Raw genomic sequence first — 55,822 nt, 5'->3', positions numbered from 1 at the left:
AATAGTCCTTGAAGCGCGCGGTTTCAAGGGTATTGTTCAAGTACAATTCAAGTTCGATCCGATCCATATAAACCTCTAATCCATTCAGATGCTTAGACGCTTCTGGCTGTTCTTCGCGCAGGCGGTAACGGTGCTGCTCGCGCTGATGTTCATCGTCGTGACGCTCAAGCCGCAATGGCTGCAACGGCAAGGACAGCTCGGCAAGCAGCTCGCCACGCCGATCGTTGCGCTACGGGAAGTCGCGCCGGGCATCGGCGGTGCTCCGGCGACCACGTCGTACGCCGAGGCCGCGCAAAAGGCGATGCCCGCTGTCGTCAACGTATTCTCCAGCAAGGATGGCTCGCTGCCGCCCGATCCGCGCGCGAAAGATCCGCTGTTCCGCTACTTCTTCGGCGACCGCAACGCCCGCAAGCAACAGGACGAACCGGCCGCCAACCTCGGCTCAGGCGTTATCGTGAGCCCGGAAGGTTACATTCTAACGAACCAGCACGTCGTAGACGGCGCCGACCAGATCGAAGTCGCGCTCGCCGACGGCCGCACGGCCACCGCGAAGGTGATCGGCAGCGACCCGGAAACCGACCTGGCCGTGCTGAAGATCAACATGACGAACCTGCCGACGATCACGCTCGGCCGTTCGGACCAGTCGCGGGTCGGCGACGTCGTACTCGCGATCGGCAACCCGTTCGGCGTCGGCCAGACGGTCACGATGGGGATCATCAGCGCGCTCGGCCGCAATCACCTCGGCATCAATACGTTCGAGAACTTCATCCAGACCGACGCGCCGATCAACCCCGGCAACTCGGGCGGCGCGCTGGTCGACGTGAACGGCAACCTGCTCGGCATCAACACGGCGATCTACTCGCGCTCGGGCGGCTCGCTCGGCATCGGCTTCGCGATTCCCGTGTCGACCGCGCGCACCGTGCTCGAAAGCATCATCACGACGGGCTCGGTCACGCGCGGCTGGATCGGCGTCGAGCCGCAGGACGTCACGCCGGAAATCGCCGAGTCGTTCGGGCTCCAGCAGAAATCCGGTGCGATCGTCGCAGGCGTGCTGCAGGGCGGCCCCGCCGACAAGGCCGGCATCAAGCCGGGCGACATCCTCGTGAGCGTGAACGGCGAGGACATCACCGACACGACGAAGCTGCTGAACACCGTCGCGCAGATCAAGCCGGGCACGCCGACCAAGGTGCACGTCGTGCGCAAGGGCAAGGAGTTCGACGTGAACGTCGTGATCGGCAAGCGCCCGCCGCCGCCGAAGCAGACGCTCGACGAACAGGACAGCGACAGCGAGTGACATCCGGCGGCCGGCGCATCGGTGCCGTCGGCAGGCCGAAGACGGAAATGCAAAAGGGCAGCTCAGACTTGAGCTGCCCTTTTGCTTTGCATCGACGTTCTTTCGTCGCGGTGAAGCTGCGTTCGCCCGCACCGCCTGCGCGTCCGATCTACCGTCCGGCTGCGACGTCGCCGAACGGCGCGTCGGACGCAGCCACCGCTGCCGGCCGGCGCATGCTGCTCCGGCGTCAACTCGCGGCGCCGTTCTCCGCCTCGGGCGCTTCCGTCGGCTTCGGCACGAAGAAGCGCGCAGCCAGCAGCCCCACCTCGAACAGCACGATGAGCGGCAGCGCGAGCATCAGTTGCGAGAATACGTCCGGCGGCGTGACGACCGCTGCGACGACGAATGCGCCAACGATCACGTACGGCCGGATCTCCTTCAGCTTCTTCAGCGTCAGCACCCCCATCCGCACCAGCAGCACGACGATGATCGGCACTTCGAACGTGACCCCGAACGCGATGAACATCCCGAGCACGAAGCTCAGATAGTTGTCGATGTCGGTCGACATCTCCGCGCCGAGCGGCGCGTTGTAGTGCGCCATCACGCGAAAGATCGTCGGGAACACGAGGAAGTACGCGAACGCCATCCCGCACAGGAACAGGAAGTAGCTGCTGCCGACGAGCGGCGCGACGAGCTTCTTCTCGTGCTGGTACAGCCCCGGCGCGACGAACGCCCAGATCTGGTACAGCACGATCGGCAACGCGATCACGAGCGCGACGAGCATCGTGACCTTCATCGGCACGAAGAACGAGCCAGTGACATCGGTCACGATCATCCTGCCGCCCTTCGGCAGGTTCTCCATCAGCGGCCGCGCGAGCAGCCGGAAGATGTCGGGCGCCCAATAGACGAGCCCGAGGAACACGACGATCACGGCCAAGCCCGCGCGAATGATGCGATCGCGAAGCTCGACGAGATGGGAAATGAAGGTTTCTTCCGGGGCGTCGCCCGGGTTCTGCTGGGGGTCGCTCACACCGGCCCTCGGTAGGATTGACGAGCGAGCATGCGCTCGGCTCAGAAGAAGCGCGTCGGCCGGCGCAGGCTGGCCGGCTGGTGGCGCGCGACACGCGCGGCGCCCGACTGCACGTGCGTGCGACGGGTGGTCGCGCGCTTGTACCAGACAGGCGTCGCTGCCTGCTTCACACGCCAGTTGCGACGCTTCGGCGCGAGCGCGGCCGTGCTGCCGCGCCATGACGGCGCTGCAGGCGCGTCGGAACCGTACGTGCCGGCATCGACCGAGCCTGCGTTGGGACCGCCGACCGCGGAGTTCCACGTGTCGTTCAGTTCCTTCTCGTGCTCGCGCAGGTTATCGTGAATCGTCGTCTCGACATTGCGCGCGGCCGCCTCGAAATCGGTCTTCATCGTCCGCAGTGCGTCGAGTTCGATTTCGCGCGAGACCTCGGCCTTCACGTCGTTGATGTACCGCTGCGCGCGGCCGAACAATGCGCCGGCCGTACGCGCGACGCGCGGCAGGCGCTCGGGGCCGAGCACCACGAGCGCGACGACGCCGATCAGCGCCATCTTCGAAAGACCGAGATCCAGCATTGCGAATGCCTGTCAGCGTGCCGGCGTTACGCCTTGTTCGAGTCGGAACGCGTCGTTTCCTTCGCGTTGACGTCGACCGAGCCCGAGCGCGGCAGTTGCTGCGCGTCCGCCGGCGTTTCGCCTTCCTTCATCCCGTCCTTGAAACCCTTCACGGCGCTGCCGAGGTCGTTGCCGATGTTGCGCAACTTCTTCGTACCGAAAACCAGCGCGACGATCAGCAGCACGATCAGCCAGTGCCAAATGCTCAATCCACCCATGATGAAACCTCTCCTCAACCACGCCGCGTCGCGGCGCAAATCGCCGGCGGCACGCCGGCTTCGACTATCGATGCGGGGGAAACGCCCCGCTACGTCAACCCATCCGCTGCCACGGGCGCGGGCCGGCCAGGATATGCGCGTGCAGGTGGTAGACCTCCTGCCCGCCGCCGGGACCCGTGTTGATCACCATGCGAAAGCCGGTTGCGCCGCCCGTGTACGCGACGCCCAACTGATCGGCCAGACGCGCGACGAGCAGCATCAGCCGGCCGAGCATCGGCGCATCGACCTCGCTCGCCGCCGACAGCGTCGGCAGGTGCCGGCGCGGAATCACGAGCACGTGCGTCTCGGCCGCCGGGCGGATGTCGCGGAACGCGACGAATTCGTCGTCCTCGTGCACCTTCGTGCTCGGGATCTCGCCCGCCGCGATCTTGCAGAACAGGCAATTCGGATCGTGACTCATGTTGCTCCTGCGAAACGCCCGCTCGCCGGTCAGAACCAGGCCTGCGGATCGAGCGTCTTGTTGTCGTTCAGGTACAGCCAACCCTTGATGATACGGTACAGCGTCCAGATCCATGTGACAAACATGATGACGAATCCCACCGCCACGAACATCAGTGCGAAGCCGATCACGTACGCGATCAGCGCGCGCCAAAACGTGCGGATCTGCCACTCGAAATGGTCGGCGTACGGCGTGCCGGCCACATCGCCGCGCTTCACATAGTTGATGATGATCGCGATGAGGCCGGTGACGCCGCCCGTCAGCCAATGAATCGCGTACAGGCCGTACAGCACGTGCGTCAGCGTGCGCAGTCCGTTCAGTCGCTCGGCGTCTGCTGCGCCCGGCACCGACGGTGTCGGAAACTGGCTCGGTGTATCGGTCATGATGCTACCCCCGTCAGATGACAATTCTTACAGCTTACCTCACTGTTGCCACCGCGGCGGGCCGCTGCCTGTCACCCGCCGTTTTCCTCGCGCTCGCGGCGCTTGCGCAGCGCCTTCTCCTCGATGCCCGACAGCCCTTCGCGGCGCTCGAGCTCGGCGATCACGTCGGCCGGGCTCAGGTCGAAATGCGACAGCATCACGAGGCAGTGGAACCACAGATCGGCCACTTCGCCGACCAGCGCCGTCGGCGCGCCGCCCTGGCGCACGTCCTTCGCGGCCAGCACGACTTCCGTCGCCTCTTCGCCGATCTTCTTCAGCACCGCGTCGTCGCCCTTGTGGAACAGGCGCGATACGTACGATTGGTCGGGGTCACCGCCCTTGCGGCTATCGATCACGGCCGCGAGGCGCAGCAGCGTGTCTTCGGTCGATTGCGTCATTTGTAGATGTGTTCGGGATCTTTCAGCACCGGCTCGACCGCGACCCAGTCGCCGCTGTCCACGTTGCCTTCGAATTTCTGGAAGAAGCACGAATGCCGGCCGGTGTGGCATGCAATGCCCGACACCTGCTCGACCTTCAGCAGCACGACGTCCTCGTCGCAGTCGAGCCGCACCTCGTGCACGTGCTGCACGTGGCCCGACTCCTCGCCCTTGAACCACAGGCGCTTGCGCGAGCGCGAATAATAGACCGCGCGCTGCGTCTCGATCGTCTTCGCCAGCGCCTCGCGGTTCATCCACGCGAACATCAGCACGTCGTTCGTCGACGCTTCCTGCGCGATCACCGGCACGAGGCCGTTGTCGTCCCAGCGGACCTTGTCGAGCCACGCGGGCAGGGATTTCGTTTCGGTATTCATCACAGCCTCACCGCGATGCCCTGGTCGGACATGAAGCGCTTCGCCTCGCCGACCGTGTGCTCGCCGTAGTGGAAGATGCTTGCGGCCAGCACCGCGTCGGCGCGCCCGTCCTTGATGCCGTCCGCGAGATCCTGCAGGCAGCCGACACCGCCCGATGCGATCACCGGCACCGGCACCGCGTCCGACACGCCGCGCGTGAGCGCGAGGTCGAAGCCCGACTTCGTGCCGTCGCGGTCCATGCTCGTGAGCAGGATCTCGCCCGCGCCGAGCTCGGCCATCTTGCGCGCCCATTCGATCGCGTCGAGGCCCGTATTCTTGCGGCCGCCGTGCGTGAAGACTTCCCAGCGCGGCGTTTCGCCGTCGGCCGACACGCGCTTCGCGTCGATCGCGACGACGATGCACTGCGAGCCGTACTTGTCGGCCGCGTCGCGCACGAGCTGCGGGTTCGCGACCGCAGACGAATTCATGCTGACCTTGTCCGCGCCCGCGTTCAGCAGGCGCCGCACGTCCTCGACAGCGCGCACGCCGCCGCCGACGGTCAGCGGAATGAAGACCTGCGACGCGACCGCCTCGATGATCGGCAGGATCAGGTCGCGCTGATCGGAGGTCGCGGTGATGTCGAGGAACGTCAGTTCGTCGGCACCCTGGTCGTCGTAACGGCGGGCGATTTCGACGGGGTCGCCGGCATCGCGCAGTTCGACGAAGTTGACGCCCTTGACGACACGCCCGGCAGTCACGTCCAGGCAGGGGATGATGCGTTTAGCTAGAGCCATGATGTTGCGCCATATGCCGCGATGGGACGGCCGGTTGCGGAAGCCTCGCGCGAGGCTTCCGGTCGGGGCCGCCTGCTGGCAGCCCCGGCGAACGGGACAACCGCGTTACGCGTTGTCGAGTTCGCCGTTCAGTTCGTCCGCGCGCTTTTGCGCGGCCGCGAAATCGAGATCGCCGGAGTAGATCGCACGGCCGCAGATCACGCCTTCGACGCCGTCTCCTTCCACTTCGCACAGGTTCTCGATGTCGGTAAGGTTCGACAGGCCGCCGCTGGCGATCACCGGAATGCCGACCGCCTGCGCGAGCTTCACGGTCGCCTCGATGTTGATGCCCTGCAGCATCCCGTCGCGGCCGATGTCCGTGTAGACGATCGATTCGACGCCGTAGTCCTCGAACTTCTGCGCGAGATCGATCACTTCGTGGCCGGTCAGCTTGCTCCAGCCGTCGGTCGCGACCTTGCCGTCCTTCGCATCGAGGCCGACGATGATGCTGCCGGCGAACGCGGTGCACGCGTCCTGCAGGAAGCCCGGGTCCTTCACGGCCGCCGTGCCGATGATCACGTAGGACAGGCCGGCGTCGAGGTACTTCTCGATCGTCTCGAGGCTGCGGATGCCGCCGCCGAGCTGTACGGGGATTTCATCGCCGACTTCGTCGAGGATCGCTTCGATCGCCTCGAGATTCTTCGGCTTGCCGGCGAATGCGCCGTTCAGGTCGACCAGATGGAGCCGCCGGGCGCCGAGATCGACCCACTTGCGGGCCATCGCCGCCGGGTCCTCGGAAAAAATCGTGGCCTGGTCCATATCGCCCTGTTTGAGGCGCACACACTGACCGTCTTTGAGATCGATGGCCGGAATCAGCAACATAGCAATCGGGTGTCGTCGTGGAAAATGAAAAGTATCCGGCGCGTACCGGCCAATCCGGTACCGCGCCGTCTCGCTAGTTTAGTACAACTCTTTCGGCGCATAAGCGCGTGAGCCCCGCGCGACAGGCGTTTCCGCCCCGTCGACTGTGGCTCGCGCACCACGTTCACGGTTTCCAGTGTACGAAGTTGCGATACAGACGCAACCCGACTTCCGCGCTTTTCTCGGGGTGGAATTGGGTCGCGAAGAGGTTGTCCCGCGCGACCGCGGACGTAAACGGCGCGCCGTATGCCGTTTCGCCGACCGTGTGAGCCGGGTTGTCCGGCGTCACGTAATAGCTGTGCACGAAGTAGAAATACGCATCGTCAGGCACGCCGTCCCACAGCGGGTGCGGCTGCGACTGGCGCACGCGGTTCCAGCCCATCTGCGGCACCTTGAAGCGCGAGCCGTCGTCCTGCAGCCGGCCGTCGAGCTCGAAACGCACGACCTTGCCGGGCAGCAGGCCCAAGCCCTTCGTGTCGCCTTCCGCGCTCCAGTCGAACAGCATCTGCTCGCCGACGCATACGCCGAGCAGCGGCTTCGTGCGTGATGCCTCGATCACTGCTTCCTGCAGCCCCGATTCGCCGAGGCAGCGCATGCAGTCGGGCATCGCGCCCTGGCCGGGCAGCACGACACGGTCGGCCGCGCGAATCGCAGCCGGCGTGTCGACGATCGCCACGTCGGCGGCCGGTTCGGCCTTCTTGAGCGCCTGCGCGACCGAGCGCAGGTTGCCCATCCCATAATCCACAATCGCAATCGAAGTTTTCATCTCAGTGCAGGCAGTAGCGCCCTCAGTCCATTGACGATGAATTCCACCGCCAGCGCCGACAGCATCAGACCCATCAGCCGCGTGGCGATGTTGATGCCGGTGCGGCCAATCCAGTTCGCGATCGGCTCGGCAAGCCGCATCGCGAAGAAACACAGCAGGGCCAGGACCGCGCCGATCGCGACAAGCCCGGCCCGCTCATACCAGTGATGCGAGTTCGCCGCATAGATGATCACCGTGCTGATCGAGCCGGGGCCCGTGAGCAGCGGAATCGCCAGCGGCACGACCGCGATGTTGTCCTTCATCTCGGCCTCGTGGCGCTCCTCCGGCGTCGATCGCGTGTTGCCGATCTGCGCGTTCAGCATGTTGATCGCCATCAGCAGCATGATGATCCCGCCGCCCACTTCGAGCGAGCCGACCGAAATGCCGAAGAAGTTGATGATCTGCTGCCCGAGCAGCGTCGTCACCGTCATCACGCAGAACACCGACACCGACGCGATCCGGATCGTGCGGCGCCGCTCGTCGTCCGTCTGCTGCGCCGTCAGGCTCAGGAAGAACGGCACCGCGCCGACCGGGTTGATCAGCGCTAGCAGCGAAATGAACGATTTGAGCAGATCCATCGCAAGCCGGCGCGCCGCGCCGAAGCCGTCAGGTTGTCCTTGGCGTCAGTTCGTCTGGAACTCAGAGGCTGCCCTTCGTCGACGGAATCTGCCCCGCCGCCCGCTCGTCGAGCTCCACCGCCGCGCGCAGTGCCCGGCCGAAGGCCTTGAACACCGTTTCCAGTTGATGGTGCGCGTTGATCCCGCGCAGGTTGTCGATGTGCAGCGTGACACCCGCGTGGTTCACGAACCCGCGGAAGAATTCGATCGACAGATCGACGTCGAACGTGCCGATCCGCGCGCGCGTGAACGGCACGTGGAATTCCAGACCCGGCCGACCCGAGAAGTCGATCACGACGCGCGACAGCGCCTCGTCGAGCGGCACGTACGAATGGCCGTAGCGACGGATGCCCTTCTTGTCGCCGATCGCCTTCGCGACGGCCTGGCCGAGCGTGATGCCGACATCCTCGACCGTGTGGTGGTCGTCGATATGCGTATCGCCATGCGCTTCGACCTCGAGATCGATCAGACCGTGTCGCGCGATCTGGTCGAGCATATGGTCGAGAAACGGCACGCCGGTAGCCAGCTTCTGCCGGCCCGTACCGTCGAGATCGAGCTTCACACGGATCTGCGTTTCGCTGGTATTGCGAACGACTTCCGCCACACGCATGGCAATTCCTTGATTGAGTCTGATGTAAATGGGGATTGATCGTCGCGCGCCGCCGCGCCCTGGGCTCAACCGGGCAGCGCGAGTTTCAAAGCAGCCAGCAGGCGCGCGTTTTCGTCGGGAGAACCGACGGTCAGCCGCACGCATTCGGACAGCAACGGATGCATTTTACTCACGTTTTTGACCAGCACCCGCTCGGTGAGCAATGCATCGAACACGGCCGCCGCGTCGGGCACGCGCACCAGCAGGAAATTGCCCGCGCTCGGGAACACCGTCGCGCCCGGCAATGCGGCCACGGCATTCGCAAGACGCGTGCGTTCCGCGCGCAGTTCGGCCGCCTGCGCGTCGAGCACGTCGAGGTGGTCGAGCAGGAAATCGACGGTCGCCTGGGTCAGCACGTTGATGTTGTACGGCGGGCGCACCTTGTCGAACTCGGTCAGCCACGCGGGCAGCCCGGCGAGATAGCCGAGGCGGATCCCCGCGAGGCCGAGCTTCGACACCGTGCGCATCACGACGACGTTGTCGAACTCGGCGGCGCGCGGCAGCCACGAGCGCTCCGCGAACGGCTGGTACGCCTCGTCGATCACGATCAGGCTGTGCCGTGCGGCCGCGATGATCCGCTCGACGTCGGTTTCGTCGTACAGCGTGCCGGTCGGGTTGTTCGGGTAGGCGAGATAAACGAGCGCGGGCCGGTGCTCGGCGATCGCCGCGATCATGGCATCCGCGTCGAGCGTCAGGTCGGCCTTCAGCGGCACCCCGACGAAGTCGAGCTGCGCGAACTTCGCCGACAGCTCGTACATCACGAAGCCCGGCACCGGCGCGAGTACCTTCGCACCCGGCCTGGCGCACGCCACCGACATCATGCTGATGATTTCGTCCGAGCCGTTGCCGAGCAGCACGTCGCATGCGGCCGGCACGCCCATCGCGCGGCGCAGCTTGTCGAGCAGCGCGCCCGGGCGCGGCGCCGGGTAGCGGTTCAGCGCGACCTGCGCGAGGCGCTCGCCGAGCGCCGCCGCCAGCGGCGCGGGCAGCGAATACGGGTTCTCCATCGCGTCGAGCTTCACGAACCCGCTCGCGTCGGGCACCGGGTAGCTCGTCATCGCGAGCACGTCGCGGCGGATGATGTCTTGTGGCGTCGTCATGGTCTCAAGCCGGCGTGCGTCGCGCCGGCATCAAATGGTCGGCAAGGCGGCGGCTGCCGCCTTGCGCTGGGTCTCCTCGTCGACCGGAGTCGATGCGTCGGCACCGGCCCCGGCGTGCGTGTCACCCCTTCATCCGGAGTTCGGCGCTCCGCGCGTGTGCCTGCAGCCCTTCGCCGTACGCGAGCTCGGAGGCGATCTCGCCGAGCGTCTGCGCGCCTTCGGCGCTGACTTCGATCAGGCTCGAGCGCTTGATGAAATCGTACACGCCGAGCGGCGACGAGAAGCGCGCGGTGCGCGACGTCGGCAGCACGTGGTTCGGGCCCGCGCAGTAGTCGCCGAGGCTTTCGCTCGTGTAGCGGCCAAGGAAGATCGCGCCCGCGTGGCGGATCTGCTGGCCCCATTGCTGCGGCTCCAGCGCGGAAATCTCGAGGTGCTCGGGTGCGATGTCGTTCGCGATGCGGCACGCTTCGGCCATGTCGCGGACCTTGATCAGCGCGCCGCGGCCTTCGAGCGACGCGCGGATCACGTCCTGGCGCGGCATCGTCGGCAGCAGCTCGTCGATCGCCTTCTCGACGCGCTCGAGGAATGCGCCGTCGGGGCACAGCAGGATCGACTGCGCGAGCTCGTCGTGTTCGGCCTGCGAGAACAGGTCCATCGCGACCCAGTTCGGATCGGTCGTGCCGTCGCACAGCACGAGGATTTCCGACGGCCCGGCGATCATGTCGATGCCGACCGTGCCGAACACGCGGCGCTTCGCCGACGCGACGTACGCATTGCCCGGCCCGCAGATCTTGTCGACCGGCGGCACCGTGGCCGTGCCGTACGCGAGCGCGCCGACCGCCTGCGCGCCGCCGATCGTGAACACGCGATCGACGCCGCCGAGCAGCGCCGCGGCGAGCACGAGCTCGTTCTTCACGCCGTCCGGGGTCGGCACGACCATCACGATCTCGCCGACACCCGCGACGCGCGCGGGAATCGCGTTCATCAGCACCGACGACGGATAGGCGGCCTTGCCGCCCGGCACGTACAGGCCGACGCGGTCGAGCGGCGTGATCTTCTGGCCGAGCACCGTGCCGTCGCTTTCCGTGTACTGCCAGCTATGCGTGCCGCACTCGATCTTCTGCTTCTCGTGGTACGCACGCACGCGTGCGGCCGCGGCTTCCAGCGCCGCGCGCGCCTTCGGCGCGAGGCCGTCGAGCGCCGTCTGCAGCGCGTCCTGCGGCAGTTCGAGCGCGGCGACGCTGCTCGCGTCCAGCCGGTCGAAGCGGTTCGTGTACTCGAGCACCGCGGCGTCGCCGCGCGACTTCACGTCGGCGAGAATCTGCGCGACCGATTGCTCGATCGCGTCGTCCTCGCTCGCCTCGAATGCGAGCACCGCACGCAGCGCGGCGTCGAAGCCTTCGCTCGTCGAATCGAGTTTGCGGATGGTGATGGCCATGGGAGTTCCGTTACGGTGATGCACTCAATTGCCATTCTGCGACGCGCGTTCGAACGCGTCGAGAATCGGCTTGAGCGCCGCGCGCTTCAACTTCAGCGCAGCCTGGTTCACGACGAGGCGCGACGAGATCGCCATGATCTCCTCGACCTCGACCAGATTGTTCGCCTTCAGCGTGCCGCCCGAGCTGACGAGGTCGACGATCGCGTCGGCGAGGCCGACCAGCGGCGCCAGTTCCATCGAGCCGTACAGCTTGATCAGGTCGACGTGCACGCCCTTCGCGGCGAAGTGTTCGCGCGCCGTTTCGACATACTTGGTCGCGACCCGCAGGCGCGCGCCCTGGCGCACCGCGTTCGCGTAGTCGAAGCCGGCCGGCACGGCCACCGACATCCGGCAGCGAGCAATATTCAGATCGATCGGCTGGTACAGGCCCGAGCCGCCGTGCTCGACCAGCACGTCCTTGCCGGCCACACCGAAATCGGCCGCGCCGTATTCGACGTAGGTCGGTACGTCGCTCGCGCGCACGATGATCACGCGCAGGTTCGGATCGGTCGTCGGCAGGATCAGCTTGCGCGACGTTTCCGGATCCTCGGCCACCTGCACGCCGGCGGCCGCCAGCAGCGGCAGGGTTTCCTCGAAAATCCGGCCCTTCGACAGGGCGAGGGTCAGCGGCGCGGTCATGCTTGGCTCCCGGAGAGGCGGCGCACGTTCGCGCCGACGGCGGTCAGTTTGGTTTCCATGCGGTCGTAGCCGCGGTCCAGGTGATAGATGCGGTCGACGAGCGTTTCGCCTTCGGCGCGCAGCCCGGCGATCACGAGGCTCGCCGATGCGCGCAGGTCGGTGGCCATCACGTTCGCGCCGGACAGCTTGTCGACGCCCGTCACGAGCGCCGTGTTGCCGTCGACCGTGATGTTCGCGCCGAGCCGGTTCAGCTCCTGCACGTGCATGAAGCGGTTCTCGAAAATGGTCTCGACGACCTGCGCGGTGCCCGTCGCGACCGAATTGAGGGCCATGAACTGCGCCTGCATGTCGGTCGGGAACGCCGGGTATTCCGACGTGCGGATCGTCACCGCCTGCGGGCGGCGGTCCATCTTCACGCGCAGCCAGCTGTCGCCTTCCTCGATCGAAACGCCGGCCTCGCGCAGCTTGTCGATCACCGCGTCGAGGATGTGCGGGCGCACGCCAGTCAGCATCACGTCGCCGCCCGCCGCCGCCACTGCACACAGGAACGTGCCGGCCTCGATGCGGTCGGGAATCACCGCATGGCGCGCGCCATGCAGCCGCTCGACACCCTGGATCACGAGGCGATCGGTGCCGATGCCGTCGATTTTCGCGCCCATCGCGACCAGCAAGTGTGCGAGATCGCTCACTTCCGGCTCGCGCGCCGCGTTCTCGATCACCGTCTCGCCATCGGCAAGCGTGGCGGCCATCAGCAGGTTTTCCGTGCCCGTCACGGTGATCATGTCGGTCACGATGCGCGCGCCCTTCAGGCGCTTCGCGCGCGCTTCGATGAAGCCGTGCTCGATGCTGATCTCGGCGCCCATCGCCTGCAGGCCCTTGATGTGCTGGTCGACCGGACGCGCGCCGATCGCGCAGCCGCCCGGCAGCGACACCTTCGCTTCGCCGAAGCGCGCGAGCAGCGGCCCGAGCACGAGGATCGACGCGCGCATCGTCTTCACGAGCTCGTACGGCGCGACGAGGTTGTCGACACGCGACGCGTCGAGCTGCACGCGGCAGCCGTCCGTTTCGCTCTTCACGCCCATCTGATTCAGCACCTTCAGCGTGGTGCGCACGTCCTTCAGGTTCGGCACGTTGTCGAGCTCGACCGGCTCGGCGCTGAGCAGCCCCGCGCACAGGATCGGCAGCGCGGCGTTCTTCGCGCCCGACACGACGATCTCGCCGGACAGCCGGCGACCGCCTTCGATCACCAGCTTGTCCATCCCCTGCCCCTGCGATTCCCCGTTGACGGCCGGGTGTGCCGTGGCGACGCTCTGGACGGCGTCGCGCTCGTTGACGGTGACTTGCACTCAGTGGTTCCGGTTATGCGTTCTGCCATTCGGCGGGCGTCAGCGTCTTCATGCTGAGCGCGTGAATTTCCTGCTTCATGCGATCGCCGAGCGCCGCATAGACGAGCTGGTGCCGCTGGATCGGCCGCTTGCCTTCGAAGGCCGCCGACACGATCGTCGCGAAGAAATGCTGGCCGTCGCCTTCGACTTCCAGATGAGTGCAGGCGAGACCGCCGGCGATGTATTGCTTGACCTGTTCGGGAGTCGGCAACATGAGGGGCTCCTGTCGGCGCGCGCCGCCCGTGGCGGCCGCCGCCGTCGATATCAATGACGTAGTTTGTAGCCGGTCGCGAGCAGCCGCATCGCGAACATCGCGAGCAGCACGAAGAAACCGGTGACGATCGCGAGGCTCGCGAGCGGGTTGATGTCGGACGCGCCGAAGAACCCGTAACGGAAGCCGTCGATCATGTAGAAAAACGGGTTGAGACGCGAGATCTCGCGCCACACGGGCGGCAGCGAGTGCGTCGAATAGAACACGCCGGACAGGAACGTCAGCGGCATGATCAGGAAGTTCTGGAACGCGGCGAGCTGGTCGAATTTCTCGGCCCAGATCCCGGCGATCAGCCCGAGTGTGCCGAGGATCGCCGAACCGAGCAGCGCGAACGCGATGATGAACAACGGCGCCGCGAAATGCATCGGGATAAACCAGATCGTCACGACGAACACGCCCGTGCCGACCGCGAGGCCGCGCACGATGGACGCGAGCACGTACGCGCCGAAGATGTCCCTGTAGGACAGCGGCGGCAGCAGCACGAACACGAGGTTGCCGGTGATCTTCGACTGGATCAGCGACGACGAGCTGTTCGCGAACGCGTTCTGCAGCACGCTCATCATCACGAGGCCCGGGACCAGGAAGCTCACGTACTCGACACCCGGATAGACCTCGACGCGGCCCGACAGCGCGTGGCCGAAGATCGTCAGATACAGCAGCGCCGTCACGACGGGCGCGAGCACCGTCTGGATCGCCACCTTCCAGAAACGCAGGAGTTCCTTGTAGAACAGCGTACGAAAACCGCTTCCGGCCACTTCCCGGGCAGCCCCGAGCGGGGCGGGCGCCCCCTCGGCGGACAGCGAACGCAGTTCGCGTGGGCGTTGTTGATTCATGCCAGACCCTCGATCACCTCGGCCCCGTTCATCACCTGGACGAACACATCTTCGAGGTCCGCCTTGCGGACCTCGATCTCGTCGAACGTGCAACCCGCCGCGCGACACTGCGCGAGGATGCGCTCGACATCGTCGTAGCTCGTGAGACGCAGCAGGTGCTCGCCCGGCGCGCGTGCGGCCGGATCGGTCTCCAGCCCGCGCAGCTCGGCCGGCAACGCGCCCGTCGCGAGCCGCAGGTACAGCTGCAGCCCCGCAAAGCGGCGCAGCAGCGCGTCGGTGCGGTCAAGCGCGACGACTTCACCGCGACGCAGCATCGCAATGCGATCGCACAGCGCCTCGGCTTCCTCGAGGTAATGGGTGGTCAGGACGATCGTGTGGCCCTCGCGGTTCAGTCGCGAGATGAATTTCCACAGCGTCTGGCGCAGTTCGACGTCGACACCGGCAGTCGGCTCGTCGAGCACGATCACGGGCGGCCGGTGCACGAGCGCCTGCGCGACCAGCACGCGGCGCTTCATCCCGCCCGACAGCGCGCGCATGTTCGCGTCGGCCTTCTCGGTGAGGTCGAGATTGGCCATGACTTCGTCGATCCAGTCGTCGTTGCGGCGCAGCCCGAAATAGCCGGACTGGATCCGCAGCGTCTCGCGGACGGTGAAGAACGGGTCGAACACGAGTTCCTGCGGCACGACGCCGAGCGCGCGACGCGCATCCCGGAAGTCCTTGACGACGTCGTGGCCACGCACCGAGATACTGCCTTCGTCGGCCCGGGCAAGCCCGGCGAGGATACTGATGAGCGTGGTCTTGCCTGCGCCGTTCGGACCGAGCAGACCAAAAAACTCGCCTTCCTCGACCGACAGACTGACGCCCTTGAGCGCCTGAAGCGATTTGTAGCGCTTCTTGACGTGACGGATTTCTATGGCTGACATGACTGTGCGCGGCGCAACGGCCGCGACGCCTATTCTGTGCTTGCTGCGAATGAAAATGGGGGCCGGACGCCGATTGGCTGCCCCGCAAAACGCTTGATTATAGGGCAAACCGGCTGGTGGAGCCGGCGCCGGAGGCGCGCGGCCTGAAGCTGGCGCGCGCCGGCTGGCGCGGCAGGCTTCGGTCGGACAGGGTCAATGTCGCCCGGTGCCTTCGATGAGGGCGTCGACGCCGTAGGCGTGCGCGAGGCTGGCGAGCTTCGGGGGGAGATTGAGGATGTCGAGGGTCGTGCCGCGCGCTTTGGCGGCACGTTGCCATGCGAGCAGCACGGCGAGCGCGGACGAGTCGAACTGCGTCAGCGCCGCGCAATCGACGGCGGTAGCACCCGCGCCGATGCGTGCGAGACCGTCCGCGAGCGCGGACTTCGCGCTCGCGACGGTCAGCGTGGAACCGGCCTCGAAGCCGCTCACGACGCCTGCTTGCCCGCGGCAAGTTCCTGGTTGCGCTGCGTCAGGAACTTGATCAGGCCGTCCACGCCGCTTTGCTGGATCTTCTCGTTGAACTGCTGCTGGTACGTCTGGATCAGCCATGCGCCGAGCACGTTCAGGTCATACACCCGCCAGCCGTTGGCCGTCTTGTACAGGCGGTAGTCGATCTGGACCGGCTGTCCGTTGTTCATCGCGACCGTCTTGACCACGACGTCGGTATCGGCCGGATCGGCGCGGAACGGCGGGTACTGGATCTGCTGGTCCGGCTTCAGCTGAGCCAGCGCGCCCGAATACGTGCGGATCAGCAGCAGCTTGAACTGCTCCTGAACCTGCTGCTGCTGCTCGGCCGACGCCGTGCGCCAGTTGCGGCCCATCGCGAGCTGCGTGGTGCGGCGGAAATCGGTGTACGGCAGGATGTCCTTGTTGACGATCGTAATGATGCGATTGGTGTCGCCCTGCTTGATCGTCTGCTGCTTGACTTCGTCGAGCACCTGCTGCGTCGCCGTCTTGATCAGCGCCTGCGGGTTCGACTGGTCGACTTGCGCGTGAGCTGCGCTGCCGAACGAGAACAGCGCCGCGAAAACGGGGATCAGGAACAGTTTTTTCATCATAGTGACCTGCATGAATGAGTCGATGCGAAGGTTGGAGACGGTAGCTTACGCGCAAGTTCGCGTGCGCTACCGACTGAATCGTTTCCGGCTGTAACGAATGTAAATGGGTCAGTGCAGCTTGATGCTCGGGAAGCGGAACCCGCCCGGAGACGGCGGCGTCATCTGCATGGCCGGCACATTCGTTTCGCTGGCCGGGTTCGGCGATTCGGCGGTGCCCGAAGCCGGCACCGCAACGGCCGCGCCCGATGCACCGGCTGGCGCCGTGGCCCCGCCGACTGCCGCTGCGCCCGCCGTACCGGCCGCGCCGGCTGCCGCCGGCGCCGCACCGTCGTCCGGCAGGTCGTACTTCGGCAGCGCATCACTGCTCGAGCTCGCGCCAGCCTCGCCACGCGCATTGTCGATCAGCATCTGGCGGCGTTGCAGGTACGCATTGCGCACGAACGAGTACTTGTCGAGCGCCGCGGCGTTCAGCACGTCGCCCGCGCCGAGCAGGTTCGCGCGCGTGTTGACGAGGTTCACGCCGAACAGGCCCCAGCTCAGGCCATCCGGCTTGACGTAGGTGAGCGGGTTGCCAACATAGTCGACGCCGAGGCCAGCCGTGTCGCGCAGCGTGCTCGGGCCCAGCAGCGGCAGCACCAGATACGGGCCCGACGGCATCCCGTAGCGGCCCATCGTGATCCCGAAGTCGGCCGTGTGCTTCGGCAGCTTCGCGATCGTCGCGACGTCGAACAGGCCGCCAACGCCGAACACCGTGTTGATCACGACGCGCATCAGGTCGCCGACGCCGTCCGCGATCCGCAGCTGCACGATGTTGTTCGCCGCGATGTAGACGTCGCCGATGTTCGAGAAGAAGTTGGTCACGCTATCGCGCACCGGCTGCGGCACCACGTACTGGTAGCCCTGCGCGACCGGCTTCAGCGCATACGTGTCGACCGTGTCGTTGAACTTGTACATCGTCCGGTTGAAGCCTTCGAGCGGATCGCCCTTGGTCGGCGTCTGCACGGTCGCGCAACCGCTCAACGCGGCGACTGCCGCCACCGCGAGCGCGGCGTTCCTGATGCGGATCGTCTGCATGGTCATTACCCTCTTGTCTTTCTCTCGTGTGGTTTATTGGGCGCCAGAACCGGACACCGCGGACGCCGGCACCGCCACCGGTGCGGGCGCGGCCGGTGCAGCCGATGCACCGGCTGCCGGCTTCGCGCCGCCCGCGTCGGCTGCCTTGCTGTACAGGAACTGGCCGATCAGGTTCTCGAGCACGATCGCCGACTGCGTCATCGCAATCGTATCGCCCGCCTTCAGCATTTCGGTATCACCGCCCGGATCGAGACCGATATATTGCTCGCCGAGCAGGCCCGACGTCAGGATCTTCGCCGACGAATCCTTCGGGAACGGGTACTGGCCGTCGACGTCGATCGTCACGAGCGCCTGGTACGTGTTCGTATCGAAGCCGATCGACTTCACGCGGCCGACCACGACGCCGGCACTCTTCACGGCCGCGCGCGGCTTCAGCCCGCCGATATTGTCGAATTTCATCTTCACCGAATAGGTCGGCTGAAACGACAGCGAGCTCATGTTGCCGACCTTCAGCGCCAGGAACAGCACCGCAAGGAAGCCCACCACCACGAACAGGCCGACCCAGAAGTCGAGAGCAGTCTTTTTCATCGTCATCCCAAAATTTGGCTTGGCTGAGGCTTAGCTGAACATCAGCGCGGTCAGCAGGAAATCGAGGCCGAGTACGGCGAGCGACGCGAACACGACCGTCTTGGTCGTCGCGCGCGACACGCCCTCTGGCGTGGGCTTCGCTTCATACCCTTGATACAGCGCAATGAAGGTCACGGCGAACCCGAACACGATGCTCTTGAGCACGCCGTTGCCGACGTCGGCCCAGACCTGGACCCCACCCTGCATCTGCGACCAGAACGCACCCGGATCGACGCCGATCAGCACGACCCCGACGAAATAGCCGCCGAGCACGCCGACCGCGTTGAAGATCGCGGCGAGCAGCGGCATCGCGATGATGCCGGCCCACATGCGCGGCGCGATCACCGTCTTGATCGGGTCGACCGCCATCATCTCGAGCGCGGTGAGCTGCTCGCCGGCCTTCATCAGGCCGATCTCGGCCGTGAGCGACGTGCCCGCGCGGCCCGCGAACAGCAGCGCGGTCACGACCGGGCCGAGTTCGCGCACGAGCGACAGCGCGACCAGGAGGCCGAGCGCCTGCTCGGACCCGTAGCGGTTCAGCGTGTAGTAGCCCTGCAGGCCGAGCACGAAGCCGACGAACAGGCCCGACACGGCGATGATCACGAACGAATAGTTGCCGAGGAAGTGGATCTGCTTCGTGACCAGCCGGGGCCGGCGCAGCAACGGGAAGAATTCCAGCACGAGGCGCACGAACAGCCGCGTGCCGTAGCCCGCGCGCTCGAGGCCGCCGGTGACATAACGTCCGATCGCGCTGATCATGCGCGCCCTCCGCCGAGCCCGAAATCCGCTGCCAGCGGCGGGCTCGTGTAATGAAATTTGAACGGGCCGTCCGGCGCGCCGTCGATGAACTGGCGCACGCTCGGATCGGTCGATGCACGCAGCTCGTCCGGCGTGCCCTGCGCGAGCACGCCGCCATTGGCCAGGAAATACACGTAATCGGCGATCGCGAACGATTCCGGCACGTCGTGCGTGACGAGGATCGAGGTCGCGCCGAGTGCCTCGTTCAGCGTGCGGATCAGGTTCGCGGTGATGCCGAGCGAGATCGGGTCGAGGCCCGCGAACGGCTCGTCGTACATGATGAGCTGCGGATCGAGCGCGATCGCGCGCGCAAGCGCAATGCGACGCGCCATCCCGCCCGACACCTCGGACGGCATCAGGTCGCGCGCGCCGCGCAGGCCGACCGCGTTGAGCTTCATCAGCACGAGGTCGCGGATCAGGTCTTCGGGCAGATCGGTGTGTTCGCGCAGCGCGAACGCGACGTTCTCGAACACCGACATGTCGGTGAACAGCGCGCCGAACTGGAACAGCATGCCCATTTTGCGGCGCAGCGCGTACAGGCCGTCGCGCGTCTGCGCGCCGACGTCGGCGCCGTCGAACAGCACCTGGCCGCGGCGCGCACGCACGAGGCCGCCGATCAGGCGCAGCACGGTCGTCTTGCCGCAACCCGATCCGCCCATGACAGCGACGACCTGGCCGCGCCCGAAGCGCAGGTTCAGGTTCGACAGGACGAGGCGGTCGCCGTAGCCAAAGTCGACGTCGCGAAGTTCCAGCAGGGTCTCGGTAGGAGTGGGGCTCACGGAGCTGACAGTCCTTTTACGCAGAACGCCGAATTATAGGGCCTGCCTTGGAATGATGTCGTGACGCCGTTCCGGGCCCTGCGGTCAATGATTGTCAAATTGTCGGGCAAAGCATTGCTGCAACGCAACAATCGCCGCCCGATACTCGATAGCGCCCGTCACCGCACTGACCACCGCGACGCTGCCGACGCCCGTCGCCAGCACGTCCGGCAACGCGTCGAGCCCGACGCCGCCGATCGCGACGAGCGGCGCCCGCGCCCCCGCGAAGCGCGCGTAGCGGGCGATTCGGGCAAGGCCCTGCGGCGGCGCCGCGACCGCCTTGGTCGCCGTCGCGTACACGGGACCGAGCGCGAGATAGCTCGGCCGCTCATGCAATGCCCGCAACATCTCGTAATAACCGTGGCTCGACAGCCCAAGCCGCAGGCCGGCGCGCGCGATCGCCGCGAGATCGGCCGTTTCGAGATCTTCCTGACCCAGGTGTACGCCGTACGCGCCCTCTTCTACCGCGATCTGCCAGTGATCGTTGATGAACACACGCGCTTCGGGATAGCGGCGCCCTGCCGCGACCGCACGCGCGATTTCCCCGCGTAACGCGTCGGGATTCGCGCCTTTCACTCGCAGCTGCACGGTCCGCGCGCCGCAATCGAGCACGCGTTCGACCCATTCGGCGTCCGGCACGACCGGATAGAGCCCCAATTGCGTGGGGCATGGCGGAAACGCCGGCTCCGGCGCGGCGGCCAAGCCGGCGACGCGCGGGAACCGCGCGGCATCGACCGGCCATGCATCCGCCGCGCGCGTCTCGTCGCCGTCGCGCCACGCCAGCGCGAGCACCAGCGCGTCGATCGGCGCGAAGCCGCAATCGAGGAACGCGGCGAGCGCCGCGATCCAGTCGTCCGCGAGCGGGTGCGCGGATTCGAGTGCGTAGCGCTCGCCCGCGGCATGCAGCGCCGCGCCGCGTTCGTCGAATTCGATCGCGACCGCATCCGGCGACGCCGGGCGCGACGCGGCGGACGCGCGCGCCTGCGCGGCGCGGTCGCCAGCCGACACGATCAGCACGTCGCCGGCGGCCGGCACCTCGGGCGCCGCCACGCAGAGCCGCCACGGCGTCGTGCTGGTCGGCCAGTCGCCCAGGCGGGCGCGAATCTGCTCGGCCGCTTCGGCCAGCTCGTCGGCCGGCGGCCAGAATGCATCGGCAAATCGCACGCTCATGCACCGCCCCCGTCCTGATGCCAGAACGGCATCCCGACGACCGGCGTGCTCGCATGCGCAGTCTCGCGCGCATCCATCGGCCCGGCGAGGTAGGCCGCCCGGCCGGCCTCGACGCCCTGCGCGAACGCGCGCGCCATGATCTCCGGGTGGGTGGCCTGCGACACGGCCGTGTTCAGCAGCACGCCGTCGAAGCCCCACTCCATCACCTGACACGCATGCGACGGCACGCCGAGTCCGGCGTCGACGATCAGCGGCACGTCCGGCAGCCGCTCGCGCAGCACCCGCAGCCCGTACGGGTTCACGACGCCCTTGCCCGTGCCGATCGGCGCGCCCCACGGCATCAGCGCCTCGCAGCCGACGTCGAGCAGGCGCCGGCCGATCACGAGATCCTCGGTGCAGTACGGGAGCACCTTGAAGCCGTCCTTGACCAGTTGCGCGGCCGCCTCGATCAGCCCGACCGGATCGGGCTGCAGCGTATAGTCGTCGCCGATCAGCTCGAGCTTGATCCAGTCAGTGTCGAAGACCTCGCGCGCCATGTGTGCGGTCGTCACCGCCTCGGCGACGGTCTGGCAGCCGGCCGTGTTCGGCAGCAGCGGCACCGCGTGGCGCTTGAGCAGGTCGAAGAAGCCGGCCTCGGCGGTTCCGCCGGTCATCTGGCGGCGCAGCGCGACCGTCACCATCCCGGGACGCGACGCGGCGATCGAATCGGACAGCGACTGCAGCGACGGATAGCGCGACGTGCCGAGCAGCACGCGGCTTGCGAAGGTTTCGCCGTACAGCGTCAGCGCGTCGGCGGAAGTGAGGGACGTCATGTCGTTTTCCTGGAAGAGCGGGGCGAACCGGCGGCGCTCAGCCGCCCGCGACGGGGTGCACCACGTCGAGCTTGTCGCCCGTCGCGAGCGCGCGCGCTGCATGCTGCGTGCGCGCGACGAAATTGCCGTTCAACGCGACCGCGTACGGCGGACGCGCGCCGTACGCGGCGAGCGCGTCGGCCACCGTCGCGCCGTCGGGCAGCGTCAGGGTCTGTTGGTTGATCTGGATATCCATGAGGCTTGGTCGAATTCGGTCGGCGGCGCGCGTCAGGCCGGCTGGCGCGCGTCGTCGCGGTGATGAAGGAGCGTCGGCCAGCGCGCGGCGTCACGCCAGGCCGCGAACGCGTCGGCATCGGCGAACGCGCCGTCGAGCGCGGCTTGCGCGAACGCGACCGCCGCATGCGCGACTTCCGGCGCGATCATGAAGCCGTGCCGGTACAGGCCGTTGACGGCAAGCGTCGTCGCGCCGTCCCAGATCACCGCCGGGCGATGATCGGGCAGCGTCGGACGGCATTGCGCATTCAGTTCGAGGATGCGCGCCTCGCCGAACGCCGGGTGCACGGAGAACGCCGCGCTCAGCAGTTCGAGCGCGGAGCGCACGCTGACGGGCGACATGTCCTCGCCCTCCACCTCGGTCGCGCCGATCACGTACAGGTCATCCTGTTTCGGCGCGATGTACAGCGGGTAGCGCGGATGCAGCAGCCGCACGGGCCGCGTGAGCCCGATGCCGGGCGCACGCACGCGCGCGACTTCGCCGCGGATGCCGCGCAGCGCGGGCAGCGCGGGCTTCGCGCCGAGCCCGCGGCAATCGATCGTGAAATGCGCGTCGGGCCGGTTCGCGTCGTCGATCGTCGCGTGCCAGTGCAGCTCGACGCCGCGTTGCGCGAGGCCCGCCGCGAGCGCGCGCAGCGCCTGCCGGTTGTCGAGCTGCCCTTCGCGCGGCAGCAGCAGGCCGCGCGCGAAGCGCCCCGCGAGCGCGGGTTCGGCCGCGTCGACCTGCACGCCGGCAAGCGCGACGAAGCCGCCGTCGAACAGCTCGGCCGGCGCGTTCGCACGCACGCGTCGCTCGAACAGCGGGGCCTCCGCGCGATCCGCGTGATGCCAGACGACGAGCGTGCCGTGCTGCTGGAAGAACACGGGTTCGGGCAGTTCCGCGAGCCATTGCGGCCAGCGGGCCAGCGACGCGGCGCCGAGTTCGGTGATCAGCAGTTCGGCGCTCGCAGCCTCGGCGAGCGGCGCGAGCATCGCGGCCGCGATCCACGCAGCCGACTGCTCGCCGTCCGGGCCGCCACGCTCGTACAGCGCGACGCGCTGCCCGTCGCCCGCGAGCCGCCATGCGATCAGGCGGCCGACGAGGCCGCCGCCGAGCACCGCGAAATCCGGCCGGGAATCGTGGACGTTCATCGCGCCCCCTCCCCGCGCATCGCGCGGGCGCGTACGACGGACGTCGACGCATGCACACCGTCCCGTGCAGACGCACACGACAGCGGATCGGGAACAGCGCAAAAGACTGAAGATTGAGCGGTCATCATTCCTTCCGTAACGCGCAACGCGCGTACCCAAAAGGACGAAACCGGCAGCAAAGGCCGGCCGGGCGGGACTCGGGCGCTGACCATGTGGGATGGCAGCCAGCGCGGCCCGGCGGGATCAGAAACTTCCCTCGCCGGTATTACCCGGATCGGGTGCGAAGGGTCTTTCTCAGCCTCGCCGCGTCGCCCGGAACTATCCGTCGGCCGCGCTCGAAGCACCCCTGTTTCGTCGTCGGCCATTAGACCATAAAAGCGGAAAGCGCCGCAAACTGTCCCCTTTGTGGCAAATTCGTCGTCACGCTGCGCCGCTCTGGCACAATGCCCGCAGGTCGGCCGCGCGAGCGGCCGGTTGCCGCGTCACCGCCGGCCTTAAGTGCCGTTTAAGACGCGCGGGCGACCATCCGAGCGCCCGCCGCCAGTCGGCACCTCGTCCCGGCATGCCGTATCGCGGCGCGCGCCCGGCTTCGCCCGGCCCGCGCGCCGGCTACTCATCAGGAAGCACATGACCCAATCGATCGATCCCGTCCGCTTCGCCTCCGACGCGCCGCAGGACGAGCGCCCGGTATCCGCATGGAGCCTCATCAAGCCCTACTGGGTGTCATCCGAATGGAAAGTCGCGTGGGGGCTGCTGGTCACGATCATCGCGATCAACCTCTGCGTGGTCTGGATCAACGTCAAGCTGAACAAGTGGAACGCGCAGTTCTACAACGCGCTGCAGTCGAAGGACGTCCACGACTTCCCGAACCTGCTGATGCAGTTCTCCGCGCTCGCGTTCGGCTTCATCATCCTCGCGGTGTACGGCCGCTACCTGCGACAGATGCTCGGGTTCCGCTGGCGCCAGTGGCTCACCGACCGCTTTCTCGGCCAGTGGCTCGGCGATCGCGCGTTCTACCGGATCGAACGCGACCGCCTCGCCGACAACCCCGACCAGCGGATCACCGACGACCTCCAGTCGTTCGCGACGACGACGCTCGCGCTGTCGCTCGACCTGCTGTCGACGGTCGTCACGCTCGTGTCGTTCATCACGATCCTGTGGTCGCTCGCGGGCGCGCTGACGCTCTCGCTCGGCGCGACGCCGATCACGATTCCCGGCTACATGGTCTGGGCGGCCGCGCTGTACGCAGTGGTCGGTTCGCTGATCATCCAGAAGGTCGGCCACCCGCTCGTGTCGATCAACTACCAGCAGCAGCGGGTCGAGGCCGATTTCCGCTTCGGGCTGATCCGCCTGCGCGAGAACGCCGAGCAGATCGCATTCTACGACGGCGAGAAAACCGAGACCGGCAATGCGCAGAACCTGTTCATGCGCATCCGCGACAACTGGTGGCGCGTGATGAAGTACACGAAGCGCCTCACGTTCGTGCTGAGCTTCTACGGGCAGATCGCGATCATCTTCCCGCTCGTCGTCGCGGCGCCGCGCTATTTCGCGGGCGCGTTCTCGTTCGGCGTGCTGATGCAGATCTCGTCCGCGTTCGGCACCGTCAGCGATTCGTTCTCGTGGTTCATCAACAGTTACTCGACCCTCGTCGAATGGCGTGCAACCGTCAACCGTCTGCGTGAATTCAAGCGCGTGATGGGCACGTCGCACCTGAAGGAAAGCCTGTCGCCCGCGACCGAGCACGGCGGCATCAACCTGCACTACGTCGATGCCGAGAAACTATCGACGTCGTCGCTGAAGCTCGCACTGCCGAACGGCAACGCGCTCGCGAACATCGGCAACGTGACGATCGAACCGGGCTCGCGCTGGCTCGTGATCGGCAAGTCGGGTTCCGGCAAGAGCACGTTCATGCGCGCGCTCGCGGGCCTGTGGCCGTTCGGCGACGGCGCGATCGACGCACCGGTTGGCGCGCGGATGATGTTCGTGCCGCAGACGAGCTACTTGCCGATCGGCACGCTGAAGGCCGCGCTCACCTATCCGGCCGCGCCCGACGCGTTTACCGACGACGCCTGTCGCGACGCACTGCGCGCATGCCGCCTCGAAGACTACGTCGAGCGCCTCGGCGAAACCGGCCACTGGACGCGGGTGCTGTCGCCGGGCGAACAGCAGCGTCTCGCCGGCGCGCGCGTGCTGCTGCACAAGCCGGACTTCCTGTTCCTCGACGAAGCGACGAGCGCGCTCGACGCGGACAACGAAGCGCGGCTCTATCACCTGTTCGCAGAACGGCTGCCGAAGGCCGCGATCGTCAGTATCGCGCACCGCGAATCGCTGGCCGCGTTCCACGTCGGCAGGATCAACGTCGAGCGCGTGACCGACAGCGACAAGGTCGCCGCGTAACGCAATAAAGAGGCCGGCGCACGCCGCGCCGGCCCTCTCTTCTTCGTCCTCCCCGCCTCCCCACCTCCCGGCTACGCCCGCCCGACCGGCACCGACACGATCGGCAGGTGCGACACGCCCTCGTGCGACAACCGGCTTTCGAACAGCGTCAGCGCGACGAAACGCAGTGCGACCGGCCGACCGGTCGCGCCGCCGTGCGCCGGTTGCCCGTCAGCGTCGCGCGGCAGCCGAGCGAGCGTGACGTGCGGCCGGAACGGCCGGCGGTCGGCCGGCACGCCGAGTTCGCGCAGCAGCGCGGACAAATCGGCATTCAGCGCTGCACATGCGGGATCGGCCGCGAGTTCCGCGACGATCAGCCTCGCGCGCGGCAGGCTCGGCCACCACGCGATCCGCTCGACCGGCTGCAACGGCAGTGCATGCCCGGCCGCGAGCGCCGGCAGGCGCGCGGCCAGCGCGTCGCATCGTGTCCGTTCGATCGCACCGATGAACGCGAGCGTCACGTGCAGTTGCGCGGGCTGCGTGCGCCGCGCGCCGCGGGTGACCGGCAACGCGTGCAGCGCGTCGCGCGATGCCGTATCGGGCAGCAGCGCGACGAACGCACGGAGCCGGTCGCCGTTCATGACTCGCGCACCGCCACGCGCGTGGCGGCCACCGCATCGGCCGAAGCCGGACGCCGCGGCAGCGGGCCGTGCTCGCCCCACACGTCGGCCGGCAGCACGCGCGCGAGCTCGGGAATCGTGTTGCGCGTGAACACCGGATCGGCGATGCCCTGCGCGCGCTGGTGGCGATAGTCGCGCCACGCGGCATGCGCATACTTGCCGAGCGCGAGAATCGCGACCAGGTTGATGATCGCCATCAACCCCATGCTCGTATCGGCCATCGCCCATACGAGCGGCAACTGCCCGACGCTGCCGAACATCACCATCCCGAGCACCGCGACGCGGAATAGCGGCAGCACGCCGCGCCGCTGCGTGATGAACTCGACGTTGCCTTCCGCATACGCGTAGTTGCCGATCACCGACGAGAATGCGAGGAAGAAGATCGCGACGGCCATGTAGATGCCGCCCCAACCGCCGACGTGGCTCGCGATCGCGCGCTGCGTGAGCGCCGCGCCTTCCATGCCGGTGCCGAGCTCGTACTGGCCCGACAGCAGGATCACGAACGCGGTCGCGCTGCAGATCACGATCGTGTCGACGAACACGCCGAGCATCTGGATCAGCCCCTGCGTGACCGGGTGCCGCGTGCTCGCGGTCGCGGCCGCGTTCGGCGCGCTGCCCATCCCCGCTTCGTTGGAGAACAGCCCGCGCTTCACGCCGATCGCGATCGCCTGGCTGACCGCATAGCCCGTCAGGCCGCCGGCCGCCTGTTCGACGCCGAACGCGCTCTTCACGATCAGCACGATCACGTCCGGCACCAGCGCGATGTGCGTGGCGACCGCATAGACCGCGAGCGCCAGATAGCCGATCGCCATCAGCGGCACGATCACCTGCGCGACCGTCGCGATGCGCCGGATGCCGCCGAAGATGATCGGCGCGCTCAGCAGCACGAGACCGAGGCAGACCGTCTCGCGACGCCAGCCGAACGACGTGTGGAACGCATCCGCGATCGCATTGGCCTGAACCGCGTTGAACACGAAGCCGAACGCGAGGATCAGCGACAGCGAGAACAGCACGCCGAAGCCGCGCGAACGCAGGCCCGCCTGGATGTAGTACGCCGGACCACCGCGATAGCTGCCGTCCGGGTGCGACACCTTGAAGATCTGCGCGAGCGTCGCCTCGACGAACGCGGACGACATCCCGACGAGCGCGGTCATCCACATCCAGAAGATCGCGCCCGGCCCGCCGACCGTCAGCGCGACCGCGACGCCCGCGATGTTGCCGGTGCCCACGCGGCTCGCGAGCCCGGTCGCGAACGCCTGGAACGACGAGATGCTGCCCGGCTCGCCCTTGCTGCCGACCAGTTTCATGCTGAGGAACAGCGCCTTCAGCTGGATCATCCGGAACCGCCACGTGAACCACGCACCGGCGCCGAGCAGCAGCGCGATCAGCACGTAGTTCCACAGCACGCCGTTGACGGCGTCGATCAGCCCATGCACGAATGCTTCCATCCAGAATCCTTGTAAATTGCGTCAGTCACATGCGGCGGCCGCGCGAACGCGACCCGAGGGGCGACATGATATGACAGTTCGCAAGAATTATTACAAAACGAAAGGTTAAAGGATCGCCGAATATCACCGCCCGATGTGATCAGGTTAGGCGACGCTTCGGGAAGATGCGGGACGCGCAGCGGGGGAGCGACGAATGGATGCCTGGAATTTAAGTCGTTCCGCCAATCCCCCTTGTCACAGGGAGTGCTTGGCTCAGCGTCAAGTACCGATCGAAAGCAAATACTGCGACTGGCGATTCGCGACCTTTGACACTCGGAAACATTCGCAATAGCGAACCGCCAAATCGGCCACGCAACGTGCCGCTCCTCTCTTCGCGCTGTCCACACGCCAGGATCGACTGTCTATTGATCGCGTGAAAGTTTCCCCTGAAATACCGCCGTGCCATGTCGGAGAAGCCTCACCACGCGATTGGGTCATTCCCCATGCTGGCATCGCTCGTCAGGCACTTCGACGCAAATCGTTTGAAAGCATCCGGCCCGACGGTGACGAAATAAGCACATCGCCGCCATTTCAAAGATGGCAACACATGAAGCTCTGCTTGCATCGACACTCACAAAACACGAATGCTATTCGATTCGGACTACAAATTTTTTACAGGATGGGATAAGAAATGAGGAAATCAAACGGTTCATTGGAACGTGCTGCCCATGCCGAACAGACACAACGACATAAGAGGCGAATACTCGTTACCGGGGCGGTATCTCTTCCCCTCTACGCGCTGCAGAAACGATCGATATGCTTGGCACAAGCGAACGTCTTGCCGGAAATTTCGGTCAACGCACCGCGCCTCCCCAGTCTTGACGGATTTTCAAACAAGGTTGGAGGCGGAGGCGCGATGTCTGAGGCCGCACTCGGTTATCCCAAGCTCCTGTGCTTCGGTAGATATTGTTCAGCTACCGAGATGTTCAACAACGCAGACCACGGTGACATGATTTCCGTCACTGAAGAGTTCTTCAAGTTCCTGTTCGAGCACCGCAACGAGATATTCTGGCGCAACCAACTGACGTTGATTGGCGAGTTTACCGGGTGGTTGGCGCGGGGCGGCTATCAAAACTTCCCCGGAGCGAACTCATACAATCTCAACCGCGCCTTGGGCCAATATGGTGACGTCTCGACACTATTCGGCATCTACGCAAATCAGCTGAACGGGATCCGGCCGACCTCTGAATTCCAGTTTTACGGCAATCCCTTCATGTTCATCGGGGCCGTCTATTATTGGGTTTTTGGAAATGGCGAACGCAGATCGATCAATCTCGAATCCATGAATCTAAGAATGGGCGTCTCGGATTTCGAATTGATCCGGTCAAGCATAGATAACCCTGGATATGGTCCGGGCACTTATCCGATCGACGGACCGTTCAGCACGAATGTCTTCAGCCACGGTGCACAAGACTTCTGGTCCGCCACAACGGTAGGTCGCGTCTCGGGTCACGTCCGAGGAACATTGACGATGCAGGAAGACAACACCTATCGCTTCGCTGGGTCCTACACGTTGAATCCTGACAAATTCGATGCCGACCGCTCCAATCGACCGTTCCTGCAAGAATGGATGACCACCGTTTTGCGAGAAATCGGCTCCACACTTGGCCACACCGACTATCAGATCTACTTCACTGGCGAGAAAGAAATCTCATTCTCTGGTCAAAGGCCCGTCCGGAACGCCGAAACACGTCCGCCTCAAGCCGTTCACCGGCCATCATTCGGTGGACTCATGCGCCCAAGGCTCTGGTAGACGTAACCAACGAGGATTTTTCAACCGTGATCGCAACCTCGTGTCCTGAGGGCTCCCAAAACGACCATGATCTCAACAGTCACTCGCTACGTCGTTCGCCTCGTGCTTATTCTCGTCGCGACAGCCATCGCTCTGGTCTCGCTGTTTCTTGTCATCGTTGGAATTGCCAGATACGAGAGGGACGAAGGCAGTTGCCCTGATGCTCCGGCCGGAGAACTCGAGGCAAAAATTCTCGCATTCGCCAAAGAACAAGGCACCCAACTGAACGACGTCGAATTCACCGGAAAGCCCCGATATTATGCCGACAAGCTCGGCTGGTGGGCATTCGATCTGAAGTCTCGCGAAGGAAACTACGGGGCGACGATCGATTGCGACCTCCGCATCACCGGTTTCGGGAAAATTCAGAAGCTTCCTCTCGAGTCGGCGAAGCCGGCACCATGACGTCGCTCGACGGCACGCCGCCGACGCCCATAAAAAAAACCGGGCGCCCTTTCGGACGCCCGGTTTTCATCGAAACCCGCTCGCGCGCTTCAGCTTAGCGCGGCAGTTCCGAATGCCCCATCAGGTACGCGTCGACCGAGCGCGCGCACTGACGGCCTTCGCGGATCGCCCAGACGACGAGCGACTGGCCGCGACGCATGTCGCCTGCCGCGAACACCTTGTCGACCGACGTGTAGTACGAGCGATCGCCTTCGGTCGCCGCGCGCGCATTGCCGCGGGCATCCTTCGCGACGCCGAACGCCTCGAGCACGGTGGCTGCCGGCTGCGTGAAGCCCATCGCGAGCAGCACCAGGTCGGCCTTCATCTCGAACTCGGAGCCCGGCACTTCCTGCATCTTGCCGTCCTTCCACTCGACGCGCACCGCGATCAGCTTCTCGACCTTGCCGTTCTTGCCTTCGAGACGCTTCGTCGCGACCGCCCAGTCACGCTCGCAGCCTTCCTCGTGCGACGACGACGTGCGCAGCTTGATCGGCCAGTACGGCCACACGAGCGGCTTGTTTTCCTCTTCCGGCGGCTGCGGCAGCAGCTCGAACTGCGTGACCTGCTTCGCGCCGTGACGGTTCGACGTGCCGACGCAGTCCGAACCCGTGTCACCACCACCGATCACGATCACGTGCTTGCCCTTCGCGAGGAGCTGGTCGACCAGCTTGTCGCCCGCGTTCACGCGGTTCTGCTGCGGCAGGAAGTCCATCGCGAAATGAACGCCATCGAGCTCGCGGCCCGGCACCGGCAGGTCGCGCGGCGTTTCCGAACCGCCCGCGATCACGACCGCGTCGAACTCTTCCTTCAGCTTCTCCGGCGAAATGGTTTCCTTCGCGAGGCTGCCGATCGACTCGGGCAGCGCATCCTTGCCGATGAACACGCTGGTGCGGAACGTCACGCCCTCCGCTTCCATCTGGCGCATGCGGCGATCGATCAGCCACTTCTCGAGCTTGAAGTCGGGGATCCCGTAACGCAGCAGGCCGCCGACGCGATCGTTCTTCTCGAACACCGTCACGTCGTGGCCCGCGCGCGCGAGCTGCTGCGCAGCGGCGAGGCCCGCGGGGCCCGAACCGACGACCGCGACCTTCTTGCCCGTCTTGTGCTCGGCCGGCAGCGGCTTCACCCAGCCTTCCGCCCAGGCCTTGTCGATGATCGCGTGCTCGATCGACTTGATGCCGACCGGATCTTCGTTGATCCCGAGCGTGCACGCTGCCTCGCACGGCGCCGGGCAGATACGGCCCGTGAATTCCGGGAAGTTGTTGGTCGAATGCAGGACTTCGATCGCCTGCTGCCAGTCCTGGCGGTAAACGAGATCGTTGAAGTCCGGGATGATGTTGTTGACCGGGCAGCCGTTGTTGCAGAACGGGATGCCGCAATCCATGCAGCGCGCGCCCTGGACCTTCGCGTCCGCGTCGGTCAGTGCCGCGACGAATTCCTTGTAGTGCTTCACGCGCGTGAGCGGTGCTTCGTACGCCTCGTGGCGGCGTTCGAACTCCAGAAAACCGGTTGCCTTGCCCATAAGGTGCTCTTCTGTTCGGTGTATCGGGTGGGGGAGCCGCGCGCGGCAGTCATGCGCGCGCGGCATTCGCTATGTCGTTCGTCGCTCAGGCGGCCAGCACTTCCTTCGCCGCCTTCTTCGCACCGATCTCGCCCAGCGCGCGCTTGTATTCGTGCGGGAACACCTTCACGAACTGGCGGCGCGCCGCGTCCCAGTTTTCCAGCAGCGACTTCGCGCGCGGCGAACCCGTGAACTGGAAATGACGCTCGACGAGCCCCTTGAGCAGCGCTTCGTCCGTCGTGCCTGCGTGCCAGAGCGCGCGGTCGACCGTGCGCTCCTGCTCGGCCTGCTGCAGCACCGGCTCGAGTGCGACCATCGACTTGTTGCACTTCGCCGCGAACGTGCCTTCCGGATCGTAGATGTACGCGAGGCCGCCCGACATGCCGGCCGCGAAGTTGCGCCCCGTCTCGCCGAGCACGACGACCGTACCGCCCGTCATGTATTCGCAGCCGTGGTCGCCCGTGCCTTCGACGACCGCCGTCGCGCCCGAGTTGCGCACGCAGAAGCGCTCGCCCGCGACGCCGCGGAAGAACGATTCGCCTTCGATCGCGCCGTACATCACCGTGTTGCCGCAGATGATGTTTTCCTCGGACTTGCCGCGGAAGTCGTTGGTCGGACGGATGATGATCCGGCCGCCCGACAGGCCCTTGCCGACGTAGTCGTTGCCGTCGCCGACGAGGTCGAGCGTCACGCCCTTCGCGAGGAACGCGCCGAAGCTCTGGCCGGCCGTGCCCTTCAGCTGGATGTGCACCGCGTCGTCGGCCAGGCCGTCGTGGCCGTGCTTCTTCGCGATCACGCCCGACAGCATCGCGCCGACCGTGCGGTTCACGTTGCGCACCGGCTGGATGAACGACACATGCTCGCCGTTCTCGATCGCGGCCTTCGCCTTCTCGATCAGCACGTGGTCGAGCGCGCGCTCGAGGCCGTGATCCTGCACGTCGACGTGACGCGGCGCGACGTCCTCGCATTCTTCCGGCTGGTAGAACACGCGCGAGAAGTCGAGGCCCTTCGCCTTCCAGTGCTCGACGCCCTTGCGCGTATCGAGCAGGTCGGCGCGGCCGATCAGGTCGTCGAACTTCGCGATGCCGAGCTGCGCCATGATCTCGCGCACTTCCTCGGCAACGAAGAAGAAGTAGTTCACGACGTGCTCGGGCTGGCCCTGGAACTTCGCACGCAGCACCGGATCCTGCGTCGCGACGCCGACCGGGCACGTGTTCAGGTGGCACTTGCGCATCATGATGCAGCCCTCGACGACGAGCGGCGCCGTCGCGAAGCCGAATTCGTCCGCGCCGAGCAGCGCGCCGATCACGACGTCGCGGCCCGTCTTCATCTGGCCGTCGGCCTGCACGCGGATCCGGCCGCGCAGGCGGTTCAGCACCAGCGTCTGCTGCGTTTCGGCCAGGCCGAGTTCCCACGGCGTGCCGGCGTGCTTGACCGACGACAGCGGCGATGCGCCCGTGCCGCCGTCATGGCCGGCGATCACGACGTGATCGGCCTTCGCCTTCGCAACACCGGCCGCCACCGTACCGACGCCCACTTCCGACACCAGCTTCACCGAGATGCTCGAGCTCGGGTTCACGTTCTTCAGGTCGTGGATCAGCTGCGCCAGATCCTCGATCGAGTAGATGTCGTGGTGCGGCGGCGGCGAGATCAGGCCGACGCCCGGCACCGAGTAACGCAGCTTGCCGATGTATTCCGACACCTTGTGGCCCGGCAGCTGGCCGCCTTCGCCCGGCTTCGCGCCCTGCGCCATCTTGATCTGGATCTGGTCGGCCGATGCGAGGTACTCGGCGGTGACGCCGAAGCGGCCCGACGCGACCTGCTTGATCTTCGAGCGCAGCGAATCGCCGTCCTTCAGCGGAATGTCGCTGACGATCTCGTCGCCGATCACCGACTTCAGCGTCTCGCCCGACTTGATCGGAATGCCGCGCAGTTCGTTGCGGTAACGCTTCTCGTCCTCGCCGCCTTCGCCGGTGTTCGACTTGCCGCCGATCCGGTTCATCGCGATCGCGAGCGTCGCGTGCGCTTCGGTGCTGATCGAACCGAGCGACATCGCGCCCGTCGCAAAGCGCTTCACGATGTCCTTCGCCGATTCGACGTCGTCGATCGGGATCGCCTTGGTCGGCTCGACCTTGAACTCGAACAGGCCGCGGAACGTCATGTGACGCTTGGTCTGGTCGTTGATCAGGTGCGCGTATTCCTTGTACGTCTGGTACGAGTTGCTGCGCGTCGCGTGCTGGAGCTTCGCGATCGAATCCGGCGTCCACATGTGGTCTTCGCCGCGCACGCGATACGCGTATTCGCCGCCCGCGTCGAGCATGTCGCGCAGGACCGGGTTGTCGCCGAACGCGTCGCGGTGCAGGCGGATAGCTTCTTCAGCGACTTCGAACAGGCCGATGCCGCCGACCTTCGATGCCGTGCCCTTGAAGTACTTCTCGACCAGGTCGCTCGACAGGCCGAGCGCTTCGAAGATCTGCGCGCCGGTGTACGACATGTAGGTCGAGATGCCCATCTTCGACATCACCTTCTGCAGGCCCTTGCCGACCGCCTTCGTGAAGTTGTAGACGGCCTTCTCCGGCGACAGGTCGCCCGGCAGGCCCTCGGCCATCTTCGCGAGCGTTTCCATCGCGAGGTACGGGTGCACGGCTTCCGCGCCGTAGCCCGCGAGCAGCGCGAAGTGGTGCGTCTCACGCGCGGAGCCCGTCTCGACGACGAGGCCCGTGCTCGTGCGCAGCCCTTGCTGGACGAGGTGCGTGTGGATCGCCGACGTGGCGAGCAGCGCGGGAATCGCGACGTGCTCGGCGTCCGTCTTGCGGTCCGACACGATCAGCATGTTGTAGCCCGACTTCACCGCGTCGACGGCTTCCGCGCACAGCGACGCGAGGCGTGCCTCGATGCCTTCCTTGCCCCATGCGACCGGATAGCAGATGTTCAGTTCGTACGCGCTGAACTTGCCGCCGGTGTACTGGTCGATCGCGCGGATCTTCGCGATGTCCTTGAAGTCGAGCACCGGCTGCGACACTTCGAGACGCATCGGCGGGTTGATGTTGTTCGTGTCGAGCAGGTTCGGCTTCGGGCCGATGAACGACACGAGCGACATGACCATGTTCTCGCGGATCGGGTCGATCGGCGGGTTCGTGACCTGCGCGAACAGCTGCTTGAAGTAGTGATAGAGGGTTTTGTTCTTGTTCGACATCACCGCGAGCGGCGAGTCGTTGCCCATCGAACCGACGGCCTCTTCACCCTGCTGCGCCATCGGCGCCATCAGGAACTTCAGGTCTTCCTGCGTATAGCCGAACGCCTGCTGGCGGTCGAGCAGCGCGGCGCCCTGCGTGCGGCCGGCCGCGACTTCCTCGGCCTTCGGCTCGATCTCGTCGAGCTTGATGCGCACGGCGTCGATCCAGCTCTTGTACGGCTTCGCGTTCGCGAGGTTGTCCTTCAGTTCCTTGTCGTCGATGATGCGGCCGTGTTCCATGTCGATCAGGAACATCTTGCCGGGTTGCAGGCGCCACTTCTTGACGATCTTCGATTCGGGGATCGGCAGCGTGCCGGCTTCCGACGCCATGATGACGAGGTCGTCGTCCGTGACGATGTAGCGCGCCGGACGCAGGCCGTTACGGTCGAGCGTCGCGCCGATCTGGCGGCCGTCGGTGAACGCGATCGCGGCCGGGCCGTCCCACGGTTCCATCATCGCGGCGTGGTATTCATAGAACGCGCGGCGGTTCTCGTCCATCAGCGTGTGCTGCTCCCAGGCTTCCGGGATCATCATCATCACCGCGTGCACGAGCGGATAGCCGGCCATCACCAGCAGTTCGAGACAGTTGTCGAACGAGGCGGTGTCGGACTGGCCCGGGTAGATCAGCGGCCACAGCTTCGGCAGGTCGTCAGCGAGCACGTGCGACGCGATCGCGCCGGTACGCGCGTTCAGCCAGTTCACGTTGCCCTTCACGGTGTTGATCTCGCCGTTGTGCGCGATCATCCGGTACGGGTGAGCCAGTTCCCACGCCGGGAACGTGTTGGTCGAGAAGCGCTGGTGCACGAGCGCGAGCGCCGACACGACACGCGGGTCCTGCAGGTCGCGGTAGTACACGCCGACCTGGCCCGCGAGCAGCAGCCCCTTGTAGACGACCGTGCGCGCCGACATCGACGGCACGAAGTATTCCTTGCCGTGCTTGAGCTTGAGCGCCTGGATGCGATGGCTCGCGGTCTTGCGGATCACGTACAGCTTCCGCTCGAGCGCGTCCGTCACCATGATGTCCTTGCCGCGACCGATGAAGATCTGGCGGATCAGCGGCTCGCTCGCCTTCACCGTCGGCGAGATCGGCATCGCATGGTCGACCGGCACGTCGCGCCAGCCGAGCACGACCTGGCCTTCTGCCCGCACCGTGCGCTCGAGCTCCTGCTCGCACGCGAGCCGCGACGCGTTTTCCTTCGGCAGGAAGATCATCCCGACCCCATATTCGCCAGCTGGCGGCAGCGTCACGCCCTGCTTCGACATTTCCTCGCGATAGAACGCGTCCGGAATCTGGATCAGGATGCCCGCGCCGTCGCCCATCAGCGGATCGGCACCGACCGCGCCGCGGTGGTCGAGGTTCTCGAGGATCTTCAGACCCTGCTGGATGATCTCGTGGCTCTTCTTGCCCTTGATGTGAGCGACGAAGCCGACGCCGCAGGCGTCGTGTTCGTTTTGCGGGTCGTACAGACCTTGTGCGGCGGGCACCGCGGCGAGCGGCTGCTGATGGTCGTTCATGGGGACACCGTCGTAAAGGGGCCTCAAAGGCCGTTGAACCATTTTTTTGTTGCCGTCGTTCCCGCTCCCGACGGGAGACGGCACGGCCGACAGTGGATGGGCAAGCTTCGCCCGGGCCACCGGAATTCGGAATATACGCGACGAATCAAAGGAATAGCAACAAAAACCGTTTGATCGAACCCCAATTAAACACATGCTCCGATCTGGTGCTGTTTTATTGGGGCCGCATCGATTTGGTGCAAAAAGAAGCGGCGCTCGCAGCGCCGCCTCGTGATCCGCCTTTCCCGCGTTACTGCTGGATCGGCGGCGTGTTCTCACGCACCTTTCTGGGGCGTCCGCGCGGCAGCGGCGAGACGCGCCGGTTCGCGGTGCGCGCCGCCCACTCGCGGTAATGCTCGCCGCCGAGCACCCAGCCCTTCAGCGTCGCCTGCTGGAGCTGATCGGCCTGCCGCTCGTCGAGCGGCTGCTCGCAGAGCTCCTTGTACGCGCGCTGCCGGTCGAACGGCGTGTTGCCGAGCGCCCAGTAGAGCGGATGGTCCGTGATCAGGCTGTCGACGGTGAGCCCGACGTGGTGCCGGTAGCTCGACCAGCGGTATGCGTCGGCCGTCGCAGCCAGCTGCGCGCGCACCGGGCTCATCTCGACCACGCGGCTCGCGAGCAGGAAATAGCGCTCGCCTTCGATCACGGTCGCGCGATAGCGGCCTTCCCACAGGGTGCCGCGCCGCGAATAACGCCGGTTGAAATGCGCAACGTAGCGGCGGCCGACCGCCTGCATCGCCTTCGGCAGGCTCGCCTCGTCGCTCGGCGTCACGAGCAACTGCACCTGACGCGGGAGCAGCACGTAGGCATGCACCGAAAGATGGTGATCGCGCGCGGCGGCCTTCAGGCAATCGATGAAGAGTTCGTAATCCTGGTCGTCGACGAACGCGGGTTGCTGATCCAGGCCGCGCAGTATCACGTGCTGCGGCTGGTCCGGAACGTAGAGTCGTGCTAACCGTGCCATGCTGAATGTCCGTTTGAACGCGTTAGGAAATACCCGGGGGGTCCGAAATTACGCACCTGCGTAGAATGCCTGTCCCCACGGGGCGCGGAAGCGTACGGTCGTGCGAATCCTAGGGAGAAAGCTCTAACTTGCGAGCTTGTTTGGTTTTAAACGCAGTCGTCATAATGAGCACGCCTTTGATCGGAGGAGACACAATGAAACGAAAATTAGCCATTACGGGGGCCGCAGCGCTCGCATTCGCATTTGCGGGCGGTACGGCACACGCACAATCTGCAGGTGATTTCTACGTCAGCACCGGCTGGCTGCACTTTGCGCCGCAGGACAGCAGCGATCCGCTGTTCGTGTACGGCGTAGGCGGCACGCCCATCAACCAGTCGATTCCCAACACGGGCGCCGGCATCAACGACGCCGACACGCTTGGGCTCGCCGCGGGCTACTTCGTCACCGACCACATCTCCACCGAGCTCGTCATGGGGATCCCGCCGAAGTTCGACATTACCGGCAAGGGTCAGTTCTCACAGTTCGGCGTACTCGGCCGTGCGTACCAATGGAGCCCCGCCGTATTGCTTCGCTACCACTTCAACGACGCCAACGCGAAGTTCCGTCCGTATGTCGGCGTCGGCGCGACGTATACCTGGTTCACCGGCGCAAAGATCACGAACGGCAGCTTCGAGAACGGCGTGCTCGGCGGTCCGACCAGCGCGACGACCAGCAACCAGTGGGCGCCCGTGTTCAACGCCGGCTTCACGTACAACTTCACGAAACACTGGTTCGGCGGCCTGTCGATCTCGTACATCCCGATCAGCGTGACCGCGACCTTCACGACGGCCCGCCGGACGCCGGTCGGCACCCTGACCGAAACGTCGAAAGCAAAGATCTCGCTCAATCCGATCGTCACGTACCTGAACCTCGGCTACCGCTTCTAAGCGTAGTCGAATATTTGGGGAATGGTTAATCCTGCTGCAATTTGTAGCGGATTTTTCCTTGAGTAACGGGCGCGCGATGCAAAACGCCCCGGTCGGAATCCCGCCGGGGCGTCGTTTTTTCGCGTCAGGCACGTTCCCTCGCAGGGTTTTTCCCGATGCGTGGCGTTACACGATGTCGTCGAGTGCCGTCGGACCGATGAGATCGATGCGGTCCGTGCAGACCGCATCGACACCCCAGCGCACGAGCTCGCGCGCCCGGGCCAGGTCGTTGACCGTATAGACCAGGATGCGCAACCCGGCCGCCCTGATCGCGCGCACGAGCGGCTCGTCGAGTTCGTTGTGGTTCGCGTGCAACGATACGCAGCCGAGCGCGCCGACGACCTGCGCGTGCCAGTCGTCCGGCACCGCTTCGTACAGCATTCCGCGCGGTAGCGCGGGCGCCGCCTCGCGCGCCTGTTGCAGCGCGTCGAACGAGAACGACGACAGCAACGGCGGCACGGCGGCGCCGTGCCAGTACGCGGCCGCATCGGTCGCAACCCGCTGCCCCGTGTCGCGCTCGCGGCCCGGGCACGGCTTGATCTCCACGTTCGCCGCCAGTCCGTGTGCGATACACCGCGCCGCCGCCGCCTCGAACGTCGGCATGCGTTCGCCGGCGAAGCGCGCGTCGAACCACGCGCCCGCGTCGAGCGCGGCCAGCGCCGCATAGCGCATGCCCGCTGCCGGCCCGCTGCCGTTCGACGTACGGTCGACCGTGTCGTCGTGCAGCAGGAACGTCACGTCGTCGGCGGACAGCTTCGCGTCGAACTCGACCATCCGGTGACCGCGCCGCGCGCCCTCGTCGAACGCGGCAAGCGTGTTCTCCGGCGCAAGCGTGCCGCCGCCACGATGGGCGACGACGCGCGGATAGGGCCAGTCGGTACGGGAAGTCATCGTGAGCCTCGCAGCGGGTTCAGCAGGTTCGTCAGGGTCAGCCGGCACGCTTGCCGGTCTCGGGATCGAAGAAATGCAGCCGGTGCGCAGGCAGCGCGGCGCCCAGCGCCGTGCCGCGCGCCGGGCGATCCGCGTGCGGCAGGCGCACCGCGACGTCATGATTGCCCCAGCGGCCATGCGCGAGATTATCCGCGCCGAGCAGCTCGCACGAATCGACCGGCAGCGTCGCCTGCGCGACGCCCGGCTGCGGCGTCATGTGCTCCGGCCGCACGCCCAGCACCCAGTCGCGCCCGGTGGCGATCGCGCTGCCGATGCCCGGCGCGCCGGCGACCGGCAGCGCCGGGCCGCCACCTGCGACCGTGAACGTCGCGCCATCCTCCGACAGCCGGCCGTGCAGCAGGTTCATCGCCGGCGAGCCGATGAAGCCGGCGACGAACACCGTTGCCGGCTTCTCGTACACGTCGACCGGCGCGCCGATCTGCTCCGCGTAGCCGCGGTTCATCACGATCACGCGCTGCGCGAGCGTCATCGCCTCGATCTGGTCGTGCGTCACATACACGCTCGTCGTCGCGAGCCGCGCATGCAGCCGCTGGATCTCGAGTCGCATCTGCACGCGCAGCTTCGCATCGAGGTTCGACAGCGGCTCGTCGAACAGAAAGACGGACGGCTCGCGCACGATCGCGCGTCCCATCGCGACGCGTTGCCGCTGGCCGCCCGACAGTTCGCGCGGCCGCCGCGCGAGCAGCGGCTCCAGCTCGAGGATCTTCGCGGCCGCGGCCACCCGCGTGTCGATCGTCGCACGCTCGATGCCGCGGATCTTCAGCCCGTAGCCCATGTTCTGCGCGACCGTCATGTGCGGGTACAGCGCGTAGTTCTGGAACACCATCGCGATGTCGCGATCCTTCGGCTCCAGCGCGTTCACCACGCGGTCGCCGATCGCGATCTCGCCGTCCGTCACCGTCTCGAGCCCCGCGATCATCCGCAGCAACGTCGACTTGCCGCAGCCCGACGGGCCGACCAGCACGATGAATTCGCCGTCGGCGATCTCCACGTCGATGCCGTGCAGCACATGCTGCTTGCCGTCGTAGGATTTCCTGACGCCCTTCAAGCTCAGCGCAGCCATACTTGGTCCTTCTCCCGGTTGCCGTCCGTTGACTATTTTTCGGAATCGACGAGGCCGCGCACGAACCAGCGCTGCATCGCCAGCACGACGACGAGCGGCGGGATCATCGCCAGCAGCGTCGCCGCCATCACGTATTGCCATTCAGTCGCGGCGTCGCCGCTCGCGATCATCGTCTTGATGCCCACCACCGCCGTCGACAGCGACGCCTCCGTCGTGATCAGGATCGGCCACAGATACTGGTTCCAGCCGTAGATGAACGTGATCACGAACAGCGCCGCAATGCTCGTCTTCGACCGCGGCAACACGACGTCCCAGAAGAAGCGCAGCGGCCCCGCGCCGTCGATGCGCGCGGCGTCCATCAGCTCATCGGGCAGCGTCATGAAGAACTGGCGGAACAGGAACGTCGCGGTCGCCGACGCGATCAGCGGCAGCGTGAGCCCCGCGTAGGTGTTCGTCAGGTGCAGCGTCGACACGACCTGCACGGTCGGGAAGATCCGCACCTCGACCGGCAGCATCAGCGTGATGAAGATCAGCCAGAACGCCGTGTTGCGGAACGGGAAGCGGAAATAGACGATCGCGTAGGCGGACAGGATCGACACCGCGATCTTGCCGACCGCGATCCCGAGCGCCATCGCGAAGCTGTTGACGAGCAGCCGGCCGAACGGTGCCGTCGTGCCGCCGCTGCCGTGCCCCCAGATGTACGCGAGGTTCTCCAGCAGGTGCGTGCTCGGCACCAGCGACAGCGGGATCGTGAACACTTCCTGCGCGTTCATCGTCGCCGCGCAGAACGCGACGTACACCGGAAACACGATCAGCACGACGCCCGCGATCAACACCGCGTGGCAGAACAGGTCGAAGCCCTTGCGATTTTCGATCATGCGTATTGCACCCTGCGTTCGACGAAGCGGAACTGGATCACCGTGAGCCCGACGACAATGATCATCAGCACGACCGACTGCGCGCCCGAGCTGCCGATGTCGAGCCCCTGGAAGCCTTCCGTGAAGATCTTGTAGATCAGCGTCTTCGTGCTTTGCGCGGGGCCGCCGGCAGTGGCCGCGTCGATCACCGGGAACGTGTCGAAGAACGCATAGACGAGATTCACGACCAGCAGGAAGAAGCTCGTCGGCGACAGCAGCGGCAGCGCGATGTTGAAGAAGCGCCGCACCGGTCCGGCGCCGTCGATCGCCGCCGCCTCGATCAGCGAGCGCGGGATCGCCTGCAGGCCCGCATAGAAGAACAGGAAGTTGTAGCTCACCTGCTTCCACACCGACGCGAGCACGACCAGGAACATCGCCTGGCTGCCGTTCAGCGCGTGATTCCAGACGATGCCGCCCTTCGCGAGCGCGTAGGTCACCAGGCCGATGCTCGGGTTGAACAGGAAGGCCCACAGCACGGCCGCGATCGTCGGCGCGACCGCGTACGGCCAGATCAGCAGCGTGCGGTACACGCGCGCGCCGCGGATCACGCGATCGGCGCACGCGGCGAGCAGCAGCGACACGACGAGCCCGCTGACGGTGACGAGCGAGCTAAACACCAGCGTCGTGCGGAACGAGTCGAGATACAGCGGGTCGGCGAACAGGCGCGTGAAGTTCGCGAAGCCGACGAATTCGCTCGACGTGCCGAACGCATCCTGCATCTGCGTCGACTGCCACAGCGCGACGCCGGCCGGCCACAGGAAGAATACGGCGGTGATCGCGAGCTGCGGCGCGATCAGCAGGTACGGCAGCAGGCTCGCGCCAAAACGGGAACGGGATTGCATCGCGGGCATCCGGTCAGGCAAAACGGGAAGGAAGCCGCGCCGCCGGCCCGCGCGCGCGCATGCGCGACGGGGCCGGCGGCACGAACGCGATGCGGGCTCAACCGCCCGACTTCTCGAAGCGGCGCAGCAGTTCGTCGCCGCGCGACGCCGCCGAATCGAGCGCGTCCTTCGGCGACTTCTTCTGCGCCCAGACCTGCTCCAGCTCTTCGTCGACCACCGTGCGGATCTGCGGCATGTTGCCGAGGCGCAGTCCCTTCGTGTAAGGCAGCGGCGGCTTGTTCATCATCTGCTTGATCGCGGTTTCCGCGCTCGGGTTCTTCGCATAGAAGCCCTGCTGGCGCGTGAGGTCGTACGCGGCCGTCGTGACCGGCAGGTAGCCGGTTTCCTGGTGCCACTTCGCGGCGACCGGCGGCGAGGCCAGGAACGCGAGGAATTTCGCGACGCCCTTGTAGGTCGCCGGATCCTTGCCGGCCAGCACCCACAGGCTCGCGCCGCCGATGATCGCGTTCTGCGGCGCACCCTTCACGTTCGCGTCGTACGGCATCATTCCGGTGCCGTAGCTGAACTTCGCGAACTTCTGCACGTTCGCGAGCGCGCCCGACGACGTCGTCATGATCCCGCAGTCGCCGCTGTAGAACTTCGCCGACGCTTCATCCTTGCGACCCGCGTACGTGAACGTGCCATCCTTCTGCATCTGCTGCAGGAACGCGATGTGCGCGACCTGCTGCGGCTTGTCGAACTCGAGCGCCGCGTCCGTGCCGTCGAAGCCGTTGTTGCGGCTCGCGAACGGCAGGGCATGCCACGCGCTGTAGTTCTCGAGCTGGATCCAGCCCTGCCAGCCGGTCGTGAAGCCGCAGGCCATCCCGGACTTGCGCAGCTTCTCCGCGTCGGCCTGCACGTCGGCCCACGTCTTCGGCGGCTGGTTCGGATCGAGCCCGGCCTTCTTGAAGGCGTCCTTGTTGTAGTACAGCACCGGCGTCGAGCTGTTGAACGGCATCGACACGAGATGGCCCGTCTTCGCATCGCTGTAGTAGCTCGCGATGGTCGGCACGAATGCCTTTTCGTCGAGCGGCACGCCGGCCTGCTTGAACACGTCGGAGACGGGTACGACGGCCTTCTTCGCCTGCATCATCGTTGCAGTGCCGACTTCATAGACCTGGAGGATCGCCGGCGCGTTGCCGCTGCGATAGGCGGCGATGCCCGCTGCGAGCGCCTGGTCGTAGGTGCCCTTGAAGACCGGCACGATCTTGTAGTCGCTCTGCGATGCATTGAACTGCGCGGCGATCTCGTTCACCCGTTCGCCGAGCGCCGACTCCATCGCATGCCAGAACTGGATTTCCGTCACGGCGAACGCCGCATGCTGCACACCGAACATCAGCGCGCCGCCGAGCGCGATCGAACGAACCACTGTCCCCGCAGGCTTCTTCATCATCGACCTCTCTCCTATGAAAACGTTACCAACAGCGTGTGCAACATTCCCATCGCCATTGAACCGGCGAAGTCTAGTGATCGTTTGTGACAGTCAGTTGTCGCTGATGACGAACAGGCGCTGGTATTCCTTCAACGCGAAGCGGTCGGTCATGCCGGCGATGTAGTGCGCGACGAGGCGCGGCTGCTGCGCTTCGTCGTCCGACTGGTACGGCGGCGGCAGCAGCCTCGGATCGTCGATGAACGCGTCGAACAGCCCGGTGACCACGCGCTGCGCCTTGCTCGCCATGCGCATCACCTTGTAGTGGCGGTACAGGTTCTTGAACAGGAAACGCTTGAGGGCGGCCGCCTGCGCGGCGACCGCTTCGCTGTGCGCCACGAGCGGCGGCGCCGCGCGCACGTCGTCGAGCGACGCGGGCGCGACGCGCACGAGATTGCGCGTGGTCTCGTCGATCAGGTCGACGATCAGCGTGTTGATGATGCGACGCACCGTCTCGTGCACGAGGCGGCGGCCTTCGAGATGCGGGAAATCGGCGAGCGCCGCTTCGTAGTGGCGCTGCCACAGCTCGACTTCGGCGAGCTGCTCGATCGTGATCAGGCCGGAGCGCAGGCCGTCGTCGACATCATGGTTGTTGTATGCGATTTCATCCGCGATGTTCGCGAGCTGCGCCTCCAGCGATGGCTGGCGGCCCTGCAGGAAGCGCTCGCCGAGCGCGCCGAGCTTGCGTGCGTTCTCGCGCGAGCAGTGCTTGAGGATGCCTTCGCGCGTCTCGAAGCACAGGTTGAGGCCGTTGAACGCGCCGTAGTGCTCCTCGAGCTCGTCGACGACGGCCAGGCTCTGCAGGTTGTGCTCGAAGCCGCCGTGTTCGCGCATGCACGCGTTCAGCGCGTCCTGTCCGGCATGGCCGAACGGCGTATGACCAAGATCGTGCGCGAGCGAGATCGCTTCGACGAGATCCTCGTTGAGCCGCAGGTTGCGTGCGACCGAACGCGCGATCTGCGCGACTTCGAGGCTGTGCGTGAGGCGGGTTCGGAACAGGTCGCCCTCGTGATTGACGAAGACCTGCGTCTTGTATTCGAGCCGGCGGAATGCGGTCGAATGAACGATGCGGTCGCGGTCGCGCTGGAATTCGGTGCGCGCCGCCGGCGGCGTTTCCTGATGGCGGCGGCCGCGCGACTGCGACGCGTGGGCGGCATACGGAGCGAGATGAGCTTCCAGCGCCGCCAGCGTCGGCGGCTCGGCCAGCGTCGCGACGGATGCGCGGCCGGCTTTGGTCGGTTTGCTGCTGGATGTCTCGCTCACGTCTCCTCCATGTCAGGGGCGCCGGGGCATCCGGGCCGCCGTTACCGGGTCGTCTGCGCCAGTGTTGCGAATACGGCTTCGTCGGGCGCCTGCGCGATCAGCGTATCGCCGAATCGCTTCAGCAGGATGAACTTGATCGCGCCGGCTTCGGCTTTCTTGTCGACGCGCATCAGGTCCATGTAGCGCGCGTCGCCGAGTGCCGGCCCGCGGACCGGCAGGTGCGCGGCGGCGATCACCGCATCCAGGCGCTGCCGCGACGCTTCGTCGAGGAGGCCGAGCCGCACCGACAGGTCGCCCGCCATCACCATCCCGCAGCCGACCGCTTCGCCGTGCAGCCATTCGCCGTAGCCGAGCCCGGCCTCGATCGCATGGCCGAACGTATGGCCGAAGTTCAGGATCGCGCGCAGCCCGCCTTCGCGTTCGTCGGCCGCGACCACGCTCGCCTTGATCTCGCACGAACGCTTCACTGCATGCGCGAGCACGGCCGGCTCGCGCCGGTTCAGCGCATCGACGTTCGCCTCGATCCAGTCGAAGAATTCCGCATCGGCGATCGCGCCCGTCTTGATGACCTCGGCGACGCCGGCCGCCAGCTCGCGATCGGGCAGCGTCGTCAGCGCGCCGATATCGGCGATCACCGCCTGCGGCTGGTAGAACGCGCCGATCATGTTCTTGCCGAGCGGGTGGTTGATGCCCGTCTTGCCGCCGACCGACGAATCGACCTGCGACAGCAGCGTCGTCGGCACCTGGATGAACGGCACGCCGCGCATGTAGCATGCGGCGGCGAAGCCGGTCATGTCACCGATCACGCCGCCGCCGAGTGCGACGAGCGTCGTCTTGCGATCCGCACGCTCGGTCAGCAGCCCGTCCAAGATCAGGTTCAGCGTTTCCCAGTTCTTGAATGCCTCGCCGTCCGGCAGCACGACCGTCGATACGCGCTTGCCGAGCGGCGCGAGCGCCGCGCGCAGCGCGTCGCCATAGAGCGGATCGACCGTCGTGTTCGTGACGATCGTGACGGACGAACCGTTGATGTGAGGGGCGAACAGCTCGGTGCGGCCGATCAGGCCGGCACCAATGTGAATCGGATAGGCGCGGTCGCCCAGATCGACGTTGACGGTAATCATGCTTGTAGCGGCTTGGCGGTGACGCCTGCCAGTTCGAGTTGCATCAGCACCATGTTGACGAGGCCGTTGACCGACGGACGACCGGTCTCGATGATGAAGTCCGCGCATTCGCGGTACAGCGGGTCGCGCACTTCGTAGAGCGCTTCGAGACGCGCCTTCGGATCTTCGGTCTGCAACAGCGGGCGGTTCTTGTCCTTGCGGGTGCGCAGCCACAGATCGTGCGGATTGGCGCGCAGATAGATGACGATGCCGCTGCTTTTCAGGCAATCGCGATTTTCGGGCCGCAGCACCGCGCCGCCACCCGTCGCGAGCACGATGTTCTCGCGCTGCGTCAGATCGGCGATCACCTGCGATTCGCGGTCGCGAAATCCGGCCTCGCCCTCCATCTCGAAGATCACCGGAATGCGCGCGCCCGTGCGGGCCTCGATTTCGTGGTCGGAGTCGAAGAACGTCCTGTCGAGCCGGCGCGCGACCGCACGGCCCACGGTGGTCTTACCCGCTCCCATAAGGCCGACGAAAAATACGTTTGCATGTGGGTCCCGCGCTTGCAACGGCTTCCTCTGCTTGAATCTTGCTGGTGTGTGGCGCAGCTTACTGGCAAAGCGGCTGCCTTGTCGAGCCTGCGCCGCCGGCTTCCGGCCCTGTTTTTCCCGCATCCGCGTCGCCCGCGCCGGCCGTCTCGCACCGCGCGCCGACGACCGTCGGCGTGATGAAGACGACCAGTTCGCTCCGCTGGTCGCGCCGCGCGCGGTGCCGGAAAAGCGTGCCCAGAACCGGTATTTTGCCCAAGAGCGGCACCCGCGTCACATCGTCCCGGTTCAACTGCTCGTAAATCCCGCCAATCGCGACCGTTCCGCCGTCCTCGACCTCGACGCGGGTCTGCACATGCTTCGTATGAATCGCCGGGCCGGCCGCGGTCGGCTCGCCGATGCTGTCTTTCCTCACGTCCAGGTCGAGCACGACGCGCCCGTCGGGCGTGATCTGCGGCTCGACCTCCAGCTTTAGCGTCGCGCGGCGGAACTGCACGCCGCTCACGCCGTTGCCCACCTTCGCCTGGTACGGCAGCTCCGAACCCTGTTCGACGATCGCCTTCACGCGGTCGGCCGTCACCACGCGCGGGCTGGACACGATCTGGCCCCGCCCTTGCGCCTCGAGTGCGCTCAGTTCGACGTCGAGCACGCGGCTGAGCGGCGCGGCGAACAATGTGAAACCAGCCGTCGCCGCCTCGAAGCCGCCGAGCGGCCGCGCGGCCAGGTCGAGCGCGTTGCGCGTGTCCGTCGCGAACGCCGTGCCGTCGGCAGCGGGCGGCCGCCCCTGCGCGCGCAGCGCGATGCGTGCGCCGAGGTTGCGCGAGAAGCCCTGTTCGCCTTCGACGATGCGCGCTTCGATCCGGACTTGCCGTGACGGCCGGTCGATCGCATCGATCAGGCCCGCAATCTGCGCGATGCGCGGCGCCAGATCGGTGACGAACAGCAGGTTCGTGCGCGGTTCGGCCGCAGCGGCGCCCCGTTTCGACAGCAGGCGCTGGCCGGTCGCCCCGGCCAGCAGCCGCTGCACGTCCTGCGCGCGCGGGTAATGCAGCGTGAAGGTCCGGCTCGCGAGCGGCTCCAGCTCGGCCGCGCGCGCATGCGTCTCAAAGCGCTCGCGCTCCCGCGCCGCCAGTTCGGCCGCCGGCGTGACCCAGATCACGTTGCCGCGCCGGGACATCGTGAGCCCGTGCGTGTCGAGCAACGTGTCGAACGCATCGCGCCAGCGGACATTGTTCAGACGTAACGTCACAGTGCCGCGCACCTGCTCGCCGACGATGATGTTGAGCCCCGTGAATCGCGCGAGCGCATCGAACGCGGCCGCGAGCCCCGCGCCTTGCAGGTTCAGCGAGATCCGCTGCGCGTCGTCCGCATCGCCGGGGTGCCGTGCGGCGGCGTCGCCCATGCGCGTCGGCGGCGGCAACGGGATCGGCGGCCCCTCCAGCACCGGCGCCGCGGCGCTTGTGCCGACCTGAAGCGCTGCGCGTGCGGCTTGATCGAACGGCGGCGGACCGGCCTGCGCCGGCGCGGCATCGTCCGCGCCATCGAACGTGCCCTGCGGCAACGGCGTGTCCCGGGCGGGCGCTTGCGTCGATGCGATCGGCCATGCGGCCGGCGGCAGAGGGGGCAGCGGCGGCAACGCCGCGTGCGCCGCGACCACGCTCGAGCCGACCCAGCCGGCAATCGCCCGCCATCCAGACTTCGTCATGGGTGACCTCCGTCAGCGATGACGAACCGGCGCGCGCCATCGGCCGTCGCAAGCGTCACCGCATCGGCATCGACCCGCACCACCCTCGATGGTCCGAGCGCTTCGCCCGGCGCAACGGCTGCGAACACGCCGGCGCCGGCGTCGAACAGCGCGAGCCCCGCACGCGCGTCGCGAATCGTGCCGGCCAGACGCGGCGCCGGATCATCGGCCACCGTTGACGAGCCCGCGCCGCCGAGCGGATCGTCGTCCGCCGCACCGGCAAGCACGGACGCCGCTCCATCCGGCACGCTGGCCGCCGACAGCGCCGGGAACACGTCGATCGACATGTCCACCCTCGACCCGCTCGATTTCCGCTCGACGTGCAACACCGACGGCACCGCCAGCGCAGGGAAACTCGCCAGCCCGCCGACCATCTGCAGCAGCGCAGGAAAACTGCCTTCCGCGACGATGCGCACCGTGCGTCGACCATCCGGCGCCGGGTCGTCCGCGCGCCGCGGTTCGATCGACACGATCCGCAACCCGCTCGACGCAGTCAGATCGGCCAGCGCGAGCATCAGCGCGGGCCACGCCGGTGCACGCGGCGAGCCGGCGTCGAGCCGGCCAGCCGGGCGAGTGTCACGCCGCTGCGCGGTGGTCGCGAGTACCCGCTGGGCATCAGCGGCGCGCACCCGGGTGGCTGCCAGCAACGCGCGGCTGTGCGCGAGCCCGCTCCAGTCGGCTGCATTGGCCAGATGAATGGCGCCCGCCATCACGGACGCGCATGCCAGCACGCAGCCCACCGCGTGCGCCGTGGCCGGCGACACGCGCCGCACGCGGCCGAGCCAATCGACGCCGCCCGGCAAGGACCGCGGCAGGATCGCCGTCATGCGCCGCCTCCGGTTGCCGTCTGTCGCGGCAGCGCGTCGTGCCAGCGCACCTGCACGGAGAACCGGAACGGCACCGCCGCGGTAGCGGCCGGCGCGGCCGAAGCCGGGGTCAGCGCACCGATATCGAATCGCCAGTCGCGCTGCTCGGCCGCGAGCCGGGCGAGCCACCGCGCGGCGGCCCGGTAACTCGTGGCCCGCGCGTCGAGCACGGCGCCTGACGATGTCGTGCGCAACGCGTCGAGCCGGATGGTGTCGTCGCGCACCCGTGCCAGCGTCGCAAGCAGTCCGACGACACGCCGGTAAGGCACCGCAAGCAGGACCGCCTGTGCATCACGTTGCGCGCGGTCGGTGGCCGCGCCGGCCGCGCGCCTTGCCGCATCCACCTGCGGCTGCCATTGCCGCAGCCGCGCCTCTACGCTCGCGCGCTCGGCATCCACGCGCCATCGCCACCCTGCAGCCGCGCCCGTCCACAAGCCCGCCGCGAGTACGCCGAGCAGGATCGCTGCCCCGCACTGCGTGGCCCGGCGCCGGCGCAACGCGTGCGCCAGCCGCTCACGGTACGGCAGCAGATTGAAGCCACCGAGCGAGATACGGCCGGCGGCAGCCCGATCGGACCCCGGTTCGACCATCATTCCCACACCCCGCGCAGCGCCAGCCCGACCGCGACGGCGAATGCCGGACCACCCGGCGTGCCGGCAGCTTCGACCGGCAGCCCGTCCCATCCGGCGCAGTCGAACGGCACCGCGGCCGCGCCCAGCGCGTCGCCGATATCGGCAACCGACGTGCCGAAGCGGGCGATGCACCGCTCGTCACCGGCCACGAGCACGCAGCGCACTGGCTCGAACACGCACTGGCGCAATGCGTCGGAAAACGCCGCCCGCACCTCGCCGGACACCGCGAGCACCGGCGCCGCGACCGGGCCGTCGACCCGCCACCCGTGCACGCCGGTGTCGCAGAACCAGAACGCGGCGTAAGGGCCGTGCGCGTCGAGTTCGAACTGCGCGGCATAGCGCAAGGCGCGCAGCGCGGCGGACGACTCACCGTCGACGGCCGTCAGGTCGACGCCGGCCTGCGCGGCCACGTCGATGCGCCGTTCGAGCAGCGCCTGCGGCGCCACGGCGACCGCGATCTCGCCCGCATGCGCGCCGCCGTCCTGGCGCCAGTCGAACGCGAGACTGTCCGGCGCCAGCCCCGAGATACGTTCGGCCGCCTGCCGGGCGGCATCGGCGACGTCATCGCGCCCGGCCAGATCGAGCGTCGCGGTCCGCATCTCGTCGTCGCGCAGCGCCATCACGCCGCGCACATCGCAGCGCACACCCACCGCCGACAGCCGTGCCACGGCCGCCGCCAACGCGCGCACGACCGCGGCCCAGCGTGCGTCCTCCGGCCCACCCGTCAATCCCACCGGCTCCCGCTCAAGCCCTTCGACCCGCACCTCAGCGCCCCGGCCGCGCCGGCTCAGCACCGCGACCCTCACCTCGTCCGCCGCGACGTCGATTCCCGTCGAACGGTGCCTGCCCGGCGCAAACCGCGCACCCCATCGTCCTGCCATCCCGGCCTCCCGCGATCGTCGCGGCCCACGCCGCGCTTCCGAGACCTGATTCTGCAAAGCGGCGCGCGGGTCCGACAGTCAGCCGGACGGCCAGTCGTCGTGCCGGGCGGCCGCGCGGGCGGTATGCTGGCGGCATGGGCAACCCGCGGCGTTCCGGCGGGCGCCCCCGCGTCAGGGCCGGTCATACCGGGCAGCTATAATCGCGGGACTGTTTTCCGGTATGCCTATGCAATCCACGTCTCCTACGTCCCCGCCTCCCGCCCCGGAGCCGAAAAAGCGGCCCTGGTGGCAGAAAGTCCTGCTCGGCCTCGTCGCGATGTGCGTGGCTCTCGTCGTGGCCGGCGGCCTCGTGCTCGGCTACGCGCTCGTCGTCGCATGGCCGAACATGCCGTCGCTCGACGCGCTGACCGACTATCGTCCGAAGGTACCGCTGCGCATCTATACGTCGGATCACGTGCTGATCGGCGAATTCGGCGAAGAACGCCGCGACATCGTCCATTTCAAGGACGTCCCGGACTCGCTCAAGAAGGCAATCCTCGCGATCGAGGATGCCCGCTTCTACGATCACGGCGGCGTCGACCTCACCGGGATCGCCCGCGCCGGTTTCGTCGCGCTGACGAACGGCCATGCGTCGCAGGGCGCGAGCACGATCACGATGCAGGTCGCGCGCAACTTCTTCCTGTCGAGCGAAAAGACCTACACGCGCAAGATCTACGAGATGCTGCTCGCGTACCGGATCGAGCGTGCGCTGACGAAGGATCAGATTCTCGAGGTCTACATGAATCAGATCTATCTCGGCCAGCGCGCATACGGCTTCGCGAGCGCCGCGCGGGTCTATTTCGGCAAGGACCTGAAGGACATCACGCTCGCCGAGGCAGCGATGCTCGCCGGGCTGCCGAAGGCGCCGTCCGCATATAACCCGGTCGTCAATCCGAAGCGCGCGAAGGTGCGCCAGGAATACATCCTGGAGCGGATGCTGGAACTGAACTTCATCACCCGCGAGCAGTACGACCAGGCCGTCGCGCAGCCGCTCGCCGTCAAGGGCGCGGGCCGCGAGTTCAGCGTGCACGCCGAGTACGTCGCGGAAATGGTCCGCCAGATGATGTATGCGCAGTACCGCGAGGAAACCTACACGCGCGGCTTCAACGTCGTCACGACGATCGATTCGGCCGACCAGCAGGTTGCGTACACCGCGCTGCGCAAGGGCATCATGGATTACGAGCGCCGCCATGGCTATCGCGGGCCGGAAGGCTTCATCGAGCTGCCGGCCGGCGCCGACGACCGCGAGCAGGCAATCGACGACGCGCTGCTCGAGCATCCCGACAACGGCGAGCTGATCGCGGCCGTCGTCACCACGGCAACGCCGCGCCAGATCACGGTCGCCTTCATCGACGGCAGCAGCGCGACGATCGACGGCGACAACCTGCGCTTCGCGTCCAGCGCGCTGTCGGCCAGCGCGCAGCCGAACCGCCGCATCCGTCCGGGCGCGATCGTCCGTGTCGTGAAGAACGACGCCGGCAAGTGGTCGATCACGCAGTTGCCGCAGGTCGAGGGCGCGTTCATCTCGATCGTCCCGCAGGACGGCGCGATCCGCGCGCTCGTCGGCGGCTTCGACTACAACAAGAACAAGTTCAACCACGTCACGCAGGCGTGGCGGCAACCGGGTTCGTCGTTCAAGCCGTTCATCTACTCGGCGTCGCTCGACAAGGGCCTCGGGCCGGCCACGGTGATCAACGACGGCCCGCTGTACTTCAGCGCCGCGGAAACCGGCGGCCAGCCGTGGGAGCCGAAGAACTATGGCGGCGGCTTCGAAGGTCCGATGTCGATGCGCACCGCGCTGCAGCGCTCGCGCAACCTCGTGTCGATCCGGATCCTGAACCACATCGGCACGAAGTACGCGCAGCAGTACATCACGCGCTTCGGCTTCGACGCCGACCGCCATCCGGCCTACCTGCCGATGGCACTCGGCGCGGGCCAGGTCACGCCGCTGCAGATGGCCGGCGCATACTCGGTATTCGCGAACGGCGGCTTCCGCGTGAATCCGTACCTGATCGCGGAAGTGACCGATCCGAACGGTGCGGTCGTCGTACGCGCGCAGCCGCTCATCGCCGAGCAGAACGCGCCGCGCGCGATCGACGCGCGCAATGCTTACGTGATGAACAGCCTGCTGCAGAGCGTCGCGCAGCGTGGCACGGGCGCGCGCACCAACGTGCTGAAGCGCACCGACCTCGCGGGCAAGACCGGCACGACGAACGACTCGCACGACGCGTGGTTCGCCGGCTACCAGCACTCGCTCGCCGCGATCGCGTGGATCGGCTACGACAACCCGCGCAGCCTCGGTGATCGCGAAACGGGCGGCGGCCTGTCGCTGCCGGTCTGGATCGAATACATGGGCGCGGCACTGAAGGGCGTGCCGGAGTTCAAGCCGACGATGCCGGACGACGTCCAGTCGCTCGGCAGCGAGCTGTACTTCACCGAGTTCACGCCGGGGCACGGCTTCGTGTCGACGGTCGGCGTGCCGCAGGCGCCGGCGGTGCAGAGCGCCGACGAACCGGTGCCGCACGTCGACGAGCAGGAGAAGCAGGACATCATGAACCTGTTCCGCGGCCACTGACGCAAACGGCCCGAGCATGAAAAAAGCGCCCCGCGGGGCGCTTTTTCTTTGGGCATTGATCCGACGTATCGGCGCCCGATCCGACGTATCGGCGCCCGGCCGGGCGAGCGCCGGTCGTTACGCACCGAACGTGATCGGCAGGCCGGCCTGCTGCGTCGCGTATTCGGTGAGCGCCGCGAAGAACTCGGTCCCGGAGCGCGTATCGCGCCATTCGCCGTCCACGAAACGGTAATGGAATCCGCCCGCCTTCGCGGCTATCCACACTTCCTTCATCGGCGGCTGCAGGTTGACGATGATCTTCGAGCCGTTCTCGAACGTCAGTGTCAGCACGCTGCCGTTGCGCTCCAGATCGATGTCGTGATCGCCGTCGTTCGCGGCATCGACGGTACGCTCGACGGCCGCCAGCACGGCCTCGGCACGGCCCAGGTATTCAGTATCGGACATGCTAAACTCTATCGGTTAAATTGTTCAGGGACGATCATGCGAGTCGTTTTCCGGATGAGCGCGATTGTAGCGGCTTTGGCGATTGTTGCCGGCTGCGGTCAACGCGGCCCGCTCTATCTCCCCACCGTGCCGCCATTGCCGGCGAAGCCCATCCAGCAGGACGCGCCGCCGTCGGACGTCAAGCCGACGGATGAAAATGCGTCGTCCGACAGCATTCCGGATTCGTCCGGCACGCCGCTCACGCTGTCGCCCGAGCTGTCGAACGGCGCATCGAAGGCCGCCACGCCGGCATCAGGCCCGGCCGCCGTGCAGTAATCACGCGCCACCGCTCGCGCGGTTTCGCGACACAAGGCGATGACTTCCCGTCATCGCCTTTCGTTTTTCCAGGCCCGCATCGTCACGCACGGACGCGCTGCCATCCCCATGCAAGCAGCCGCCAGCCGAGCAGCACCGCGACGATCGTCGCGTAGAGCTTCGGCTGCGCGAGATCGTGCTTGCCGGACCTCATCCACCAGAAATGCAGCACGCCGAACGACGCAATCACATAGATCGCACGATGCAGCGTGGCCCAGTGACGGCCGAGCCGGCGCACCATCGCGCGCGGCGAGGTCGCAGCCAGCGGAATCAGCAGCACGAACGCGACAAAGCCGACCGTAATGAAAGGACGCTTGCCGACGTCCTTCAGGATCGCGAGCACGTCGAACCACTTGTCGAACCACAAATACGTCGTGAAATGCAGCATCGCGTAAAAGAACGCGAACAGGCCGATCATCCGGCGAAAGCGCAGCAACGCGGGCACGCCCGTCACGCGCCGCAGCGGCGTGATGGCGAGCGTGACGCACAGCATCACCAGCGTCCACAGACCCGTCGAACGCGTGATGAATTCGATCGGATTCGCGCCGAGCCGCTCGGTCAGCCCGAACAGCACGAGACGCGCGAGCGGACAAAGGCCGGCCGCGAACACCAGCACCTTGGCCGGCGCAAGCCAGCGCGGTGCGGCGGTGCGCATCGCGCCGGCCCGCGCAGCGCCCGCGGCCGTGCGCGGGCCGGCAGCACGCCCCGGCGTCAGCATCGAAGGAGGCTGGTCGTTTCTCACCGTCGCACTCAGAAGTTCTTCTTCAGGTCCATGCCCTGATACATCGACGCGACGAGGTCGCCGTAGCCGTTGAACATCAGCGTCTTGCGCTTCGGCGTGAAGAAGCCGTCCTCGCCGATCCGGCGCTCGGTCGCCTGGCTCCAGCGCGGGTGATCGACGTTCGGATTTACGTTCGAATAAAAGCCGTATTCATTTGACGCATACGTGTTCCAGCTCGTCTTCGGCTGCTTGTCGACGAAGCGGATCTTCACGAGCGACTTCGCGCTCTTGAAGCCGTACTTCCAGGGCACGACGATCCGCACCGGCGCGCCGTTCTGGTTCGGCAGCACCTGGCCGTAGACGCCCATCGTCAGCAGCGCCAGCGGATTCATCGCCTCGTCCATCCGCAGCCCTTCCGAGTACGGCCAGTCGAGCACCGGCGTCGACAGGCCCGGCATCTGCGACGGGTCGGACAGCGTGACGAACTGCACGTATTTCGCGTTGCCGGTCGGCTGCACACGCTTGATCAGCTCGGACAGCGGTACGCCGATCCACGGGATCACCATCGACCATCCCTCGACACAGCGCAGCCGGTACACGCGCTCCTCGAGCGGCGCGAGCTTCAGCAACTCGTCGAGATCGAACACCTTCGGGTGCAGCACCTCGCCCTCGACGCTCACGCGCCACGGGCGCGGCCTCAGCGTGCTCGCGTTCTGCGCCGGGTCGCCCTTGTCAGTGCCGAATTCATAGAAGTTGTTGTAGGACGTGATGTCCTTGAACGGCGTCACCTTGTCGGCCACGACGAACGTCGGATTGGACTTCGCCGCGAGCTTCGCCGCCCGCGCGTCGGGCGACGCATACACGGCGAACGCCGCACCGCTGCCACCGAGCAACCCGCCCGCCGCCGCCAGACCAGCCGCCTGCAACACGCGCCGCCGGTTCTCGAACACCGCGCGGGGCGTAATCTCGCTCTGCGCAATGTCGCCGCCGGTCAGTACGGTGCGCAAAGGGTGTTTGATCCACATCGTGCTGCTCCTCCCGCGTGCGCGGCGCGCACGCATCATGAGCGTTCGACCCGGCCCATCATGTGCCGTTCGACGCCCGGACCGCCCGCCCGTTACAAAAGAAAACCGCCGGGCACGCAGTGCGCCGGCGGTCTTTTGTCGGACCAGCGTCGGAAATCTTACAGCTTGCCGTAGCTGTGCAGCCCGGACAGGAACATGTTGACGCCGAGGAACGCGAACGTCGTCACGATCAGGCCAGTGAGCGCCCACCACGCGGCAACCGCGCCGCGCAGGCCCTTCATCAGGCGCATGTGCA

General features: G+C 66.6%; 57 protein-coding genes, 1 pseudogene and 1 riboswitch (1 of these 59 cut by a window edge). Of the genes and pseudogenes, 7 read left to right on the top strand and 51 right to left on the bottom strand.

What is annotated here, in order from left to right:
* Positions 1–67 carry the start of a Nif3-like dinuclear metal center hexameric protein gene (locus PI86_RS11670; RefSeq protein ID WP_039322283.1) on the bottom strand. The gene continues 680 nt to the left of window position 1, outside the view, so the window shows 67 of its 747 coding nt (coding positions 1–67); its start codon is at positions 65–67; its stop codon lies beyond the left edge, outside the window.
* A gap of 21 nt (positions 68–88) precedes the next feature.
* On the opposite strand from PI86_RS11670, the gene PI86_RS11665 reads away from it, so the two are divergent.
* On the top strand, positions 89–1,294 hold the full coding sequence (locus PI86_RS11665) for a Do family serine endopeptidase (protein WP_014898295.1): 1,206 nt from the start codon (positions 89–91) through the stop codon (positions 1,292–1,294).
* Positions 1,295–1,520: 226 nt separating this feature from the next.
* Here PI86_RS11665 and tatC read toward each other — a convergent pair whose 3' ends face one another.
* From tatC to PI86_RS11520, 29 genes are all read right to left on the bottom strand, one after another.
* Positions 1,521–2,303: a twin-arginine translocase subunit TatC gene (tatC, locus tag PI86_RS11660; protein ID WP_039322280.1), complete on the bottom strand. Its 783-nt coding sequence runs from the start codon at positions 2,301–2,303 to the stop codon at positions 1,521–1,523.
* A gap of 41 nt (positions 2,304–2,344) precedes the next feature.
* Positions 2,345–2,875, bottom strand: coding sequence for a Sec-independent protein translocase protein TatB (tatB, locus tag PI86_RS11655; RefSeq protein ID WP_039322276.1), 531 nt, complete (start codon positions 2,873–2,875; stop codon positions 2,345–2,347).
* 26 nt (positions 2,876–2,901) lie between these two features.
* Complete coding sequence (gene tatA / locus PI86_RS11650) at positions 2,902–3,132, bottom strand: Sec-independent protein translocase subunit TatA (RefSeq protein ID WP_034183658.1); 231 nt, start codon at positions 3,130–3,132, stop codon at positions 2,902–2,904.
* A gap of 94 nt (positions 3,133–3,226) precedes the next feature.
* Positions 3,227–3,592 carry a histidine triad nucleotide-binding protein gene (locus PI86_RS11645; RefSeq protein WP_039322271.1) on the bottom strand — a complete coding sequence of 122 codons (366 nt, stop codon included), beginning with the start codon at positions 3,590–3,592 and terminating at the stop codon, positions 3,227–3,229.
* Positions 3,593–3,621: 29 nt separating this feature from the next.
* On the bottom strand, positions 3,622–4,014 hold the full coding sequence (locus PI86_RS11640; RefSeq protein WP_039322269.1) for a DUF4870 family protein: 393 nt from the start codon (positions 4,012–4,014) through the stop codon (positions 3,622–3,624).
* A 71-nt stretch (positions 4,015–4,085) separates the two neighbouring features.
* A complete protein-coding gene (locus tag PI86_RS11635) occupies positions 4,086–4,451 on the bottom strand; it encodes a phosphoribosyl-ATP diphosphatase (protein WP_006485344.1) in 366 nt (121 codons plus the stop codon).
* The gene (gene hisI, locus PI86_RS11630) at positions 4,448–4,864 is read right to left on the bottom strand and encodes a phosphoribosyl-AMP cyclohydrolase (protein WP_014898301.1); all 417 of its coding nucleotides are present in this window, start codon (positions 4,862–4,864) and stop codon (positions 4,448–4,450) included. The genes PI86_RS11635 and hisI overlap by 4 nt, the downstream gene beginning before the upstream one ends.
* On the bottom strand, positions 4,864–5,637 hold the full coding sequence (gene hisF / locus PI86_RS11625; protein ID WP_027783356.1) for an imidazole glycerol phosphate synthase subunit HisF: 774 nt from the start codon (positions 5,635–5,637) through the stop codon (positions 4,864–4,866). The genes hisI and hisF overlap by 1 nt, the downstream gene beginning before the upstream one ends.
* Positions 5,638–5,742: 105 nt before the next feature.
* Positions 5,743–6,498 carry a 1-(5-phosphoribosyl)-5-[(5-phosphoribosylamino)methylideneamino]imidazole-4-carboxamide isomerase gene (hisA, locus tag PI86_RS11620; protein ID WP_039322255.1) on the bottom strand — a complete coding sequence of 252 codons (756 nt, stop codon included), beginning with the start codon at positions 6,496–6,498 and terminating at the stop codon, positions 5,743–5,745.
* 163 nt (positions 6,499–6,661) lie between these two features.
* Positions 6,662–7,303, bottom strand: a complete 642-nt coding sequence (gene hisH / locus PI86_RS11615) for an imidazole glycerol phosphate synthase subunit HisH (RefSeq protein ID WP_014898304.1) — start codon at positions 7,301–7,303, stop codon at positions 6,662–6,664.
* Complete coding sequence (locus PI86_RS11610; protein ID WP_039322252.1) at positions 7,300–7,920, bottom strand: YchE family NAAT transporter; 621 nt, start codon at positions 7,918–7,920, stop codon at positions 7,300–7,302. The genes hisH and PI86_RS11610 overlap by 4 nt, the downstream gene beginning before the upstream one ends.
* A 61-nt stretch (positions 7,921–7,981) precedes the next feature.
* The gene (gene hisB, locus PI86_RS11605; RefSeq protein ID WP_006751804.1) at positions 7,982–8,569 is read right to left on the bottom strand and encodes an imidazoleglycerol-phosphate dehydratase HisB; all 588 of its coding nucleotides are present in this window, start codon (positions 8,567–8,569) and stop codon (positions 7,982–7,984) included.
* Between the two features lie 65 nt (positions 8,570–8,634).
* Positions 8,635–9,708 carry a histidinol-phosphate transaminase gene (hisC, locus tag PI86_RS11600; protein WP_039322249.1) on the bottom strand — a complete coding sequence of 358 codons (1,074 nt, stop codon included), beginning with the start codon at positions 9,706–9,708 and terminating at the stop codon, positions 8,635–8,637.
* Positions 9,709–9,829: 121 nt separating this feature from the next.
* The gene (hisD, locus tag PI86_RS11595) at positions 9,830–11,146 is read right to left on the bottom strand and encodes a histidinol dehydrogenase (protein WP_014898307.1); all 1,317 of its coding nucleotides are present in this window, start codon (positions 11,144–11,146) and stop codon (positions 9,830–9,832) included.
* A 24-nt stretch (positions 11,147–11,170) separates the two neighbouring features.
* The gene (gene hisG, locus PI86_RS11590) at positions 11,171–11,824 is read right to left on the bottom strand and encodes an ATP phosphoribosyltransferase (protein ID WP_006751807.1); all 654 of its coding nucleotides are present in this window, start codon (positions 11,822–11,824) and stop codon (positions 11,171–11,173) included.
* Positions 11,821–13,170, bottom strand: coding sequence for a UDP-N-acetylglucosamine 1-carboxyvinyltransferase (murA, locus tag PI86_RS11585; RefSeq protein WP_039322245.1), 1,350 nt, complete (start codon positions 13,168–13,170; stop codon positions 11,821–11,823). The genes hisG and murA overlap by 4 nt, the downstream gene beginning before the upstream one ends.
* Positions 13,171–13,183: 13 nt before the next feature.
* The gene (locus PI86_RS11580) at positions 13,184–13,423 is read right to left on the bottom strand and encodes a BolA family protein (RefSeq protein WP_006477131.1); all 240 of its coding nucleotides are present in this window, start codon (positions 13,421–13,423) and stop codon (positions 13,184–13,186) included.
* Positions 13,424–13,473: 50 nt separating this feature from the next.
* Positions 13,474–14,313, bottom strand: a complete 840-nt coding sequence (locus PI86_RS11575) for an ABC transporter permease (RefSeq protein WP_235362742.1) — start codon at positions 14,311–14,313, stop codon at positions 13,474–13,476.
* A complete protein-coding gene (locus PI86_RS11570) occupies positions 14,310–15,236 on the bottom strand; it encodes an ABC transporter ATP-binding protein (protein ID WP_039322235.1) in 927 nt (308 codons plus the stop codon). The genes PI86_RS11575 and PI86_RS11570 overlap by 4 nt, the downstream gene beginning before the upstream one ends.
* A gap of 192 nt (positions 15,237–15,428) precedes the next feature.
* Positions 15,429–15,704: an STAS domain-containing protein gene (locus tag PI86_RS11565; protein WP_014898311.1), complete on the bottom strand. Its 276-nt coding sequence runs from the start codon at positions 15,702–15,704 to the stop codon at positions 15,429–15,431.
* Positions 15,701–16,330 (bottom strand): MlaC/ttg2D family ABC transporter substrate-binding protein, encoded by a 630-nt coding sequence (locus tag PI86_RS11560; protein WP_039322295.1) that lies wholly within the window; start codon positions 16,328–16,330, stop codon positions 15,701–15,703. The genes PI86_RS11565 and PI86_RS11560 overlap by 4 nt, the downstream gene beginning before the upstream one ends.
* 111 nt (positions 16,331–16,441) lie before the next feature.
* Positions 16,442–17,407 (bottom strand): MlaA family lipoprotein, encoded by a 966-nt coding sequence (locus tag PI86_RS11555; protein WP_014898313.1) that lies wholly within the window; start codon positions 17,405–17,407, stop codon positions 16,442–16,444.
* Positions 17,408–17,440: 33 nt separating this feature from the next.
* On the bottom strand, positions 17,441–18,001 hold the full coding sequence (gene mlaD, locus PI86_RS11550) for an outer membrane lipid asymmetry maintenance protein MlaD (protein ID WP_039322230.1): 561 nt from the start codon (positions 17,999–18,001) through the stop codon (positions 17,441–17,443).
* 24 nt (positions 18,002–18,025) lie between these two features.
* Positions 18,026–18,793 (bottom strand): lipid asymmetry maintenance ABC transporter permease subunit MlaE, encoded by a 768-nt coding sequence (mlaE, locus tag PI86_RS11545; RefSeq protein WP_014898315.1) that lies wholly within the window; start codon positions 18,791–18,793, stop codon positions 18,026–18,028.
* Positions 18,790–19,611, bottom strand: coding sequence for an ABC transporter ATP-binding protein (locus PI86_RS11540; RefSeq protein WP_014898316.1), 822 nt, complete (start codon positions 19,609–19,611; stop codon positions 18,790–18,792). The genes mlaE and PI86_RS11540 overlap by 4 nt, the downstream gene beginning before the upstream one ends.
* 84 nt (positions 19,612–19,695) lie before the next feature.
* The gene (gene thiE / locus PI86_RS16485; RefSeq protein WP_039322227.1) at positions 19,696–20,820 is read right to left on the bottom strand and encodes a thiamine phosphate synthase; all 1,125 of its coding nucleotides are present in this window, start codon (positions 20,818–20,820) and stop codon (positions 19,696–19,698) included.
* The gene (locus tag PI86_RS11530; RefSeq protein WP_039322226.1) at positions 20,817–21,632 is read right to left on the bottom strand and encodes a thiazole synthase; all 816 of its coding nucleotides are present in this window, start codon (positions 21,630–21,632) and stop codon (positions 20,817–20,819) included. The genes thiE and PI86_RS11530 overlap by 4 nt, the downstream gene beginning before the upstream one ends.
* Before the next feature lie 37 nt (positions 21,633–21,669).
* Positions 21,670–21,867: a sulfur carrier protein ThiS gene (thiS, locus tag PI86_RS11525; RefSeq protein ID WP_014898319.1), complete on the bottom strand. Its 198-nt coding sequence runs from the start codon at positions 21,865–21,867 to the stop codon at positions 21,670–21,672.
* A 32-nt stretch (positions 21,868–21,899) separates the two neighbouring features.
* A complete protein-coding gene (locus tag PI86_RS11520; protein WP_039322225.1) occupies positions 21,900–23,036 on the bottom strand; it encodes an FAD-dependent oxidoreductase in 1,137 nt (378 codons plus the stop codon).
* A gap of 234 nt (positions 23,037–23,270) precedes the next feature.
* Positions 23,271–23,394: riboswitch (TPP riboswitch) on the bottom strand.
* 269 nt (positions 23,395–23,663) lie between these two features.
* Here PI86_RS11520 and PI86_RS11515 point away from each other — a divergent pair.
* Complete coding sequence (locus tag PI86_RS11515; RefSeq protein WP_039322224.1) at positions 23,664–25,433, top strand: ABC transporter ATP-binding protein/permease; 1,770 nt, start codon at positions 23,664–23,666, stop codon at positions 25,431–25,433.
* Positions 25,434–25,504: 71 nt separating this feature from the next.
* Here PI86_RS11515 and thpR read toward each other — a convergent pair whose 3' ends face one another.
* Together thpR and PI86_RS11505 are read right to left on the bottom strand one after the other, a co-directional pair.
* Positions 25,505–26,053 (bottom strand): RNA 2',3'-cyclic phosphodiesterase, encoded by a 549-nt coding sequence (gene thpR / locus PI86_RS11510; RefSeq protein ID WP_014898322.1) that lies wholly within the window; start codon positions 26,051–26,053, stop codon positions 25,505–25,507.
* Positions 26,050–27,540, bottom strand: a complete 1,491-nt coding sequence (locus PI86_RS11505; protein ID WP_039322223.1) for an alanine/glycine:cation symporter family protein — start codon at positions 27,538–27,540, stop codon at positions 26,050–26,052. The genes thpR and PI86_RS11505 overlap by 4 nt, the downstream gene beginning before the upstream one ends.
* Before the next feature lie 799 nt (positions 27,541–28,339).
* On the opposite strand from PI86_RS11505, the gene PI86_RS11500 reads away from it, so the two are divergent.
* A complete protein-coding gene (locus tag PI86_RS11500) occupies positions 28,340–29,332 on the top strand; it encodes a lipid II-degrading bacteriocin (protein ID WP_235362741.1) in 993 nt (330 codons plus the stop codon).
* Positions 29,333–29,398: 66 nt separating this feature from the next.
* Complete coding sequence (locus tag PI86_RS11495) at positions 29,399–29,773, top strand: hypothetical protein (RefSeq protein WP_039322221.1); 375 nt, start codon at positions 29,399–29,401, stop codon at positions 29,771–29,773.
* A gap of 94 nt (positions 29,774–29,867) precedes the next feature.
* On the opposite strand, the gene PI86_RS11490 is transcribed toward PI86_RS11495, so the two are convergent.
* From PI86_RS11490 to PI86_RS11480, 3 genes are all read right to left on the bottom strand, one after another.
* Positions 29,868–31,334 carry a glutamate synthase subunit beta gene (locus PI86_RS11490; RefSeq protein WP_039322220.1) on the bottom strand — a complete coding sequence of 489 codons (1,467 nt, stop codon included), beginning with the start codon at positions 31,332–31,334 and terminating at the stop codon, positions 29,868–29,870.
* 85 nt (positions 31,335–31,419) lie between these two features.
* Positions 31,420–36,123, bottom strand: a complete 4,704-nt coding sequence (locus PI86_RS11485; protein ID WP_014898327.1) for a glutamate synthase-related protein — start codon at positions 36,121–36,123, stop codon at positions 31,420–31,422.
* Positions 36,124–36,412: 289 nt separating this feature from the next.
* On the bottom strand, positions 36,413–37,126 hold the full coding sequence (locus PI86_RS11480) for a transposase (RefSeq protein ID WP_014898328.1): 714 nt from the start codon (positions 37,124–37,126) through the stop codon (positions 36,413–36,415).
* Between the two features lie 194 nt (positions 37,127–37,320).
* Between PI86_RS11480 and PI86_RS11475 the strand changes: the two genes are divergently transcribed.
* Positions 37,321–38,052, top strand: a complete 732-nt coding sequence (locus tag PI86_RS11475; protein WP_039322218.1) for an OmpW/AlkL family protein — start codon at positions 37,321–37,323, stop codon at positions 38,050–38,052.
* 165 nt (positions 38,053–38,217) lie between these two features.
* Here PI86_RS11475 and ugpQ read toward each other — a convergent pair whose 3' ends face one another.
* From ugpQ to PI86_RS11415, 12 genes are all read right to left on the bottom strand, one after another.
* The gene (gene ugpQ / locus PI86_RS11470) at positions 38,218–38,982 is read right to left on the bottom strand and encodes a glycerophosphodiester phosphodiesterase (RefSeq protein ID WP_039322215.1); all 765 of its coding nucleotides are present in this window, start codon (positions 38,980–38,982) and stop codon (positions 38,218–38,220) included.
* A 37-nt stretch (positions 38,983–39,019) separates the two neighbouring features.
* Complete coding sequence (locus PI86_RS11465; protein WP_039322214.1) at positions 39,020–40,105, bottom strand: sn-glycerol-3-phosphate import ATP-binding protein UgpC; 1,086 nt, start codon at positions 40,103–40,105, stop codon at positions 39,020–39,022.
* Positions 40,106–40,137: 32 nt separating this feature from the next.
* On the bottom strand, positions 40,138–40,983 hold the full coding sequence (ugpE, locus tag PI86_RS11460) for a sn-glycerol-3-phosphate ABC transporter permease UgpE (protein ID WP_039322213.1): 846 nt from the start codon (positions 40,981–40,983) through the stop codon (positions 40,138–40,140).
* Positions 40,980–41,864, bottom strand: a complete 885-nt coding sequence (gene ugpA, locus PI86_RS11455) for a sn-glycerol-3-phosphate ABC transporter permease UgpA (RefSeq protein ID WP_039322212.1) — start codon at positions 41,862–41,864, stop codon at positions 40,980–40,982. Before ugpA ends, ugpE begins: the two co-directional genes overlap by 4 nt.
* Before the next feature lie 97 nt (positions 41,865–41,961).
* Positions 41,962–43,296 carry a sn-glycerol-3-phosphate ABC transporter substrate-binding protein UgpB gene (gene ugpB / locus PI86_RS11450; RefSeq protein WP_039322211.1) on the bottom strand — a complete coding sequence of 445 codons (1,335 nt, stop codon included), beginning with the start codon at positions 43,294–43,296 and terminating at the stop codon, positions 41,962–41,964.
* Between the two features lie 90 nt (positions 43,297–43,386).
* Positions 43,387–44,595, bottom strand: a complete 1,209-nt coding sequence (locus PI86_RS11445; protein WP_014898335.1) for a deoxyguanosinetriphosphate triphosphohydrolase — start codon at positions 44,593–44,595, stop codon at positions 43,387–43,389.
* Between the two features lie 41 nt (positions 44,596–44,636).
* Entirely contained in the window at positions 44,637–45,716 is a 1,080-nt protein-coding gene (gene aroB, locus PI86_RS11440; RefSeq protein WP_039322209.1) for a 3-dehydroquinate synthase, read from the bottom strand.
* The gene (locus tag PI86_RS11435) at positions 45,713–46,267 is read right to left on the bottom strand and encodes a shikimate kinase (protein ID WP_080599414.1); all 555 of its coding nucleotides are present in this window, start codon (positions 46,265–46,267) and stop codon (positions 45,713–45,715) included. The genes aroB and PI86_RS11435 overlap by 4 nt, the downstream gene beginning before the upstream one ends.
* 40 nt (positions 46,268–46,307) lie before the next feature.
* Entirely contained in the window at positions 46,308–47,951 is a 1,644-nt protein-coding gene (locus PI86_RS11430) for a type IV pilus secretin PilQ (RefSeq protein ID WP_039322207.1), read from the bottom strand.
* A complete protein-coding gene (locus tag PI86_RS11425; protein ID WP_039322203.1) occupies positions 47,948–48,817 on the bottom strand; it encodes a hypothetical protein in 870 nt (289 codons plus the stop codon). The genes PI86_RS11430 and PI86_RS11425 overlap by 4 nt, the downstream gene beginning before the upstream one ends.
* Positions 48,814–49,449: a hypothetical protein gene (locus PI86_RS11420; protein ID WP_039322192.1), complete on the bottom strand. Its 636-nt coding sequence runs from the start codon at positions 49,447–49,449 to the stop codon at positions 48,814–48,816. Before PI86_RS11420 ends, PI86_RS11425 begins: the two co-directional genes overlap by 4 nt.
* On the bottom strand, positions 49,446–50,369 hold the full coding sequence (locus PI86_RS11415; protein WP_039322189.1) for a hypothetical protein: 924 nt from the start codon (positions 50,367–50,369) through the stop codon (positions 49,446–49,448). The genes PI86_RS11420 and PI86_RS11415 overlap by 4 nt, the downstream gene beginning before the upstream one ends.
* Positions 50,370–50,595: 226 nt before the next feature.
* On the opposite strand from PI86_RS11415, the gene PI86_RS11410 reads away from it, so the two are divergent.
* A complete protein-coding gene (locus PI86_RS11410; RefSeq protein WP_152608099.1) occupies positions 50,596–52,983 on the top strand; it encodes a penicillin-binding protein 1A in 2,388 nt (795 codons plus the stop codon).
* Positions 52,984–53,100: 117 nt separating this feature from the next.
* Here PI86_RS11410 and cyaY read toward each other — a convergent pair whose 3' ends face one another.
* Positions 53,101–53,427 carry an iron donor protein CyaY gene (cyaY, locus tag PI86_RS11405; RefSeq protein WP_014898343.1) on the bottom strand — a complete coding sequence of 109 codons (327 nt, stop codon included), beginning with the start codon at positions 53,425–53,427 and terminating at the stop codon, positions 53,101–53,103.
* Between the two features lie 36 nt (positions 53,428–53,463).
* Here cyaY and lptM point away from each other — a divergent pair, with 36 nt between their 5' ends.
* On the top strand, positions 53,464–53,742 hold the full coding sequence (lptM, locus tag PI86_RS11400) for an LPS translocon maturation chaperone LptM (RefSeq protein WP_039322184.1): 279 nt from the start codon (positions 53,464–53,466) through the stop codon (positions 53,740–53,742).
* Between the two features lie 82 nt (positions 53,743–53,824).
* On the opposite strand, the gene msrQ is transcribed toward lptM, so the two are convergent.
* The 3 genes and pseudogenes from msrQ to PI86_RS17115 form a co-directional block, all read right to left on the bottom strand.
* The gene (gene msrQ, locus PI86_RS11395; protein ID WP_039322181.1) at positions 53,825–54,499 is read right to left on the bottom strand and encodes a protein-methionine-sulfoxide reductase heme-binding subunit MsrQ; all 675 of its coding nucleotides are present in this window, start codon (positions 54,497–54,499) and stop codon (positions 53,825–53,827) included.
* Positions 54,500–54,531: 32 nt separating this feature from the next.
* On the bottom strand, positions 54,532–55,527 hold the full coding sequence (gene msrP / locus PI86_RS11390) for a protein-methionine-sulfoxide reductase catalytic subunit MsrP (RefSeq protein ID WP_039322292.1): 996 nt from the start codon (positions 55,525–55,527) through the stop codon (positions 54,532–54,534).
* A 158-nt stretch (positions 55,528–55,685) separates the two neighbouring features.
* Positions 55,686–55,822, bottom strand: a pseudogene (locus tag PI86_RS17115) (c-type cytochrome biogenesis protein CcsB); the annotation flags it as partial.

It is taken from the genome of Burkholderia sp. A9, assembly GCF_000801975.1.
The sequence above is the reverse complement of the archived record's forward strand: the minus strand, read 5'-3'. Positions and strand labels throughout refer to the sequence as shown.

Coding starts and splice junctions, on each gene's coding strand:
- PI86_RS11665 (WP_014898295.1), top strand. CDS start 89: ATGCTTAGACGCTTCTGGCTGTTCTTCGCGCAGGCGGTAACGGTGCTG.
- tatB (WP_039322276.1), bottom strand. CDS start 2,875: ATGCTGGATCTCGGTCTTTCGAAGATGGCGCTGATCGGCGTCGTCGCG.
- tatA (WP_034183658.1), bottom strand. CDS start 3,132: ATGGGTGGATTGAGCATTTGGCACTGGCTGATCGTGCTGCTGATCGTC.
- PI86_RS11645 (WP_039322271.1), bottom strand. CDS start 3,592: ATGAGTCACGATCCGAATTGCCTGTTCTGCAAGATCGCGGCGGGCGAG.
- PI86_RS11640 (WP_039322269.1), bottom strand. CDS start 4,014: ATGACCGATACACCGAGCCAGTTTCCGACACCGTCGGTGCCGGGCGCA.
- PI86_RS11635 (WP_006485344.1), bottom strand. CDS start 4,451: ATGACGCAATCGACCGAAGACACGCTGCTGCGCCTCGCGGCCGTGATC.
- hisI (WP_014898301.1), bottom strand. CDS start 4,864: ATGAATACCGAAACGAAATCCCTGCCCGCGTGGCTCGACAAGGTCCGC.
- hisF (WP_027783356.1), bottom strand. CDS start 5,637: ATGGCTCTAGCTAAACGCATCATCCCCTGCCTGGACGTGACTGCCGGG.
- hisA (WP_039322255.1), bottom strand. CDS start 6,498: ATGTTGCTGATTCCGGCCATCGATCTCAAAGACGGTCAGTGTGTGCGC.
- hisH (WP_014898304.1), bottom strand. CDS start 7,303: ATGAAAACTTCGATTGCGATTGTGGATTATGGGATGGGCAACCTGCGC.
- PI86_RS11610 (WP_039322252.1), bottom strand. CDS start 7,920: ATGGATCTGCTCAAATCGTTCATTTCGCTGCTAGCGCTGATCAACCCG.
- hisB (WP_006751804.1), bottom strand. CDS start 8,569: ATGCGTGTGGCGGAAGTCGTTCGCAATACCAGCGAAACGCAGATCCGT.
- hisC (WP_039322249.1), bottom strand. CDS start 9,708: ATGACGACGCCACAAGACATCATCCGCCGCGACGTGCTCGCGATGACG.
- hisD (WP_014898307.1), bottom strand. CDS start 11,146: ATGGCCATCACCATCCGCAAACTCGATTCGACGAGCGAAGGCTTCGAC.
- hisG (WP_006751807.1), bottom strand. CDS start 11,824: ATGACCGCGCCGCTGACCCTCGCCCTGTCGAAGGGCCGGATTTTCGAG.
- PI86_RS11580 (WP_006477131.1), bottom strand. CDS start 13,423: ATGTTGCCGACTCCCGAACAGGTCAAGCAATACATCGCCGGCGGTCTC.
- PI86_RS11575 (WP_235362742.1), bottom strand. CDS start 14,313: ATGAATCAACAACGCCCACGCGAACTGCGTTCGCTGTCCGCCGAGGGG.
- PI86_RS11570 (WP_039322235.1), bottom strand. CDS start 15,236: ATGTCAGCCATAGAAATCCGTCACGTCAAGAAGCGCTACAAATCGCTT.
- PI86_RS11560 (WP_039322295.1), bottom strand. CDS start 16,330: ATGAAAAAACTGTTCCTGATCCCCGTTTTCGCGGCGCTGTTCTCGTTC.
- PI86_RS11555 (WP_014898313.1), bottom strand. CDS start 17,407: ATGCAGACGATCCGCATCAGGAACGCCGCGCTCGCGGTGGCGGCAGTC.
- mlaD (WP_039322230.1), bottom strand. CDS start 18,001: ATGACGATGAAAAAGACTGCTCTCGACTTCTGGGTCGGCCTGTTCGTG.
- mlaE (WP_014898315.1), bottom strand. CDS start 18,793: ATGATCAGCGCGATCGGACGTTATGTCACCGGCGGCCTCGAGCGCGCG.
- thiE (WP_039322227.1), bottom strand. CDS start 20,820: ATGAGCGTGCGATTTGCCGATGCATTCTGGCCGCCGGCCGACGAGCTG.
- PI86_RS11530 (WP_039322226.1), bottom strand. CDS start 21,632: ATGACGTCCCTCACTTCCGCCGACGCGCTGACGCTGTACGGCGAAACC.
- thiS (WP_014898319.1), bottom strand. CDS start 21,867: ATGGATATCCAGATCAACCAACAGACCCTGACGCTGCCCGACGGCGCG.
- PI86_RS11520 (WP_039322225.1), bottom strand. CDS start 23,036: ATGAACGTCCACGATTCCCGGCCGGATTTCGCGGTGCTCGGCGGCGGC.
- PI86_RS11515 (WP_039322224.1), top strand. CDS start 23,664: ATGACCCAATCGATCGATCCCGTCCGCTTCGCCTCCGACGCGCCGCAG.
- thpR (WP_014898322.1), bottom strand. CDS start 26,053: ATGAACGGCGACCGGCTCCGTGCGTTCGTCGCGCTGCTGCCCGATACG.
- PI86_RS11505 (WP_039322223.1), bottom strand. CDS start 27,540: ATGGAAGCATTCGTGCATGGGCTGATCGACGCCGTCAACGGCGTGCTG.
- PI86_RS11495 (WP_039322221.1), top strand. CDS start 29,399: ATGATCTCAACAGTCACTCGCTACGTCGTTCGCCTCGTGCTTATTCTC.
- PI86_RS11490 (WP_039322220.1), bottom strand. CDS start 31,334: ATGGGCAAGGCAACCGGTTTTCTGGAGTTCGAACGCCGCCACGAGGCG.
- PI86_RS11485 (WP_014898327.1), bottom strand. CDS start 36,123: ATGAACGACCATCAGCAGCCGCTCGCCGCGGTGCCCGCCGCACAAGGT.
- PI86_RS11480 (WP_014898328.1), bottom strand. CDS start 37,126: ATGGCACGGTTAGCACGACTCTACGTTCCGGACCAGCCGCAGCACGTG.
- PI86_RS11475 (WP_039322218.1), top strand. CDS start 37,321: ATGAAACGAAAATTAGCCATTACGGGGGCCGCAGCGCTCGCATTCGCA.
- ugpQ (WP_039322215.1), bottom strand. CDS start 38,982: ATGACTTCCCGTACCGACTGGCCCTATCCGCGCGTCGTCGCCCATCGT.
- PI86_RS11465 (WP_039322214.1), bottom strand. CDS start 40,105: ATGGCTGCGCTGAGCTTGAAGGGCGTCAGGAAATCCTACGACGGCAAG.
- ugpE (WP_039322213.1), bottom strand. CDS start 40,983: ATGATCGAAAATCGCAAGGGCTTCGACCTGTTCTGCCACGCGGTGTTG.
- ugpA (WP_039322212.1), bottom strand. CDS start 41,864: ATGCAATCCCGTTCCCGTTTTGGCGCGAGCCTGCTGCCGTACCTGCTG.
- ugpB (WP_039322211.1), bottom strand. CDS start 43,296: ATGATGAAGAAGCCTGCGGGGACAGTGGTTCGTTCGATCGCGCTCGGC.
- aroB (WP_039322209.1), bottom strand. CDS start 45,716: ATGATTACCGTCAACGTCGATCTGGGCGACCGCGCCTATCCGATTCAC.
- PI86_RS11430 (WP_039322207.1), bottom strand. CDS start 47,951: ATGACGAAGTCTGGATGGCGGGCGATTGCCGGCTGGGTCGGCTCGAGC.
- PI86_RS11425 (WP_039322203.1), bottom strand. CDS start 48,817: ATGACGGCGATCCTGCCGCGGTCCTTGCCGGGCGGCGTCGATTGGCTC.
- PI86_RS11420 (WP_039322192.1), bottom strand. CDS start 49,449: ATGATGGTCGAACCGGGGTCCGATCGGGCTGCCGCCGGCCGTATCTCG.
- PI86_RS11415 (WP_039322189.1), bottom strand. CDS start 50,369: ATGGCAGGACGATGGGGTGCGCGGTTTGCGCCGGGCAGGCACCGTTCG.
- PI86_RS11410 (WP_152608099.1), top strand. CDS start 50,596: ATGCAATCCACGTCTCCTACGTCCCCGCCTCCCGCCCCGGAGCCGAAA.
- cyaY (WP_014898343.1), bottom strand. CDS start 53,427: ATGTCCGATACTGAATACCTGGGCCGTGCCGAGGCCGTGCTGGCGGCC.
- lptM (WP_039322184.1), top strand. CDS start 53,464: ATGCGAGTCGTTTTCCGGATGAGCGCGATTGTAGCGGCTTTGGCGATT.
- msrQ (WP_039322181.1), bottom strand. CDS start 54,499: ATGCTGACGCCGGGGCGTGCTGCCGGCCCGCGCACGGCCGCGGGCGCT.
- msrP (WP_039322292.1), bottom strand. CDS start 55,527: ATGTGGATCAAACACCCTTTGCGCACCGTACTGACCGGCGGCGACATT.